This is a genomic window from Pseudoalteromonas sp. T1lg75, assembly GCF_002964705.1.
Classification (GTDB): domain Bacteria; phylum Pseudomonadota; class Gammaproteobacteria; order Enterobacterales; family Alteromonadaceae; genus Pseudoalteromonas.
Genome location: NZ_PQCD01000033.1, coordinates 581,127 through 637,862, shown reverse-complemented (window position 1 = coordinate 637,862; position 56,736 = coordinate 581,127). Strand labels below are relative to the sequence as shown.

Here is a 56,736-nt window from a genome sequence, read left to right as displayed (position 1 = left end):
CTTTTTCGGCCAGGGTAATGGCCGTGTTGATGGCGCCAAGGGCGTCATCATACTTGTTCATTTGATAGAAGGCCTGAGACTTAAGCACATAATAGCTGTCCGGCTTGGGCTTGGTATTGACCTTATCCCATCTATTTAGATAGGCAACCGAGCCCTGGTAGTCTTCATTGGCCATCGACAACTGCGCCAACGAGAACAAGGTGCTCAACTGCAACGACTCGGGAATGGCGTCTTCGGCAACCACCTGCTCAAACGCCTTAATGGCTTCGGGCAAACGGTTTTCGTTGTAATAGATAAAGCCGTAGAAGTTATACATCATGGCTTTTTCATAGGCGTTCATGCTTGATGAGCGCTCTTTCACCGAATCCAATGCCGCCAGACCGCCGGCCACATCGCCGTCATCGGCCATTTTTTGCGCCCGCGCCAGTTGGCTGTACACCTTATCGCGCAGCGCCGGTACGCGCTTGGTCTTTTGCTCGCCTTGCTCGGCATGGGCAGAGGCCAGGGCCACACCCGGGATCATGCTGGCCATGCTCGGCAGCACTAAGGTTGCCGATGTTAAGCCGGCAAAAAGAAACAGTGAGTTCAACTTGTTCATAGTAAACCTCTAAAATCGCAACCTGTGCCCCGCAGGGCACAGTTTATTAACCATTAATCTCGAAGCTGATGCGGTTTTGTACGCCGCCTACTTCCACCGCTTCGCCATTGACGATGCGCGGCTTATATTTAAACTTCAGCGCGGCATCCATGGCGGCACGGTCAAAGATTGACTCGGGCTCGGCCTTGAGCACCTTGGGATCGCGCACCGTGCCTTGCTTGGTCACGGTAAATTCAACGATCACATAGCCTTCGATACCACGGGATAAGGCGCGACGCGGATACACGGGCGACACCTTAACGATCGGCAGGTATTCGCCGTCGCTGCTTTCCAGTGCCAAACCATTACCCAGGTCAACATCGGCGCTGATATCGGCGCTAAAGTCGAAGTTGGCATTGCTGGCATTGGCATCGCTACTTTGTGTTTGCGGTGACTCCAACGGCGGCGGTGGCTCTTTGGGTGTCGGTGGTTTTTGCGGCTTACGCTCTTTCTTCTCCACCGTTTCTTCTTGCTTTAAGCGCACGAAGTCAAGCACGTTGCCTTTGGCCGGTTCGGTCATCGCACCTTCACCGCCGTTGATCAGCGCCTGCATGCCCAAAAACAGCATAAAGGTCACGACCGCGGCGATAATTAAAGCGATTAAATAACGCATCTATCGCTCCTTAGGCTTCTTGCGCGGCGATGGATACATCAAACACACCGGCGGCGCGGGCGGCGTCCATTACCTTGATCAAGGTGTCCGTGGTGGCCTTCTTATCGGCCTGGATCACCACACTACCCTGTGGGTTTTCCGCTTTTAGGCGCTCGATATTGGCCTGTACCGCACGTACGTCTACCTGACGCTTGTTGATCCAAATCTCGCCTTCATCGGAAATGGCCACCAATATGCTGGCACGTTCCTTCTTCACCGCGGTGGCGGCTTCAGGGCGGTTTACATCAATACCCGCTTCTTTAACGAACGAGGCGGTAACGATAAAGAAGATAAGCATGATGAAGACCACGTCGAGCATGGGCGTCATGTTGATTTCTTCGGCTTCTTCTTCTTGAAAAATTTTACCTAATGGGGCTCTCATTTTACTCTCCTTGCCTGCGCCAAAGCGCAGGCAGATAATCATCGCAACTTAGTGGTCCAGGACCATCTTGTCTTCTAACAATTCGACTTCTCGTTTGGCGCGGCGCTGTAAAAAGGTCGAGGCAAATACCCCGGATAGCGCGCCAACCATGCCAGCCATGGTGGGGATGGTCGCTTTGGACACCCCCGAGGCCATAGAGCGAGCACTGCCGGTGCCAGTAACCGCCATGACATCGAATACCTCGATCATGCCGGTAACCGTACCTAACAAACCAAGCAGTGGACACAAGGCCACCATCACGTTGATCAAAGCCAGGTTGGTGTTTAGTTTCATCCCAGCTCTTGAGATCATCGCTTGGCGAATTTGCTCGGCATTCCAGCTATTGCGCTCCGGACGGTTGTACCAATCGGACCGCACCGATTTTTTGTACTTCACATAACCACCGAAGAAGTACATAAAGCGCTCAAGTATTAGCAACCACATGGCGAAGATGAGGATGCCGATGACCAGGAGAACCTGGCCACCTGTGTCGAGAAAATCACGAATTGCATTGATCCAATCAATCAATAGCACCATGATTTACGCTCCTTTTTCGCTGCGCTCAGCAATCAGGCCGGCACTTTGCTCTTGTAGAATCAACAGCAGGTTCTTAGAGCGCGTATTCAGTAGCGTGTATAGGAATACCGTTGGGATGGCCACAACCAGACCCAATACCGTAGTTACCAGAGCTTGCGAGATACCGCCGGCCATGAGTTTAGGGTCACCGGTACCAAACAAGGTGATGGCCTGGAAGGTGTTGATCATACCGGTTACCGTACCCAGTAGACCCAGCAGTGGGGCTACCACAGAGATGATCTTGATCAGCGTCAGGTTACGGGTGATCTTCGGCATTTCACGCAGGATGGCTTCCGATAGCTTCAGCTCTAATGTGTCGTGGGCTACATCGGGATACTGATCTTTAACCTTCATCACACGGCCAAGCGGGTTGTCATCACGAGCTACGCTGTCTTTAAGCTGACGACGGATTTTGCCGCCGATAAGCATAAGTGAGATAAAGCGCTCAAGGGCGATGATCAGTGCCAAGGCACCTACCGCAAGGATCACATAACCTACCGTGCCACCTTGGTGTACACGCTCTTCGGTATCAGGGGCTTGTACCAATAGGCCTAGGATAGAACCACCTGTTGGGTCCAGGGCGAACTGCACAAAACCGTCTTTTGACTGTTGTAGCTCGGCGGCACTTGAGGTGTAACGGGCAACCGGCTGACGCGTCAGCTCAGACAAGGTATTGGTTACATTGTTGTATTCAAGGTATTTGCCATCGGCAACCAGGTTAAAGGCACCGACACGCAATACTTCTTTGTTCTCTTTGGCGCCACCGGCGACGATCACTTCAGTGTTAAAGCGTGATACCTTGCCCTGCTCTGTCATTTCGCGCTGTAGTTCGAACCACACCTGCTCGATGTCTTCGATAGAAGCAAGTTTAGAGGTTGAGCCCATTTGCTGCGCCAGCTCGTCCATAAACACATCACGACCTTGCAGCTCGGCAGACACCACTGAAGTGGCAAACTTGTTTGAGCTGTCGCCGGCTACCTGTTGCAGCACACCGAATAGCTCTTTTAACGTACCCATGCGGTTTTGCAGGGTGTCGCTTAGCTGTGCCAGCTTTACTTCATTGTCTTCAAACGCGGTTTCTAAACGCTCAGACTCTTGCAGCTTGGCGTTACGTGTTTGCTCGGCGCTGCGCAACATTTGCAGTTGCTCGCTTTGACGGGCCAGGAAGGCCTTTTCACGCTCCTGGTTTTCTTGAGACTGAGCAATCTTGCCCTGCTGTAGGGTCTTTAATAGCGCGTCCAGGTCCATGGCGTCATTGGCCATCGCCGCGTGCGACATTGCCATAGTGGCCACTAATGCGGCGCTTTGGGTAAATTTTTTCACTAATTTCATCGTCAATACCTTCTTATTCCGCAGCTTGAACAGGCAGGGTTAACATGTCTGGGGCTAACTGCTTACGAGCAATGCGTAAGCCTTTGCTGATTTGGCTAATGCTTGAGTCCGGCAGGTTAACAAAGGCTTTTTGCTCTTTGTCCCAGGCACCGGCTTGCTTGCCATCGCGGGTAAGGTAAATAAGCTCAAGACGTCCGATGCGTAGGAAGTCCACCTCGCGCTCGGTGCCATTGACATCCAGTAAACTGGTGTAGGCTTCGATCGTGCGGCCATAGTCCACTTCCACCTGGTAGGCTTCCAGGACACGACGGAATTTTTCGCTCGATGTGACATCGGCGCGGTCCATCATTTCACTCAGCTTGGCAATGCGCTCGTTACGCTCTTGTGTAAGGAAAGGCACGTCCAGGGCAACAAACTGCTCAAGGCCTTCGATCATACGCAGCATCAGCGGCGTGATTTGACGCTCAATCACCGATACCTGATCCATAGAGGCATTGATATTGGCCATTTCTTCGACCTGGTTGGCCACTTGCTTGGTTAGCTGAGCGTTGTACACGCTAAGGCCATCGATCTCTTTATTGAGTGCCTTAAACTTTTGCAAACGGGTTTGCATGTTGTCGGCAATCGTGTCTATTTTTGTTTGAGATTGCGTGGCTAATTGGTTGATCTCACCACTTTTTTGTTTAACTGTCTGAAGTTCATTGGCCATTAACTGTGAGCTGCTAGCAGCCACCAGTGAAGCCAATATCAGGGGTTTAACGCCTTTCATCGCATACACCTTATTTTGAGCTTAATGCTGTACCGGATTTCCGGCACGAATGTAAGATGAGCGAAAGTCTAGAGAACGAAAGTGACAGCCGTGTTGCGCAAATAATACACTTTAGTTACAAATGTCATACAAATGTCTTATATGGATTTACTCAGACAAAAGGACAGGTTATTTCCGTATGGGGACGACTTTGGCAGAGTTACTGCCGCAGTCAGGCACTGAGCGGCAGAAGTGGATTAAGGTGCTTTAATAAGACGGCGGCTGTGCTTAGCCACCGAGTCCAAAGTACAAGGCGGGAGCCGAAAGGCCAACAAAGATAAGGCCCAGCACATAGCCATTGCCCTTGGCCAGGCGGCCATTGGCTTCGTCACCACGCTGGTATAACACCTCGGCCGTACGCCCTACGGGGACCACTTTGCTGTTAAAGGACGTTTTTGAGATAACCACAAAACGCTGGCCATTGACCGAATACTCAAAATGCGGCCGATATTGCATGCGTTGGTGTCCATCCGAGTTCTTGCTGAGATACTCATCATAGGCAATTATTTTGCCCTGTGTTTTAAGAGCACTTTTATTAAAACGGTAATAGTCGAAAAGGATATACGCACCAACAGCTGCAAAGACAACCCCACCAAATAACGGCACTAAATTAATATTCATCGTCTCTCTTCATTTATAATCACAATCAAATTTATATCATTATTTTGCAAGGATATGAATTATAAAGAATAACTGGTTAAGTTCTAATTTAATATCATCACCGTAATTTGCACCCTGCTGCCCTTGCCACTATATTCTCTGAGGCTTAACTCAGCCCTAGTGCTGAATCATCTTAAGACGTATACACATAATCGACGTATTTCTTTATGAGCAGCATTTTAGCTGTTGCGCCTTTGTTCGTTGTTAAAGAAACAATTTCTAAAGGACATGCAATGAATAAATTAACTATGGTGAGTGCCGCGCTCTGTCTCGCAATGGGAACTTCAGTCTACGCCGCTCCTGGAGGCGGTGAGCAAGGTAGCACCAATGGACAACCCTTTAAAACCATCAACGAGCGCATCGATATTCTTGAAATGGAGTTAGGCGATGCCATCGCCCTTATTAACAACCGCCTCGACCTCATAGAGCAGGAGCAGTTGGAACAGAACGCACGAATCGATTTTCTAATGACCGCACTGACCGCATTGGAAATGCGCGTAACCACCAATGAAAATCATATTGCCACCTTAACGGCGATTCAAGATTTGCAGGGTCAGTTGATCGATGCCCTGAGAACAGATCTGACGGCATTAGAAATACGCGTAGCGCAAAATGAAAACGATATCGCCGCCTTGGTCCTTGCGGATGCGGCCATGCAGGCGCTGATCACGGCCATCCAAGGAGAGATAGTCACCATCAATGCCCGTATCGATGCTAATGATACGGATATCTCCGCGCTACAGCAGCGCGCCAGTGAATTAGAGCAACAATTGCTTATAGTTAGTGCCGAGCTGCAAACAAAACAGGCTCGGGTCACAGGCATTTGCGAGCCAGGCTCCTCAATACGTGAGATCTTCGAAAACGGCGATGTAACCTGTGAACCCACCAATGCAGCTGGCGTTACGGCCTTGAACACCTACCGCAGTAGCGGTGTCATCGAGACCAGTAACAATCTCCGCAGTGTAACCGACGATAGATATTGCCTTAGCGGTGACCGTGTTGTCGGCGGCGGACATTTATTGGCAGGAGGACAAGGCAGCGTGCTCGCTAGCTACCCAATCAGCGACGGCGGATGGCGTATCACCGGGGACTTTAATTCCGCTGGCAAGCGCACACTGACGACCTATGCCCTGTGTGTTGGTGCTAGCCAATAATACGATTTACCTAGAGCGCAACTTTAAAGTGCTGCTATGACATGCTCATGCCGATACCAAAGTGTCGGCATTTTAATTCGGACTTACCGCGTATCGTCAACCCCAAAAATCGGAACGTTCCAAGTCAATGTTGCCCCATCGGCTTATGAATACGTATTCACAAGCGGGCACAAAAAAGCCGACAAGCGTTAAAACTTGTCGGCCCTAGATAACACCGCGGCGTGCATTCAAGTACGCCGGGCGTAACGAAAGTAATTAGTTATCTAGTTTTTTACGCCACTGACCGAGTAGCTTCGGCAGGCTCATGGCGTACCAGGCGATAAATACGTAACATACCAGGGGTACGTAGAAGCTGGTTTGCAGACCAATGCTATCGGCCATATAACCTTGCAGTAAGGGCACCAGTGCCCCACCGACTATGGCCAGACACAACCAACCCGAGCCACGGCTGGTTAACGAGCTCAGTGAGTCGATAGCCAGGGTGAAGATGGTCGGGAACATGATGGAATTAAACAAACCAATCGCCAGCACAGACCACATGGCCAACTTACCGCTGCTGTTAATACTGATCACCAATAATAATATGGTGGCACAGGCGTTAAATAGCAGCGCCTTGTTCGCCGCCACTTTTTGCAATACCGCCGAGCCGATAAAGCGCCCGACCATGGCACCGCCCCAGTAATAGGCAATCAGGTGCGCTGCTTCATGCTCTTGCAGTCCGGCAATGTGCGCCTCACCGAAATAGTTCACCAAAAAGCTGCCTATGGCAACCTCGCCACCGACATAACAAAAGATAGCCAATACCCCAAACACCAGGTGTGGCGCTTCGGTCAAAGAGTGGTTTTTTGCTTTGCAATCATACTCTTCACTGTGGGATTCAATGACCGGCAATTTCAAAATGGCGAACACCACGGCGATGGTGAGCAGTGCCGCTGCCAACATTAGATAGGGCACCTTCACACTGTCGGCGGTGGCGGCTTCGGCTGCCAGTGCGGCACTGCCACCAAAGAGTAAAAACTTACCAACGATAGGGCCGACCGTGGTACCAAGCGAGTTCAATGCTTGTGCCAGGTTTAAACGACTGGGTGCGGTTTTCGCGGGACCAAGTGCGGCAACATAAGGGTTTGCCGACACCTGCAAGATGGTCACACCGGACGCCAGAACAAATAAGGCGGTTAAGAACAACCAGTATTCATGTACCGCTACCGCAGGGTAAAACAATAAACAGCCGGTTGAAGCGATCAACAAACCGCTGACCACGCCATTTTTATAGCCGAACCGTTTAACCAGGTAACCGGCCGGCAAGGACATAATAAAATAAGCACCAAAGAAGCAAAACTGGATCAGCATGGCTTCCGTATAGCTGAGATCGAATACCGCTTTAAGGCGCGGGATAAGAAGGTCATTTAGAACTGTAATAAAACCCCATAGAAAAAACAGGGTGGTCATGGCTGCAAGCGGCAAAGTGTAGTTACTGTTTTTTTCTGTCGCTGCAACGTAGGCCTGATTGTTGTTTATCTCACTCACGAATCATTCTCCGTCTACTTGTTGATTTTGATTCTACACAGCAATTTAACAAGGTCACAAAAAAATAACTGGAACGTTCCAGCTATATAATTCAATACTTGCACCTTGGTTAACCCCGAGTATCGCCAATGCGGAAGGTACGATCGAATAAAAAACAAGCAGCCATAGCCAAACACCCTATACTAAAGGCGTTTGTTTGCACCGGTGCAACAAACAATACAGGAGACATGATATGAACAGGTATGCCTTGTTACTCAGTGCAGTGCTGACCTTTGCCGCTAGCAATGTACATGCTGAACTCGAAGTCTATAAAGATTACGATCTGGGCACATCGATTCTTGAGGTCACCACAGTCAAAGTTGATCCCAATATGGGCGATCTTTACTTAGAAGGACTGCGTGACACCTGGGTCAAAGCAGTAAAAATGCAGAAAGAGCTTGGATACATTAAAGATTGGAAAATCTATGCCAGTGATTTACCCATCAGTGGCGATTTCAATTTAGTGTTAGTGGTGTGGTTTGAAAATGCCGCCGACCTTGAACCAAACAAGGAAAAGTACCAGGCCTTTATGAAAAAGTGGGGCGAGGAAAACCAAGAGAACTCCCGCAAAATTTCCAAAGAATACCCCAAGATCAGAACGCTGACCGGTCAATACCGCATGCGTGAAGTCATTATGAAGTAACCCTTTAAACGCTACCGGGATACCTTAATCGCAATCATAGGTTGGCCATTCGGCAATATGGTCTTCAAACTCTTCAAGAGGAACATCCGAGTCTTTTACCGTTTTATTGCGTACGCTGATCCCCGCCGCATGCATTTTTGACTTTTTGCCTTTATTTAACAGCGGATGCCAACTAGCCAGTCCCCGCCCCTCTTGTAACCGTCGGTAACTACAGCTTTTAGGCATAAAAAAGATATCGGCAATATTGTCCTTGGTCAGCTTAACGCACGAGGGCACTAGGGTTTGACGCTTCTCATACTGCGTACAGCTGCAGCTTTTATTATCCAAATATTGGCATACGATATTGGTAAATATCAGCTCTTCGCCGGGACGCAGCTGATCCGTGGGACTAAAGTCATCTTCATCCTCACTGTCGATAAAGGTGTTCAGACAACACTTGCCACAACCATCACAAATGGCTTCCCATTCCTTGTCGCTCATTTGCGCCAAGGTTTTAGTCTGCCAAAATTTATCATCTACCATAAAAAACGCCCCAATTAATCGGGGCGTAGTATAACAAAACCTAGAGCCTTAGTTAATGGCCGGATAGGCGATGCGATCCGATAAATAACCGACACTGGTTGCAAAGTAGTATGAACGGTTCCAGTTCATCAGCGCCTTGTAATTATCATAGGCCAGGTACATGCGACCCTTGATGTCATCGGGCATCACTAAGGCGGCGGTGATTTCGCGCTGCGGTAAATCCGTGCCATCCATGCGTCTAAGGCCCAGTTCCTGCCACTGACTTAGGGAGCGCTCCGAATCAGACCAGTGCTCCAGCCATTGCTTGTGGGTGCGGGTGCCACGTTGCAAGATCGCCTGTGTGTCGAAATCTGCAGGGAGTTTTACCTGGCGGCCCCAGGTTAGCTCGTCATTCCAGCCCACACTCTTTAAGTAATTAGCGATAGAGGCAAACGCATCTTCTTCTGTTGTCCAGATATCCTTGCGACCGTCGCCGTTATAGTCCACCGCATAGGCGTTAAAGGAGGTTGGCATAAACTGCGTCTGCCCCATGGCACCGGCCCATGAACCTTTAAAGTGCTCCAGATCGATATGCCCTTCTTTAAGGATATCGAGTGCGGCCCAGAGCTGGCGCTTATACAAGGCCTCGCGGCGGCCGTCATAGGCTAAAGTCACCAAACTGGAAATAACAGGATGACCGCCCTGAATACGCCCGAAGTTACTTTCTAAGCCCCACAAGGCAACGATAAAGCGTGCCTGAACGCCGTACTCTGTAGCTATTTTTTCCAAGGTCCCCTGGTGCTTTTTATACAGCTCACGGGCCTTGTCAATCTTCCACTGAGGTACACGCTTAGGTAAATAGGTCTCGAGGGTTTCTTTTACCTCGGGCTGGTTTTTATCGGCGCTGATCACCTTAGGCTTAAACTTGATGGTGGCAAACGCGGTATCAAGCAGCTCCTGGCTATAGCCCTTTTCCAAGGCTTCATCTTTTAGCTTGGTAACATAAGCGTCAAAGGCGACTTGTTGCTCTTCAACACTTTTTATCTGCGAGTTTGCCAGAGTGGGATAGGATAGCGTCGCCGCCACTGCCAGGCTTAGGCTAGACAGGGTTGCGGGTTTAAAGGCGCTGGCTAAATACTTGCTGATTTTTTTAATCACGCTCTACTCCATTTTGCTTTCTAAATTCGTCCAACATGTTTTCGGTTGGCGGGGGTAACTGTAAATAAAACCCCTGCTCACTTAATTGTTCCTTAACCTTAGCAAGATCCGCCAAGGCTAGCTGTGTTTTTGTTGCCAGATTAATCAACATAACAAATTGCGGTGTGCCAAACATGTCCATAAGCGGTTGTGGAACATCGGAAAAATCATCTCTTTTTGGCAAGTAAAGGTAGGTATCTGCTTTTTTCTTACTCTTATATACTGCGCACAGCATGGTTAGGGCCTTTAAGTTGTTGCGAAACACACCTTGACACTATACCATGAGAGCTAAATCATGTGGTAAGTTTAGTGGCCAAAGCTCAACACCAAGGCCTAACCAAAGTCAGCCCCATTGCAAGTTTGTACCGACTTTTCTTGGTGATAATTAATAACAGGCCACACAAGTACGAGCGCTTATGTCGGAACAATTATTCGAATTAAAAGGGAACCTCTTCACGCTGTCGGTGTTACGCCTGCTAACATCTGATTTGAGCGCATTGAGCGAACAGCTTGATGCCAAAATTTCCCAAGCACCTAAATTCTTCGCCGGTGCCCCTATTGTTGTCAATCTTGAAGCGCTCGATGGCGCCGAACTCGACTTTTCTCAACTGCACGCACTGCTAAAACGTTTAGCCTTTAATCCCGTGGGCGTCTGCAGTGGTTCGGATGAACAACATCAGCAGGCTAAAACGGCCGGTTTTTCTGTGCTCAACTACGCCAAAGATAATCAGCAGGCCAAAGCACCAGTCAAGACGCCTTCTAAACCCGCAGTTGCACCCGCAGTTGCACCCGCAGTTACAGCCGAGCCAGAACCAACCATGGTTGTGGAAGGCACGGTGCGCTCTGGGCAACAGGTGTATGCCAAAGGTCGGGATCTGATAGTGCTTGGCGCGGTAAGTCACGGCGCCGAGGTGATCGCCGATGGCCATATTCATATTTACGGCACCTTGCGTGGTCGTGCCATTGCCGGCGCGCAGGGTGATAAAAACGCCACAATCTTCTGTCAAAAACTCGAGGCCGAATTGGTTTCAGTGAACGGCAGTTATTGGATCAGTGACTCACTGCAAGGTGAACTATGGGGGCAAGCCGCCTGCATTCGCCAACGCCAAGACTCACTTCATATATCAGCTTTGGTTAAAGGATAAAACTCATGGCAAAAATTATTGTCGTTACTTCTGGTAAAGGCGGCGTAGGCAAAACAACCTCTAGCGCTGCAATTGGTACTGGCCTTGCTCTTAAGGGCTTTAAAACGGCGATTATCGATTTCGATATTGGCCTGCGTAACCTGGATTTGATCATGGGCTGTGAGCGCCGGGTGGTTTATGACTTCGTCAACGTTATCAATGGCGAAGCCAATCTTAACCAGGCACTGATCAAGGATAAGCGCGTCGATAAGCTCTATATCCTACCGGCATCGCAAACGCGTGACAAAGACGCGCTAACCAAAGAAGGCGTTGAAAAGGTCCTTAACGAGTTAAAGAACGATTTTGACTTTATCGTTTGTGACTCACCGGCCGGTATTGAAGCCGGTGCCATGATGGCCCTGTACTTCGCCGATGAAGCCATTGTTACCACTAACCCGGAAGTGTCATCGGTTCGCGACTCGGATCGCATCCTCGGCATTTTGCAGAGCAAATCACGCCGAGCCGAAGAAGGCCTGGAGCCGGTAAAAGAGCACCTGCTCCTGACCCGTTATAACCCAGAGCGTGTACAGCGCGGAGAAATGCTGTCGGTAGAAGACGTTAACGATATTCTTGCCATCGACCTACTAGGCGTTATTCCAGAGTCGCAAGCGGTACTCAACGCATCGAACCAGGGCCAGCCCGTGGTATTGGACAACGAGTCGGATGCCGGCCAAGCTTATCTAGATGCCATTAACCGCCTGCTTGGTGAACAAATTGAGTTCCGCTTTTTGGATGTAGAGAAACGCGGCCTATTCAAACGGATTTTTGGAGGATAATGTGTCTTTACTCGATTATTTTCGTTCAGAAAAGAAAACCAGCGCCTCAATGGCCAAGGAGCGACTGCAGATCATAGTCGCTCACGAACGGTCACAGCGCGGTACACCCGATTACTTGCCGCAACTTAAGCAAGATATTCTTGATGTGATCCGCAAGTACGTCGCCATCGATGCCGATGCCGTGCAGGTGCAGCTGGAACAAAATGAAGACGATTTAGCGGTATTAGAGCTAAACGTAACGCTACCCGACGAAGAAAGATAATCGTTTTTTTGGGTGCAAAAAAAGGAAGCCAAGGTGCTTCCTTTTTTATTGTGCCAAGTTTCACATGCTTGCCATAAGTCGACTTATTCCGAGCGTTCAGTGGCTAATTTCGACTTATAGGCTGCAAGATGCTGTTGCAGATTGTTCTGATGCCACGGCACCATGTTCTTGGATTTCTCAACCGCCGTTGTTTGCAGCGCAATGGCCTTGTCGATTTGCCCAAGCCCGTCGTAGGCTGCGGCCAGATCCGCATAGGCATAAGCGGAATCTGGGTACAGGGCAATCACCTTTTCGTAGATGGCCAGCGCTTCATCAGGATTGCTATCAAGCTTAGATTTAGCCAATGCCTTCAAAGAGCTTTGCGCCGAGACCTCAAAGCCGTATTTACGTGTAGACAAGACTTGATAATGCGCAATAATGGCGTCAACGCCCTGTTGTGAAATGGCCGAGTCTGGCGCCAGCGGGGTATGATAATCTGCAAATAGCAATTCTATTGCCTCAACGACCGCCAAGACGGGGCGACTCATATAATGGCGCTTATCATTAAGATGTGTATGCCATTCGAGCTCTGCGGGTGCATATTCCGCAAGCGCATCGGCAAAGGCCATTGTGTCTTCTCGGTTACCCTGTTCATACCTATGCTCACCCATGGCCAAATACACAAAGCGCATTTTATCGTTAAGTTTAGGCAACTGAGTTTTGGCGTTTGAACTTATCGCCAAAAAGTCATCGGCCAATGAAGGCGAGGCAATAATATAGGCGTCGAATAACTGTGGACGATTAAGTAAGGCATAGAGACCAAACGCCCCATTACCCATAAAGCCGCTAAAAATTCTAAAGTCGTGGGTGCGGTACTTTTTGTCTATTTGCGCCAACACCTGAGTCTCAAGAAATGTCAGCAACTCGGCATCACTTGGATTCTCCGCCGTCTTATTAAACAAAGCAGCATATTCGCTGTGATAGGAAGCAGGCGTTACTACCAGGGTTTCCAGCCAGGGCCATTCGCCATTGTGACTGAGCCAATCCTGTAAACCACTGAGGTGAGGTTGGCTACGCGGGTGTGGATCAAACAACACCAGATAACGCTTATCGGGCTCATTAGCATAGCTGGCCGGTAAGGTAACGTTAAAGTCCATCGGCTCTTTAAAGCCTGCATACGCGACACTGACTTTCTCGATAGGGGTCAAGGTAGCAACATCCAAAGCCCAACTTTTCACCACTACACATAGTGACATGCTCAACACCAACAACCTAATCATCTGATATCCCTGTTATTTATAATTTTTGATGTTTTAACATACAGATTCGGGATTACCTAGTCGAGTATTAAATCGACAACGCATTAGCAAACAAGAAAATGGTCTTTGCTATCGCGCTGGACAAGTTCGCCGATTGCGACAACACTAAATTAAGGGACGGATCTGGCTAAGGCGGTGTTAGCCAGTATGGAACGCACGGACAAAAAGACAATTAGTTAGAACCTAATAAATTTTACGGATGCCGCTTTGATGAAACGAACTATTCCTTGTGTTGCAGTACTCGCTTTATTTACCTTACCCGTGAACGCCGCCGATGAAAGCTTGTCGGTGAGTGTTGGTATTGCCGGTTGGGCCATATTTGATGAATTCGATGAATTTGCCCTTCATGCCGACTATGAACTTAAGCCGGTGCAGGACTTGTGGGGACTGCAACCACGAATGCTGGTGATAATTGCCGAGCACGATCAAAAATATTACGGCCTAGGTGCGGCTAAAGCCTTTACCATCAATGATGATTGGAGCTGGGGCATAGCCAGTCATGTGGGTTATGCCCATAACCTGGACTCATTGGGCTACGACCTTGAATTCTATAGTTATCTATTCACTAAATACAAACTCACCAAGGAGCACCGAGTTCGCGCGGAAATAGGCCATATTTCCAATGCCGGGTTTGGCGAAACCAATCCGGGCTCGGAGAGTATAGTCATGAGTTACTCATATCATTTTTAATTGCCAATGACGGCAAAAGCGCTAGTACAAGCTAGCGCTAATCTTGTCGAGTAAGACTTGACCGTCACTGCCACACAACCAGGCCACGGCCGCCAGGTTGACCAATACGCAGAGCCAAAAGACGAACAAAAAAGAGCCCTTCTTAGATTTATGTCTAAATTTATTTTGTGCCATAAAGGCACCGGGCCAACCACCGAGTAAAGCCAACACCTGCAGCGTGCTTTCCGGTGTGCGCCACTGGTTGTTCTGGGCCTTCGCTTTATCACGCCCGTAAGCAATAAAGGTGATAAGGCTTAACAATAAATAAAGCGGCACAAACCACAGTGGCAACTTGCCAACTAAAATCGCAGCGACAATAAAAAGGCAACCTGCTGCTACGGTGAGATTACCTAGCGTCCTTGTCTGTCCCGGTCTTTTTTTTGCCCGGCGTTTATGATCGGCCGCAAAACTGATATCCACCGCTTGTGCACGCCCTTGCTTGTCTCGGGCACCTTGATAAACGATTAAATCACCGTTTTGAGGGCGGCGCGTCCTTTTCTTAAAGGCCTTGATATGCACAAATAAGCGCTCGCCCCCACCATTGGGTTGCACAAAGCCAAACCCTTTTTCATCATTCCATTGCTCGATTTTTCCTTGGTACTTCATTTACTCTGCACCCTACTCCTGCGCGCCCGGCACCCACTTGTTCAATACCTCGACAAGGTAGCCACTGCGCCATGGCTGTAAAATATCCGGCGCCATAAGTATTTGACGCTCTTCATCGGTTAACTTCCAGTTCCAACTGATCAACTGATTTATTTGCTTTTTACTCGCAAACACATCAGCCGGGATACCGCTGTCTTTGCTCACCGCGGTGATCTTTTGCTTGATGTCCTTGGCGGCCTGCTTGTAACCGCGATAATCCATCAAACGCATGACCCGAGCCGGTAACTGTTCCTCGCTTAACTCCCTGGCGCGCTCAATACAGGCGAGCATTTCGCGACCCGAGCGATTAACCTCCATGGCATCAACACCGGGAATGTTGCGCATGCTGTTCAAAGAGCTTGGGCGACGTTTGGCGATTTCCACCATGTTTGCTTCTTTGCGATAAAATTCAGTGCCAGATTTTTACGTTGTGCCTTTTCTCGTCGCCACATGGCCAACTCACGCAGTGCCGCCAAGTCCCTCGGGTTAAGTTGCCAGGCCCCTTTCACATCTCGGTATAAAAGCTCATCCGGGGTAGTAAATGCACGCTTTTGAGAAATTAATTGTGACTCGGCAATAACGATATCGAACCAACCCTTGGCATTGATTTCTTCCACAATTTGCTCGAAACAAGGCAGTAAATGGGCAACATCAGCAGCGGCATAGGTAAGCTGGCTATCACGCAGTGGTCTTTGCAGCCAGTTGGTACGTGACTCGCTTTTGTCGATCTCAATACCCAAGCGCACATTCACCATGGCGGCGAAACCGACGCAGTTACCCGAGCCTAACAGCTGCAGGGCGAACTGGGTATCGAACAGTGGCGCCGGGACAAAGCCAGCAAAGTTTTGAAATACTTCGATGTCTTCCGAGGGCGAGTGTAATACCTTTAACACTTCGGGCTTTTGCAATAATGCCCAAAGGGCGCCTAAATCTAACTCTGCCAGCGGATCGATCAGTGCCAGGTGCTGGCCGTCAAAAACCTGTAATAAGGCAATTTCTGGATAAAGTGTTCGGCGGCGCATAAACTCGGTGTCGATGGCGAGCACCTTTGCATTGCTGATCGCGTCGACAAATGTATCCAACGCCCCTTGCTCAGTGATTAACTGATATTCCACTTGTACTCCTTAAAAACAAACCGGCTATTGCCGGTCTGTTCATCGCTATTTTTGTTCGTCTTTTAATGCACGTCGCAGTATTTTCCCGACGTTGGTTTTTGGCAATTCATCACGAAATTCCACCAACTTAGGAACCTTATAATTCGTCAGGTTATCACGACAATGCTTTATTATATCCTTTTCCGTTAAAGACGGGTCCTTTTTAACAACAAATACTTTTACTTGCTCGCCGCTGATCTCGTGGGGCACGCCAATGGCGGCAACTTCTAACACCCCTTCATGGTCGGCAATCACTTCTTCAATTTCATTAGGGAAGACATTAAAACCGGAAACCAGGATCATGTCTTTCTTACGGTCAACAATATAGAAGAAGCCTTCGTCATCGTAGGTGGCGATATCACCGGTGGCAAACCAGCCATCTTTTAAGCATTCGGCAGTGGCATCGGGGCGGTTATAATAGCCTTTCATTACCTGCGGGCCTTTCACCCACAGCTCACCCGGCTCTCCCTTAGGCGCTTCTTCCCCATTATCCAGCATCAGCTTGATGTCGGTGCTCGGTGCTGGCAGGCCGATTGAGCCATTGTAACCGTCAAGATCGTAAGGGCTGACGGTTACCAGCGGAGAACACTCGGTTAAACCGTAGCCTTCTACCAGGCGCGTACCAGTGACCTTTTGCCAGCGCTCCGCCACCGGGCGTTGCACCGCCATGCCGCCACCGAGTGACATTTTCAAATTAGAAAAGTCGATATCGGCGAAGCCGTCGGTATTCAATAAACCGTTAAACAGGGTGTTCACCCCAGTGACCACGGTGAACTTGTTGCTTTTAAGCTCTTTGACAAAGCCCTTCATATCACGGGGGTTGGTGATCAGCAGGTTCATACCGCCGTACTTCATGAAGGTCAGACAGTTCGCGGTCAATGCAAAGATATGATAAAGCGGCAAGGCCGTCACCACGATTTCTTTGCCACGCTCAAGAATATTATCCAAACAGCCGGACACCTGCTCCAGGTTGCCCACCATGTTGCCGTGAGTCAGCATGGCCCCTTTCGACACTCCGGTAGTACCGCCTGTATATTGCAAAAAGGCCAGATCATCTAAGGTTACCTGGGGACGTTGATAGGTGGCCACATTGCCCTTTTTCATCACCTCGGTGAAGGGAATGGTGTTTTTTAGCTGATAGGCCGGCACCATTTTCTTGATATATTTCACCACAAAGTTGACCAGGTGCTTCTTCAGGCCGCCAACCATATCGCCCACTTCGGTGACGATCACATGCTTAACCTGAGTATGGGCAATGGCTTTTTCCAGAGTATGGGCAAAATTAGCGAGAATAAAGATGGCATCCGCCTCGGAGTCATTCAATTGATGCTCGAGCTCACGCGCCGTGTATAAGGGGTTTACGTTAACCACCACACAGCCGGCACGTAATACGCCTAAAATACTTACCGGCGTTTGCAGAAGATTAGGCATCATCACCGCGACTTTAGAGCCGGGCTTAAGACCAAGGTCATTGTTAATGTAAGACGCGACCTTTTTGGTGGCTTCGTCAAGCTGCTGATAACTCAGCGTCACACCCATATTTTTAAATGCAGGCAGGTGTGCAAAATCACTAAAACTTTTTTCAAACAGTGTCAGTAAAGAGTCGTAATGAGCGGGATCGATGGTTTCTGGGCAACCCTTCGGATAACGCTTAAGCCAGATTTTCTCCACACTAGGCTCCTATTAATTTGTTCTTATAATGGTTTATCTTAGAAGTCATGAGTCACGGCGTAATCAGGGCACGACGCCAAACTAATGTGCGTATGGCTCGCTGCTGGGCGGCCGGTTTATCGCACTACTAACCTTAATCTAAGTTGATATTTTTAACAATTGAGCAAAAGCTCTAATTTCAGCGATATTCCCATATTTACGGCAAAGTTACAATTATCTTGCGCCACTTTGATGCAAATGTGCACCAATAAGTTGCGCACATTCTAAGGCGCTTTGCATATGACAATGGTGGCCGCCTGCTACTACTTTAGCACTTAACTGACTGTAATGATGAGCAAATTTATGTTCATTTTGGTGCACCATGGAATAACCTTCGGTGCCTTTGATAAGCAGGGTCGGCACATCTATGGTATCGAGTAAGGCATGAGCCTGAGCCTCACTGTAGCGAAAAGCGGAATAATGCTTGATACGCGGGTCGGTACGCAGTCGCACTCCTCCCTCGGGTCCGGGCTCAATATTGCGGGCCATCAGTTCCTTACCCACCGGCTCATCAAAGTCGCTGATCGCCAATCGCCGAGCAACCAGGTCATCGGTACTAGGGTACTCGCGGATCTTTTCGCCCCGGGCCCGTTGCGCCAATGCGCGCATCAACAAGGCTTTGGCTTCTTCCGGCTCGGCACAAACCAAACCTATGCCTTCGATCAGGGTGAGACTGGCAATGTGCTCGGGAAAGCAGGCTACATATAAGGACGCCACCATGGCCCCTAATGAATGGCCGACAAGATGCACACGCTGTGCCTGACACTGAGTGATCACCTGATGCAAATCATCTACATAATCGATAAAGTAATAGTGCGCCTGAGGATGGCGCCATTGGGATAAGCCATGCCCCGGCCAGTCAAAGGCATATAATGGCAACTGGGGTGATAATTCCCGCATCAGGGGGGCAAAACTAGCGCTATTATCCTGCCAGCCATGACAGGCGATCACCACATCGTCTTGATGCAAACTTATGGCCTGCTCACTATTGCTTAGGCCACACAAAGTTAAGGCACGGTTATTTATCGAAAATGTATGCAAAGCAACTCCATTTCACCGCAAGGCGGTTTATTTTCATAATCTAAGGTATAGAATGGCGGCAACTGACAACAGGACTTTGACATGAAACGTACATTCACTTTGGCTACTCTCTCCTTCGCCAGCTTTTTTGCCAGTGCGAATGCGCCAACACCCAAAAATATAATATACATGATTGGCGATGGCATGGGACCTGCCTATACCTCTGCATATCGCTATTACCAAGACGATCCAAACACCGCCGTAGTTGAAAGCACCGTCTTTGATTCTATGCTCACCGGCATGGCTCATACCTACCCGGATGATGACACCATAGTTACCGACTCCGCCGCTGGTGCCACCGCCTTAGCGACAGCGACCAAAAGCTATAACGGCGCCATTGCCGTCGATGGCGAAAAACAAAAATTAAAAACCATGCTTGAGATCGCTAAAGAAAAGGGCATGACCACAGCCCTGGTGGCCACCTCGCAAATCAACCATGCGACTCCGGCAAGCTTTGCTGCCCATAACGAAGCGCGCGGCAACTACGACGACATAGCCAACGACTATATCGATAATAAAATCAATGGCAAACTACCCGTTGATCTTATGCTCGGTGGCGGCACCCAATACTTTATCCGCGAAGATAGAAACTTAGTCAACGAGTTTATCGCCGCCGGTTATCAGTACAGTGACAGCTTGGCCCAACTTGAACAAATTGAACAGGTTCCGGCCATTGGCTTATACGCTGCCAAGGGCCTGCCCTTCGCCCTGGATAGCGATCCCGAACGCCTGACCAAGATGACCCGCAAGGCACTTTCTTTGTTAGAGCAGAATGAAAAACCATTTTTCGTGATGATCGAAGGCAGCCAGATCGACTGGTGTGGCCACGCCAATGATATCGCCTGCGCTATGGCTGAGATGCATGACTTTGCCGAGGCCATCAAGGTCGCTAAGGACTTTATCGCCAAGCATCCCGACACGTTACTCGTGGTCACCGCGGATCACTCTACGGGTGGTTTAACCATAGGCGCCCAAGGCCAGTATAAATGGCAGGCGGATGTGGTTAAGGGTGTGCAGGCAACCGCCGAAGTGATTGCCGAGCGTCTTATGGCCAGTGACAACATGCAAGAGCAATGGCAAAGCAATAGCGGCCTAGCCTATACCAAGGAGCGTGAAGTGTTACTTACACAGGCAAAACAAGTGGATGAAGAGGCCCTGGTTTTAGCGGTTAAAAAGCTCATCAATGAAGCCAGCTTCACCGGCTGGACAACCTCCGGCCACACCGCCATAGACGTGCAGGTGTTTGCCCATGGTATGGGTTATGAGCAGTTTATCGGCTCACAAAATAACGTCGATATCGCCACAAAGTTAATATCTTTTATTAACAAACAATAACAAAGTTGATATCTCAGCAATATTGGGTTACTGTTGAACCTGCTTGTTAACATAGTTTAACAACCCTACTGAAAACTGAAGACTCAAAAGCCGCTCATTGAGCGGCTTTTTTACTGTTGGCAACAGGTAAATCCCGATTTATCTGTACTATGGTATCCAGGCCCTGATCGGCAAACTTACGGATTGCCTGCTCAAGAGTCAAAGGATGATCAAAGTAATAGCCCTGTAACTGGGAAATCGGTAAGGGCGTAATAAAGTCGGCATGAAAGTCCGACTCAATGCCTTCTGCCACCACCTCAAAACCCAACTGATGGCACATTTGCGTCAGGCTTTGATACAAGATGGTTGCCGGATCATGTTCATCACTGGGTAACAGGCTGCGATCGAATTTGATGGTATCGACGTTAAGCTTACTAAGAAGGCTCAAGCAGGAATAGCCGGTACCGAAATCATCCACCGCACAGCGGATCCCTTCACTTCGTAACTTAGCAACTATCTCCTGGGTGCGGCTAAAATCGTCGGCATATGAGGACTCCAGAATCTCTACTTCAACCTGATCCGGAAACTTACTGAAAGCGCGGATCACACGCTTATAGCGGCGGTTAATGAGATTACGCGGAGAAATGTTAAAACTGATTTTCGGCACCAGTTGATGACGATGAAATTGCTGCAGGTCGAGCTCCAACTGGTCAATAACAAAGCTATCGACCACATCCATCATTTGAAACCGCTCCAATACATCAATAAACCAGGGGCTGACAATGGTACCATCACTGCGCTTATGACGTAGCAGCGCCTCAAAACCGAGAATACGCTTGGTTTTTTTACAAACCTTGGGTTGATAGTACAGGCATAAGGCGCCCTCTTTTAGGGTTTCAATCACCTCGTTCAGGCGCTTTTGCTCGGCTATTTTTTGACTGTCTCGCTTGGCAAATTGCGCTTCTGCCTGTCGTTCTAACTGGCGTCCGGCACTCACCCGTTTGACCAGCATATCCAGTTGGCGACCACTGATATTATGTTCTCTGTTGGCCTTTACAAAGGGCAGATACATCAGGGTACTTAGGCCGATAAGCAGCGCCTGCCAGAGTACACCGATAAGACTATCGGTGGCCACATAACCACTAATAAACACCGGAGTAAACCAGGGAATATCCGCCCCTGCGACCACACTTATCCAGCCCTGACTTATAACAAGGTTACTAAGCAAGGCATTAATTAAAGGGGTGATAATAAAGGGCAATAGCAAATAGGGATTAAACACTATGGGTAGGGCATAAACCATGATCTCGCTGAGATTAAACAGCGCCAGCGGCGAACTAAGCCGGGCAATACTGGCTTCATGGGTGCCCTTCCCTTGCAGTAGACAGGCGATCACTAAGCCCCAGATACATCCGGAGCCACCAAGCAGCACAAAGCTATTGATATAACTTTCGCTGTCCATACCAAAGCCCAATAGAAAGTTGCTCATCTGTGGTGTCGCTATAATTTGATAGGCATTATCGCCATGAATGCCGAACAACCATAATAGATGCGAGCCCAGGAGCTGTATGGTGAGCTTCTCGCCGCTGCTCAAAAGCGCATGCTGCTCATTAAATACCGCCAATGCTTGACCCAGTAACCAATCAACGAGGGGAAATAGCGTAAAGGTGGCTGACACCACCAACATATACGGCAATATCAAATTCAGGTGTTTGACCAAAAATAAACTGATGTTGCCAACGGGCATAATCCGTAACCAGCGGGCACGTAAAATGGCGCGCATCATATAGCAACAGAAAATGGGGATTAAAATGGTGTAGAGCACGCCGGCGCGGCTGTTAACACCTATGCTGCCATCGTCAAGCACATAAATATAACCTGAGGCGACACTAAAGCAGGTAAGCACCAAAATAGGTACTGCTATGGTATTCAGTTTAAGATTTTTGGCCAGGTAATAGCTAAAGGACAGCAAGGTGGTCAGCGGAAACAAGGTCCAGACCAGCACATTGAACGAGCTCAAAAATGCATAGGAAGCGACCAACTTTTCATAATTCAACCAGTGTGTAACCAAGGTTACCAAGGCAGCCATTACAAAAAACGGGATCAGGGCTATATACCCCTCTCGCAACGATAAAATTACCGTATTGGCGGCTAGTTTGGCAGCTCCGCGGGTAAACACTGCAAAAACGCGATGATGCACGATATTAATAACTTATTATTATTTTTATTAATTCATAAAGTATCGCTTAATGGCAAAATTGTCCACATTTTAACAACGTATTCTGTCATTGGGGTACATTCATAAAAGGCGGGCTGCGGGTGGTTTATCCTGGTCAACAGAAGATAAATAGTTTGCCCAGGGCCCACCTTTTTTATTGGCAGCTTTAAAGGTGGGCGGAGAGTCTCGGGTCTAGGTATTAAGCGTACAGGCTTATATGTAACATGGCCTGCACTTCTTCGCGGCGTTGCAAGAAGGCATATTCTCGATAGGTGGCAATGGCTGCACTGGTGCGACTGTCTCTTGGCTGGTCATAGATGGTTTGCCGATACAGCGCCTCGGCGAGCTCGCGTCCGTGCTCCGAGTGATTAACCTTGCCGCCGCGAGGCTCGGCGCTGGTTTCCCGCACCACCTTGTCGCTGCGCGCCTGGGCATGAACCTGAGGCGCACCGGCTGGAGCTTGGCTAATTCGACGAATAGACATAGGTTAGCTAATGACAAAAGACACTGTTTTAGTGTGATACAAAGCACCGCTAAGCGCAATGTTTATTCCCGACCCGGTAGTTTTTTCCAGGTTACCGTATCGCGCACATACACTGGCTGCGCCGAGGCCGCATCGGCCACATTGCCCCGGGCAAATTCGCGTGCCAACAGCGGCAGCATGTAGCGACTGTCCGGCAAGGTAATCTCCTTATCCACCTGAACCTGGCTCAGCCCGTCGGCCATCTCAGGGTAGGTTTGCCACCCCGTGCCCACGGCCACCGCGGCGCCAAACGGGCTGGTAACGGCGCTAGGTTCAAGCACCTGCTGCTCGCCAACTAACTGAGCTAAACCTTCCTTTGCCTCATAGGCACCCAGATACACCTCACCCATACGTGCATCGATGGCGGCCAAGACAGTGCTGGCACCGCGCTCGCTAATAGCCTGCTGTGCCATCATGGCCAAAGAGGAAACGCCAATCACCGGAGTGTTAGTGGCAAAAGCCAGGCCCTGAGCAACGGAAACGCTAATACGAACCCCGGTAAAACTGCCGGGTCCCTGACAATAACCAATCACATCCACATCTTGAATATCGCAATTTGCCTGCGTTAATAACGCATCGATTTCATCGAGAATACGCTGACTGTGCTGCTGCGGGCAGACATCAAAAAAGTGATAGAGTTTATCCTGATGCATTAAGGCAAGCGATAAGGCTTCGGTTGAGGCGTCAAGGGCTAGGATGGTTTGGCTCATAGTTACTCTATTGTCTGTAAAAAGGCGGTCACTTGGTTCATGTCGCGACAACGACGCATATTGGGCAGGCTTTGCAAAAACACCTGACCATAGTCTCGGGTCACGACGCGGTTGTCACATAATACTAAAACACCGCGATCTTGGCTATCACGGATCAAGCGGCCAACCCCTTGTTTTAAGGCGATCACCGCCCGCGGCAATTGGATCTGTGCAAAGGGATCGCCGCCGCCATGTTCGCACTCTTGCATTCGCGCTTGTAACAGTGGATCATCCGGCGCGACAAAGGGCAGCTTGTCTATCACCACACAGCTCAACGCACTGCCGCGCACGTCCACCCCCTCCCAAAAAGAGGCGGTCCCCATTAATACCGCATTGCCATGACGGGTAAAACGCTCCAGCAACAAACGCTTCGACATCTGCCCCTGAACAAACACCGGATACTCCATTTGCTGGCATAGCACCTCGGCCACCATGTACATCACTCGATACGAGGTAAAAAGCAAGAAGCAACGGCCCTGGGCCGCTTTAATAACCTGCTGACAAATCCCCACCAAGGCCCGTGGCATTTCCGGGGAATTCGCAGGCGGTAGATAGCGCGGTAAACAAAATAGCGCCTGTTGCTGATAGTCGAAAGGGCTGGCCAGCATCAACTGATGCGCCGGGGACAATCCCAAAGCATCGCTAAAGTGCGACAGGCTGTTGTTAACCGACAGCGTTGCTGAAGTAAACACAAAACCGGCCTCACGTTCGGCCAGCATTGCTTTAAACTTGGCGGCAATATTCAAAGGCGTAATATGAATACTGACATGGCGGCGGCTGGCCTCATACCAATAGCTATAGCCGCTCGGGGCAACATCGAACACCCGCTCGAATTGTGCTATTAGGCTCATCAGCCTCTCTAACAGCGGCTCCACCAGCTCGCTGCGTTCCAAGCCGAGCTTAAGTACCTGGTTTAAAAACTGCAGATCTTTACTAACTCTATGTACGGCGTCGCATAGGGGCTTGCTGCTCAGCGCCTGACGCCAGTCACCGCGACCGCCTTCATGTGGCAGTTGCAGGCGCAAATCCATGGTCGCCGCTTCAAGCTTATCAAGGGTTTTACCCAGTTGCAGCATATCGCGCAGTTCGGTGCGATAAAGCATGCGGGCGTCGGTGATAAAAGCAAACACCTTTTTACTTGAGACGCTCTCGCCAAAATAATCGCTGGCGATGTCCGCCAACTGATGCGCCTCGTCAAAAATATAGCCATCGGCGCCGGGCAACAACTCGGCAAAGCCACTTTCTTTCACCGCCATATCGGCGAAAAACAGGTGGTGGTTAATTACCACAATATCGGCCTCGGCGGCACGTAAACGGGCTTTACGAATAAAGCAGGCATCAAAATCCGGGCATTCTTTACCCAGGCAATTATCCGCCGTGGACGTCACGTAGGGCAACACCTTGGCATCGTCTTCTATTCCCGGGCAGTCGGCAATATCGCCACTGCGGGTTTCGCCGGCGAATTTAGCCACCATGGCCAGTTGATGCATGATATCCGTGTCATCACTGGGTACGTGGGCCACATGCTGGTTAAGACGATAGTGACACACATAGTTGCTGCGTCCCTTGAGCAGGGCTTTTTTCTTGGCACTGCCGAGAGCCTTATACACAGTGGGTAAATCGCGGTGATACAACTGCTCTTGCAGCGCCTTCGAGCCCGTGGAAATAATGTATTTGCCCTTATTAGTGAGCGCTGGCAACAAATAAGCAAAGGTTTTTCCGGTGCCGGTTTCGGCTTCCACCACGACCTGCTCGGCATTTTTGAGGGCCAAGTCGCACACCTTGGCCATATCAATTTGCGCTTGGCGGGGGCGATAGCCTTTAAAGGCCAATGCCAACGGGCCGGTGGGTGAAAAAAGCTGCTCTATGCTCATAGTAGGATTAGGATCACGGCGCCAAAGAAGACAGGAAATAGGCGCCGATCATAGCCGAAAATTAAAGCGACTCCAACTTGCACATCAAGCCTTGGCTTTGTACCTATTTTTGTGTAGTCTATCGCGCGTTCTCTTTAAGAACTAAAAGCATGAACTAAAAGGATTTATCTATGAACAAAGTTACCTTAACCTGCACCCTTGCGGCCGTGATGACTTTAGCCGGTTGTGGCAGTACGCCCCCGCGTGTAGCGCAAGAAAAAGTCGTCACCATCAACGGCACCGACATGACCTTTGGCGGCATCTACAACGTCGATAAAAATCATTTGGAACTGAGCATTAATGGTGAGCCGGTAATGAAAGGTCGCTTCGCTCCCTATACTCCGACGCTAAACCTAAGTACGGATTATCAAGGTGAAGATATCAGCAGCTATTGCTACTTTGGCTCTGTATTACAAGAGCGTGGCGGCAAGTTTGGTATGATAGCCGGCATGATCCAAGCCTCACAGCAAAAATCTGGCGACAAATGTGAAATTAAAGTGGCCGGTGAAATCAAGGAGCACCTGTACTTCTAGGCGCCAGCTAAGCCCATACATCAAGGCGAGGAGGACTGTCCTTGCCTTGCTCCGCTCCCGTAACGCCATCATCTACAAAGGTTTCTTGGCCCCTCTTAGTACCGAGTCGTTTGCGCTCATTGCGCACCTTGGCAATCTGATCATCCTTGACCCCGGCAACGTGAAAGGCGCCCTTGTGTTGCACCTCTAGACGGGTAATGCGACCCATAAAGGGGATCATAATATCCACATTCACACTCCTCATTATCCGCTGCGACACCTTAATTCATAACTATATTATCGGCGGTTATAGGCTAGACTTTAACGCAATAAAAAAAATGGTTGCAATGAATGCAAACTCTGTGTTTATCTATAAACGAACTTAATCATCTTATTTCAGTTTAGCAACAACACGAGCGCAAACATGACTTATACACTGACAACTATTCATCATCATCATCACATCCACGAATAGCCTGTCAGGTATTTCGCTGGGGGGTTATTCCTAAAAGGAACCTCCGGCGCGACTAAAAAACCAGATTCATTTTCGCCCCGAGGATCCCTCGGGGTTTTTAGTTTTTTAACTTAGGAAATGAATTATGAGCAACACCAACCGTTTACGTATCGCAATCCAAAAATCAGGGCGCTTGTCCAAAGACTGCCAAAACCTGCTTAAGCAACTAGGCGTTAAATTAAACCTACGCGAACAACGTCTTATCGCCCACGCCACCAATATGCCTATCGATGTACTGCGCGTGCGCGATGACGATATTCCCGGACTGGTTCTGGATGGTGTCTGTGACTTGGGCATCGTCGGCGAAAACGTCCTTGAAGAAGTCCAGGCTGAACGCGCCCGTAGTGGCAACGAAGGCACGGTGAAAAAACTGGCTAAGCTCGATTTTGGTTACTGCCGTCTGGCCCTGGCCTGGCCCCAGGAGCTGGGTCAACAAGATAAATCCTGGTTCGCCGGTAAACGCATTGCCACCACTTACCCTGAGATCCTCAGTAAGTACCTGGAGCGTGAAAACATTGATGCCAGCGTGGTGATGTTGACCGGCTCGGTCGAAGTCGCCCCGCGCGCCGGTCTCGCCGATGCCATTTGCGATCTGGTTTCTACTGGCGCCACCCTGGAGGCCAATGGTCTGATGCAGGGCGACACCATTTTAGAGTCCAACGCTTGCCTAATCCAAAATGAAGCACTCCAGGATAGCGAAAAACTGGCGCTCATCGATAAGCTGATGCCCCGCCTGCGCGGTGTAAAACAAGCAAAAGAAAGCAAGTACATCATGATGCACGCCCCCAAGGCCAAGCTTGATGAGGTCTGTGCCCTGTTACCCGGCACCGGTCAACCTACCCTGCTGGCCTTAGCCGGCAGCGAAGAGTATGTGGCCTTACACATGGTCAGCAGCGAAACTCTGTTTTGGGAAACCATGGAGTCGCTAAAAGCACTCGGCGCCAATTCCATTCTGGTGATGCCCATTGAGAAAATGATGGAGTAACGGACCGTGATTGATTGGAATACTCTTAGCCCCACAGAGCAGCAAATGCTGTTGCAACGTCCGGCGGTGAGCGCCGCCGACAATGTTCGCCCAGTGTGTGAGGAGATACTCGGTCGCGTGCAAAGCGAAGGCGATGAGGCACTTCGCGACTACGCCAACCGTTTGGACGGCCGAGCAATCAAGGCGCCACTGCTTTGCAGCGATAACGACTTTGCCGACGCCGAACAGCTGCTCGATACCGAGCTAAAGGACGCGATAAAACAGGCGTACAATAATATTCGCCGTTTTCACCTTGCTCAGGTGCCTAAAAACATCAGCTTAAGCACGCAGCCCGGGGTAGCCTGTGAGCTGCGCTACCAGGCCATCGACGCAGTAGGCATATACGTGCCAGGCGGCAGCGCCCCTCTGCCTTCTTCGGTATTGATGCAAGGCGTGCTGGCGCAAATTAGCGGTGCGCAGACTGTGGTGTTGGCCACCCCGGTCAAGGGCGATGACGCCATTGCTCCTGCTATCCTATACGCCGCACGTCTGTGTGGTATTAAACAGGTGCTGCAAGTCGGTGGTGCCCCAGCCATTGCCGCCATGGCCTATGGCACGGACACCGTGCCCAAGGTCAATAAAATTTTTGGTCCGGGCAATGCCTATGTGACCATGGCCAAGCAATTATGCGCCCAGCAGGTCCCCGGTTTAGCCATTGATATGCCCGCCGGGCCTTCGGAGGTTTTGGTGATTGCCGATGGCAGAGCGAACGGTGAATTTATTGCCGCTGATCTGCTTTCTCAGGCCGAGCACGGCCCGGACTCGCAAGTCATTCTGCTAAGCGACAGCGATGAGGTGATAGCGGCAACGCAAAAAGCGTTGGCTGAACAATTAAAAGCCTTGCCGCGCGCCGACATCGCCAAGGCAGCCCTTGAAAATTCGGCGCTGATCAAGGTGCAAAGCATCACCCAGGCCGTTGAGGTCTCAAATCTGTACGGACCAGAGCACTTGATTCTGCAACTTGGTGAAAGTGCCGAATACTTGCCTAAGATAAAGAATGTAGGCTCTATTTTTGTGGGCGATTACACCCCTGAATCGGCCGGTGATTATGCCTCGGGCACCAATCACGTGTTGCCCACATACGGGTATTCAAAGGTGTATTCAAGCCTCAGCCTGCTCGATTTTTATCGCACCTATACGGTGCAGACCGTTACCAAAAGTGGTTTGGCCGATTTGGCAAAAGCAATTATTCCCATGGCTGCAGCAGAAGGGCTCGATGCTCACGCCAATGCCGTTCGCATCCGTTTAGGAGAAACACAGTGAGCACCGACGTAAAAACACAACAACAGCTGGGTTCACCACAAGACGGGTTAGCGCAAAAATTGTTACCGAAAAATATTGCCAACCTCAGCGCCTACAGTTCGGCAAAGAGTGAAAAACTCAGCGGCTCAACCTGGCTGAACGCCAACGAAAGCCCTTATAACCGCGAATATCAACTCAGTGGTCAGGCTCTCAACCGCTATCCGGACCCACAGCCGCAGCAGGTGATACAGGCCTACAGCAATTATGTTGGGGTAAAGCCTGAGCAGGTGGTGATGACCCGAGGCGCCGATGAAGGCATAGAGCTGCTGGTACGCACCTTCTGCCAGAGCGCAAAGGACAGCATCGCCATTTTTGCACCCACCTATGGCATGTATAAGGTCACCGCCGACACCCATAATGTCGCGCTCAATACCCTGAGCCAGGAATTATTGCTCCAAGGCGAGGTGGATGAGATTTGCACCCAGGTTGGCGATGCCAAGCTGGTGTTTATCTGCAACCCCAATAACCCCACCGGCGCCCTGATAGGCCAAGATAAAATCGCCGCCATTGCAGCGCGCCTAACAGGCAGTGCCCTGGTGGTGGTTGATGAAGCCTACATCGAGTTTTGCCCTGAGCAAAGCGCGGTGTCATTACTGGCTGACTACGCCAATATAGTGGTGCTACGCACCCTGTCCAAAGCCTTTGCCCTGGCGGGTCTGCGCACCGGTTTTACCCTGGCAAACGAAAGCATCTTAGCACCGCTTCGCAAGGTGTTGGCGCCCTATCCGGTATCCACCGTGGTGGCCGACATCGCCGCACAAGCGCTGAGCACCGCAAACATAGCCTCAATGCGCCGCCAGGTGGATACTTTAAATGCCCTTAAATCACGCCTGCAACAATGGTTGGAACAAAGCGATGCAGTCACTCGGGTACTCGCCGGGGAAGGCAACTTTGTCACCTTGCAACTAAAAGACAAAAACGCCATTGCCATCGCCTATCAGCGGGGCCTGGTCATGCGCCCCTTTACCCTTTATGGCGAGGACGATTGGCTGCGTATTTCCATCGGCAATGAGCAGGAGCTCGGTGAGGTCAAAGCCTGGCTGGACTCATTAACCGACTCCACTGCAAACTAATAACAAGGCACTTTTTAGGAACTAATATGAGCAACCCCTATTTATTTATTGACCGCGACGGTACCCTGATTGAAGAGCCTATCAGCGATAAGCAAGTCGACAGCCTAGAGAAATTAGCCTTGTTACCCGGTGTTATCCCAGCGATGCTCGCCCTGCAAGCGGCCGGCTATCGCCTGGTGATGGTGTCTAACCAAGATGGTTTGGGCACGGACAGTTTCCCGCAGGCGGACTTCGATGCGCCGCACAACAAAATGATGGAGCTATTTACCTCCCAAGGCATTCACTTTGAAGACGTGCTGATCTGCCCGCACTTCGATGGCGACAACTGCCAATGCCGTAAACCAAAAACCGGTTTGCTGGTCGACTTAATGCGCTCAGGCAAGGTGGATATCGCCAATTCTTATGTCATTGGTGACCGACAGACCGATATTCAATTGGCCGAAAACCTCTGTATGCAGGGCATCTTGTATCAGGATAACTGGGCGCAAATAGTCACTCGCTTGACTACCGCCGACCGCCAAGGCGCCGTCAGCCGCGACACCAAGGAAACGCAAATTGCCGTAGCGCTAAACCTGGATGCCAATAAAAGTGGCGAAATCAGCACTGGGCTGGGCTTTTTCGACCATATGCTGGATCAGATCCGCACCCACGCCAATATTTACCTGGATATTAAGGCCAGTGGCGATCTACACATAGACGAGCACCACCTGGTCGAAGATGTCGGCATCGCCTTGGGTCAGGCGCTACGCCAGGCTCTTGGCACCAAGTCGCAAATTGCCCGCTACGGCTTTGCCCTGCCGATGGACGAATGCAAGGCCGAAGCGCAAATCGACTTATCCGGACGCGCTTCGTTTGTGTTAAATGCCGATTTTAGCCGTGAAAAAGTCGGCGATATGGATGTACAAATGGTCGAACACTTTTTCAAAAGCCTTAGCGATAACGCCGCCCTGTCGCTGATTTTAAGTGTCACGCCCGGGAATTGTCACCACCAGGTTGAGGGCCTGTTTAAGGCCTTCGCCAGGGCGCTGCGCATGGCCATCAGCAAAGACAGCTCGCAACAAACGGCCAGCTCCAAGGGGGTTTTATGATAGCCATAATCAACACCGGCTGCGCCAATATCAATTCGGTGCGCTTTGCCTTTGAGCGTTTACATACTCAGGTTGATGTGATCACCGACGCTGAGCAACTCAGTCAGTATGAGCGTGCCGTATTACCGGGAGTGGGCCATGCCAAGGTTGCCATGGCGCGCCTGATTGACGGCGGCTGGCAAGAAGCCATTAAGGAATACCAAAGGCCATTACTGGGCATTTGTTTGGGCATGCAGTTGCAGTGCGAGCACACGGCCGAGGGCGACACCTCCTGTTTAGGCATCATTCCCGGCGCCGTCGACGAGCTTGAGGTAGGGAATTTGAGCGCCCCGCACATGGGCTGGAATACCCTAAAGATCACCAAAACGCACCCGCTGACCCAGGGTGTTCAGGATGACGATCAGGTGTACTTTGTACACAGCTTCGCCCATGGCTGCAACCAGGCGACCCTGGCCACCAGCGAATACGGCCAAACTTTTTCGGCCATGGTCGCTCAGGACAACTACGCCGGCATGCAATTTCACCCGGAACGAAGCGCCAAAGTAGGCGCGCGCTTACTGCAAAACTTTATCGACTGGCGGCTTTGAGGACGCATTATGATTATTCCAGCATTAGATGTATTACAACAACAAATCGTGCGTTTATTTCAGGGCAAATACGACACCGCCCAGTTCTATCCCTTTGACCTGGCCGAACGGCTAATGGAATACCAGCAACAGGGCGCACAAAAGCTGCACCTGGTTGATTTAGAAGGAGCACGAGATCCTCGCAAGAAGCAATGGCGACAAATTCAGGCAGCCACCAAGGCGCTCAACGTCGGCTATCAGGTCGGCGGCGGCATTCGCAGTGGCGATGACGTTGAACAGTGGCTTACAGCTGGCGCCGCACGGGTGGTGATTGGCTCAAAAGCGGTCAATAACCAAGAGCAAGTGGCAAGCTGGATAAACCAATACGGTGCCCCGAAGTTTGTCATTGCCCTGGATGTGAATAACACCGAAAAGGGCTGGATGCCCGCCACCCACGGCTGGTTGGAAAGCGGCGATGTCTCCTTGTTTGAACTTATCGATTTTTACGCTGAGATGGGGGTGAAAGACTTTTTATGCACCGACATCAGCAAAGACGGCACCATGAGCGGCCCTTCCTTTGCTTTGTACGAGCAACTGCAGGCGCATAACCCCAGTCTGCGCATTCAGGCCTCCGGTGGCGTCAGCTCATTAGCGGATATTCGTCGCTTAAAAGAAATTGGCACCCAAGGGGTGATCCTGGGCAAATCCCTGCTTGATGGCGCCTTTACGGTTGAGGAGGCACTAGCATGTTATCAAAACGCATAATCCCCTGTTTGGATGTAAAAGACGGTCAGGTCGTCAAGGGCGTACAGTTTAAGGGCCATGAAATCGTCGGCGATATTCTTGAGCTGGCCAAGGCCTACAGCGATGCCGGCGCCGATGAGCTGGTGTTTTATGAAATCAGCGCCAGCGTGGAAAAACGCCTGCTTGATGTGAATTGGGTCGAGCATATAGCCCGCAATATCGATATTCCGTTTTGCGTTGCCGGTGGCATCAAGTCCGTCGCCGATGCGGCGCGGGTGCTTGAAAGTGGCGCCGATAAAATCAGTATCAATAGCCCTGCCATTGCCCGTCCCGAGCTTATTCGCGAGTTACACGACGAATTTGGCAAACAATGCGTGGTGGTGGGCATCGACAGCTTTTTCGATGCCCAAAGTGGCGAGTATCTGGTCTATCAGCTTACCGGCGATCCCAACAGTTCATCGCGCACCCGCTACAATACCCTGGAATGGGTTGAGCAAGTGCAAGCCCTCGGCGCCGGTGAAATCGTACTAAACTGTATGAACCAAGATGGTGTGCGCAAAGGCTACGACATTGAACAATTAGCCAAAGTACGGGATATCTGCCATGTGCCCTTGATTGCCTCCGGCGGCGCCGGAAAAATCAGCGACTTCAGTGAAGTATTTAAAAAGGCCCAGGTCGATGGTGCCCTGGCCGCCAGTGTATTTCATAAGAACTTGATAAATATTAACGAATTAAAACAACACCTAGCCGATAACAAGATAGCGACTCGATTATGCGAATAGATATTAGCAATGTAAGCGATGTGAATTTTGCCAAGTGCCCTTTGATCCCTGCCCTGGTGCAGGACTTTATTACCGGGCAAATTCTCATGCAGGGATTTATGGATCAGGCGGCGCTTACCCACACCCTGGAGCAAAAGAAAGTCACCTTTTACTCGCGCTCCAAGCAGCGCCTGTGGACCAAGGGCGAAAGTTCAGGCCACTTTTTACAGGTTGAAGCCATCTACACCGACTGCGATCAGGACTCTATTCTGATCATGGCCTACCCGCAAGGCCCCACCTGCCACTTGGGCACCCAAAGTTGCTTTGGCGATGCCAAGCCCAGTTTGGGCTTTTTAGCCGAGCTGGAGCAAATCATCATCGACCGTAAGGATGCGGATCCAAAAACGAGCTACACAGCATCACTGTTTGCCAAGGAGCTTAGCCGCAGTTGCCAGAAGGTAGGCGAAGAAGGGGTGGAGGTCGCCTTGGCAGCGATGAAAAACGACAATAACGAGCTCACCGATGAAGCCGCCGATCTGATGTATCACTTAATTGTGTTGCTGCAGCGCCAGGGCTTATCCTTAGGAGATGTGGTAGCGCGGTTGCAGTCTCGGCATTAGTCGAATCAGCGCCCCAAAAAGGCCGCACTTGTAAGTAAATAGCTGTTTAGGTGGGCAATTATTCACTCTCTGGGTGTTTTACATTGCCACACCGCCCAGAGATTTTGTATGCTTAGGCTACTACAAATAAGGACCTGTTTGCCATGAAAGCAATTTACCCAGCAATAGCGGCCGTTATTCTCCTCGCCGGCTGCGCCAGCCCAGCGCAAAAACAGCAACAAACCTATGTCGATAACCTTTCATCCTGCGACAAAATCCAAGCCTTGATGTCGGCCTATGACAATCAGTTTGATGGTTTGAAAATGGCACGCACCCAATCCAAGTTTATCGACAGCTGGCAGGCCCGTTATCACCTGGTGGGCGACAGCTGCCAGATCAGCGCCCTTCACGAGCGCACCTATGCCTATAGCTGTCAGCAAACCTATGCGGATAAAGACGGTGCCCTGACAATCCACCAAAAAGCATCGGATTTTACCCGCCAATGCTTGGGCGAAGGCTGGTATGAGCAACAAAAAGAGTCTGAAAACTCGCTGCGCACCACCTTTGTAAAGGACGATGAGACTCCCTCTGTGTCCATCCATACCGGCAAATCGCTGTCGCGCAAAACCCCTTGGATGACGTCGTACGATATCGGCAAGGTAAAGAAATAACCATTACAATCAAAGCATAAAAAGCCGAAGTCAGTCTTCGGCTTTTTTGTTGAAGTTCACCAGCAACTAAGGTGCTCCAGGTTTTATTCCGCGATTTTACGAGCCTTGACCCCATACACCAAAGGCACTTGCTGGCCGTTATGTAATTTCTGATAACCAAGACCGGGCACCGGCTCTAACCCCTCAAAACAATTGTAGGGACTGTAGGGATATTCGTTAAAGGCTTCGATGCATAGGCCCGCATCTACTAATGCGCTCAGCACCTCGCTGAGCGAATGCGACCAGCATACGGTCGTTGAGGTAGTGCCATCACAATTTTCCGTGTAGGTGCCTTCTTCCTCCACATCGGGCTCCTCACTGGGAAAATAGGCGTAGCCGCTAAGCACATCGTTAACGGGGTGAAACTCTATCAGGTGAAACTCCCCGCCTACTTTCAAGGCACCGGCTATGATCTGGGCCCACCGAGTTAAATCCGGTAACCAGCAGATAGTGCCGTAGGAGGTAAACACCAGATCGTACTGCTGCGTATTTTCCTGACCAAAGCGATAGATATCCGCTTCGATAAACTGAGCGTCCAGCCCTAAGGCATGTTTCAAGGCGTTTGCCTGGGCAATGGCTTGCGAGGATAAATCGACCCCGGTCACCTTTGCCCCTAGGCGTGCCCAGGACAAGGTATCCTGACCAAAGTGACATTGCAGGTGAAGCAGGGACTTACCGGTCACATCGCCTACCTGTTCACGTTCAATGGGATTAAGGGAACAGCGGCCATTTTTAAAGGCGTCAACGCCGTAAAATTCAGACGCTACATGCACCTGAGTTCTTTTATCCCAGGTGGCCTTATTGATTTGCAAATAATCCATGGTGTTTCCTGTTGTTATAATTTCACCCGCTTGCTTGCCTCAGATTAGCTCGCTATCGACTTAACCGTTTTTTACTGACCGGACCAATTCTCGCAAAAGCCTATAAACTGCTTAAGCAACGGGCTTTGATATTTTTCTTTATGGTATAACAGCCAATAATCCCGTGTAAATGTGATTGGCAAGTCCAATATGCTCACCCGCTCTAATTGTTCGGCCTGGCTCAAGGCGCGGCGTGACAAACAAGTAATGCCGAGCCCGGCGGCGGTGCTGTTAATAATGGCCGAGGTACTATTGAGCTCAAAGGCCAGTTGCCACTGGCTTAACCGGGCGCCAAGGTGATTTAGAAAGTATTCCTGGGTACCTGAGCCCGGCTCGCGTAACAGCCAGTGCTGCTGCTCCAGATCCGCTAGCGTGGGCGCCGACAACTGCGCCAGCGGATGCTGCGGATGGCAGGCCACCACCATCTCATCTCCAAGCCAGGGAATGCTGTGGAGCTCATCATGTTGAACCCTGCCCTCAACCATGCCGATATCGAGCTCAAATTCACACAATTTCTGGCATATCTTTGCGGTATTAGAGATGTACAAGGCCTGCTCTCGATGGCCGGATGTGTCGCGAAAATCTCGCAATAAAAACGGCGCAACCTGATTGCCTAGGGTGTCGCTGGCGCCAATATTTAACTTGCCGGTGATGGCGCCCTGCTGATTAAACAAGTGCTCAATGTCCCGAGTCCTTGCCAGTAGTTCATCGGCGAGCGGTAACAAGCGACGCCCCTGCTCATTGATCAGTAACCTGTTATTGTGGCGATCAAAAAGCTGCTGCCCCAGTTGTTTTTCCAGCTCGCTCAACGCCATGCTGATGGCCGGCTTAGATAAGCATAATTTATTGGCGGCGGTTGTGATGCTGAGCTCCTGAGCCACGGCCACAAATACCCGCAGTTGTCGCAAGGCAATATTCATTACGCCTCCGTTCAATTTTACTTAAATATACAATCAATATTTTAAAATATATTAAACGTTTTTTTGGCTCTACACTACACCGAAAACCGAGCCGCGAATCGGCGCGAACTAAACCACAAGGGTGTAGCCATGACCATGAGTAAACAAGAATCACGATTAACCAAGGTGCCGACTCCCTTAGCAGGATTAGCCCTCGGGATTGCCTCACTAGGCTGGTGCTGGGAAAACATCGCTGGTATGAACGGCGTGGCGCAAGCAACGGGGGCCTTAATAGCAACTGCGTTATTGCTGTTAGTACTGGCCAAATTTATTACTCACCCGCGCACCTTAGTGGAGGATTTACGCCATCCGATTACGGGCAGTGTGGTGCCCACCTTTGCCATGGCCACCATGGTTGTATCAAGCGCTTTGAATGTCATAACGCCACTGCTCGCCAAAGGCCTATGGCTACTGGCCATACTCTTGCACAGCGGGTTTTTCGCGCTATTTGTTTACCACCGCCTTGCCGACTTCAAACTACAACACATGGCACCAAGCTGGTTCATACCGCCCATAGGTATTATTGTGGCTGACGTCACCTTTCCCGGGGAAGCGCTGCGTCCGCTGGCCGAATCACTACTCATTTTTGGCATCGCCATGTATGCGTTAATGTTGCCTCTGATGCTCTATCGCTTACTTTTTGTTGACCAGCTACCGGACAACGCCAGGCCTACCTTGGCCGTACTGGCGGCGCCCGCGAGTTTGTCACTGGCCGGTTATCTGACCTTGGTTCAAAACCCTTCGCCACTGGTGATAGGCATTCTGCTCACCCTGGCCGTGTTAATGACATCTGTGGTGTATCTGGCTTTTTTTCGACTTTTACGCCTGCCCTTTAGCCCCGGCTATGCCGCCTTTACCTTTCCCTTGGTGATAGGTGCCACCGCACTGTTTAAACTTGCGGATTGGATGACGATTAATGGTTGGCAAGTAAGGGAAATAAACTGGGTGACATCGGTTGCACAGCTAGAGTTGATAGTCGCCACCTTGATTGTTACCTATGTCTGCGGCCGCTATTTACACCATTATCGTCCACAGGCAAGCGCCGTGAAATCAGGCGCAAATACCCATTTAATGCCCGTCATCAGGAAACTCCTTGGCATTTATAAGATGGGGTTGTAAACAGCACTAAAAAAAGTGCCCCCTGAAAAGGGAGCGCTTTGCCTGAGGTCAGTGGTTAACACCACTAAGGAATGAGTACGGTATCAATAATATGCACCATGCCGTCCGCCACGCGGTTATCTATATTCAATAAGGCCGCTTCAGAGCCATTGGCAATGATCAAGCCACTGTCAAACATGATGGTGTTGCCGTCAAGCATGGTTAACTGTTTCGCTCGCACCACAGAGCGAGAATTACGCACCCCATCGGTTACATGATAAGCCAGCACTCCACCAACCCCCTCAACGCCTAATAGCCCGACCACCGCGTTATACGCATCGGCGTCGTTGTCCGTGTTGGTCAGGTTATAAAACGCTTGGTCGTTCGGAGCAAATACCGTGAAGTCACTGCCATCAAATAAACTGATGGCGCTGGTATCTATAAGCGCCGCGACCAAAATATCGAAGTCATTGCCATTATCGTCAAAGTCAAATGGCTCGCCCGAAGCACCCAGGGCAAATTCAACGATGCTCGCTTGAGATTTGTTGGCCCATTTGGGGCTCTCAGCCTTAGCCGGCGCCGACAAGGCAGCGCAAAGCGCAGTAGCAACGAGTGCTGTATTAAAGGTACGGCTTAAAATAGTCATGGTCTGTGTCCTTAAACTTAGGTGGTAAAGGGAGATTCACATTCACTACAGGGGTCAATACGTGGCTACTTTTTATCCAGATCACAAATTTTCTATTTATATCCTTAGCAGGCTCATAATATCTCCCCACGCAGCTAAGCAAACCTAATCTGCTCGGTAATCCGGCCGGTAATCCACCTGTCATCCCAATTACATCCCAGTGTCTTATTCCCATCTCATACTGGCATCAAATCAATCAGCGGAGAGCGTAATGATCCCCATCTATGTGATTAACCTCAAAGGCAGCGACAACAGGTTACAACGAGCGGCGCAACAACTAACAGGCCAAGGATTAGCTTTTGAACGCATTGACGCGGTGAACGGACGGCAATTATCTGCAGCACAAAAAAACGCAATACTTGATACTAAAGCCAATCGGACTAAGTTTTACCGCCCTTTGAGTGATGGCGAAATCGGCTGTTATCTGAGTCACAAGAAGTGTTGGCAAACTCTGCTTGATAGCCAAAATGAGTATGCCTTGGTGCTTGAGGATGATTTCTCGCTGGTGGGGAACCTCAAGTCCAGTCTGGCGTCGGTATTAAATCAGCCATTACCCGTAGACATTATCAAGCTTTGCAACTATCAGGGCCGCGAACGTGCCAATAAGTTCAGCCGTGAGCTGGATGCGAATCATCATTTGGTGATCCATGATAAGCCGTTAAGCGGCTGTTGTGCCTATGTGATCAGTCGCTTCGGCGCAAAGCAGATGTTGGCCCATGCAAATAAGATTTATCGTCCGGTGGATACGGACATTCAGCATACCTGGGAAACCGGGGTCCATGTGGGTGCCCTGCATCCCTACCCCATAGCCCAGGACAACTATTTTGACAGCGATATAGCCAGTAAGGGACGAAATAAGCCCAAGGCCTATCCGCTGCAAAAACAGTGGCTGGCCTTGCACAATTGGACGCCAGCTTACAGGGCGCGGCGCCATCTGGTTACCCTGCTGAGAAAGCAGGGCCGTAGAACTTACCCAATCCCCGCAACCAACGCCTGAGCCTGGTTGCAGGACAAAGGTTTTAATCGCTTAGTTCTACACCCATCCAGGCTTTGAATAATGCCTGTTGCTCCTGAGTTGGCGCCTTCACCGGCTGCACTGTTGCATCCTTGTCGTAGCGCAGGCCAAGAACAAGGTCCACCTGTTGCAAACGGTCGCGACGGAAAAAGCTCACCGACACCTTATCGCCCGGCTTATAGCCAGCCAATGTCGTGGCTAAGTCGGTACTGATGCGACGACCATTAATGGCAACGATCAAATCGCCAGCGGTCAGCCCTGCTTGCCAACTTGCGCCGCCACGGCGCACATGATCCAGCTTAAGCAGGCCCTTGTCGGTGCTGGTATTGACATCCAAAGACGCAATCTGCTTGGCATCTTTGGGGTACACGCGCTCAAGGCCGACCTTATTTAATAGGGCATCAAAGTCCAAATTCATGGGCGCTTCAACATTGTCGGCCCACCAGGCGGTGTAATCCTGACCGCTCAGCTCGTTGAGAATGGCAATCACATCCTGCTCGCTAAAGCCGTTGGGTAATTTATGCTTGTTATAGAGCTGGCGGTGCACATCGCGGTAACTCACTTGGCCAGCAGAATCACTCAGGAGTTTCAGATCCAAGGCCATGGAAAGCAAAGAGCCCTCCGAGTAAATATTGGTACTATAGTTGCGACCATGATCGCCGCCTTGATTGATCCATTTGTCAAAGCTGGTATGGGCGGCGCTTTGCACCTCGCGACCCGGCGTCTTAAGGTGGGTGTTAATACGTTTACCCAGGTCTTTAAAGAATTCCTTCTTGGTCATTAAACCCGAGCGCAGCAACAGATGATCTTCCAAATAACTGGTGGAGCCTTCTGCTAGCCACAGTAAACGCGTGTAGTTGGGCGCGACATAGTCATAGGGCACCATGCCTTCGGGGCGATAGGCTTTAACGTTCCAGGTGTGAATAAACTCATGCGCGGCGGTGGCAATAAAGCCCAAATAGTCTTCGCGCTTAGCAAACTTATCACGGTGGCGCTGAATAATGGTGGAGTTAAGATGCTCGGTGGCACCACGCGCCCCCGAGGTGGCATGCACCATAAACACATAACGCTCATAGGGGTAGTCATCCCAGACCACATGACCGGTTTGGACCAGGGTTTTAAGGTCGGCCACCATCTTGTCGCTGTCATAATTGCCTTCTCCCCAGATAACCAGCTCATAATCGCGGTTATCGACCGAGAAGGAGTGCAGCTCGTTGATACCCGTTTCTATGGGTGAGTCCACTAAGACGTCGTAATTTGGAGCAACAAACTGATGTTGGTTCTTGCCCTTGTTCATTCCCGACACCGAGCGCCAGCCCTTAGGTACTGTCAACTGTACAGTCACGGGATCATTGCGTGTCGCTTCGCTGTACATAAAAAAGCCGGAAGCATCGATAAAGGCATGGGTGTCATCGATATGGCGGGCACGTAAAGCCAATTCATTGGCATAGACCTGGTAGTTCAAGGTCACAGCACTGGGCTGGTCCAAGAAAATACGCCAGGTACTTTTGTCTATTTTCTGCCATTTCAGTGCATTACCCTGAGCATCGATGGCCTTGAAATAACGCACTCCGTTGGCCAGGTTGAGGATGTCATAACGCCCGGTGCGCCAGGCCGGGAACTTGGCATCGATGTAGCTTTGCCCGGTTTTGGCAAAGCTGACACTGACATCACCTAAGTGATGAGCCCCCTGGTCGATGGAAAGTTGATAATTTGTGGTGGCGTTTGCCACTGAAGTGAGCAGCAGCAAGGCTGCCGCAACTAGGATTTTTTTCACTGCACACCCGTTGTCTTGTTACTTTGCGCCGCAGCTTAGCAAAGCAGCGGCTATCACCTCAAACCTTTGCGTTTAACTACCAAGAAGGTTTACTCCCTTGGCAAAGGCCTCTTGCCTGGTTTGCCTGTAAACAGCTACGACAAGGGGATGAAGCGAGGCGATAAGTCCACAAATTTTCGACAAAAAACTGATTCTTAATCAGTATTTGCAATAATAATGTTGTACACTGGACAATATAACAACGAAAAAGGATAGCAGGGCGTGTCGGAACAGCTTGAGGCTTTGAGAAAAAAGTTGCATTCAGCCATTTCGCAACGACAGACCATTGAAGTAACGCGACAGGAGCAGGTCAGCATCCTGGCGCAGTTTATCGCCAAATTATCGTTAGCCTGCAAAGGAATTGATCTTGAGCTGGATAACCGTTTAGCCACGTTTCGCAAACAATTACAGCAAGGCGCCCACTTTCAGGAGCTTGGCCCCATCATCGCCGAGCTGAGTACTTTGCTTACACGCCACGAGGCCAACCTTGAGGCTCAACTACGCCAGTTGCAAAGCTGTGTCGAGCAAGCCGGAAGCAAACTGCAACAGCGCAAGGGCTTACCCGACGACTCACGCCGCACCTTAAGAGAATTGCTCAATACCCATTTACAAGATGTGCACACGCCGCTGGATTTTATTCCTCTTTTCTCACGCCTGGTCAATATTTACGATCAGGTACTCAATGCCAGCAACACCACCGAAGGCCGTGATCATGCCGGGGAAATAGCCCACTTTGCCAATGAGCTGACACAATTGAGCACCGAGGTCAGCGTGCAAGGCGAGTTTATCGAGCAAATGCGCACGCTCAAGCACAACATCAATGCCGCCACCGAATTCGAGCAGCTGCTCAGCGCCAGCATTGAGCTCACCCGTATTATCGTGACCAGCCTCAGTCGCGAGCGCAGATCCGCACAGCACTTCCTGGCGACCCTGAATGAAAGCCTGAGCGAACTGCAACAATTGCTCACCAACACGGTGGATAAATCCCGTCAGCTCGATAGCAAGATATCCGCCGTGTATCAGCAGATTGATGAGAACATCAATCAATTAAGCCAACATACCGAATTCGCTACCGATATTGCCGAGCTCAAAAGCACGGTGGAGTTGCGCCTGGCCAGTTTGACCGCGCAATTGGTCAATAAAGAGCAACTTGAAGCCGAGCATCGTGACGCACTGCATCAGGGCTTGCAATCCATGCAATCGCGGGTACAGGACCTGGAACAACAGGTGCAGCACTATGAAGCCTCGTTAGAGCGTCAGCGCCTGATGAATATGCAGGATGGGCTCACCAAGCTCCCTAACCGCATTGCCTTTGATGAGCGTTTCGATTTGGAACTCAAACACTGCCACCGCAATGGTACGCCCCTGTGTTTAGTTGTCATAGATGTCGACCACTTTAAGTCCATTAACGATACCTATGGCCATAGTGCCGGCGATAAAACCCTGCTGGTACTGGCTTCGGCGATGAAGAAAGCCATTCGCAGCAGCGACTTTATTGCCCGTTACGGCGGCGAAGAATTTGTGTTGGTGATGCCCAACGTCGACTTGGATAATGTGGTGCGGCCATTAGAAAAATTGCGCGCCAGTGTGAAAAGCATTCCCTTTAAGTTCAAAGATAAGCAGGTGCAGATCACCGTCTCTATCGGTGCCACTCAGGTTAAAGCCAATGACACCGCTCTTAGTGCCTTCGACCGCGCCGATCAGGCGTTGTACGAGGCCAAACATGCCGGCCGCGATCGTTTAGTGGTCCAGCAATAGCCAAGTTTCAGTAAAGGAGTAGGCTATGAAAATACAGCTCAACCCTACCGGGGTACTCAACTTACTTTCGCAATTGGAAGTGGATTTACTAGAACAATCAACCACCGATCGCTATCGGTTATTTCGCAACTGTGCGCTGGCGGTACTCAACGTGGGCAGCCACACCGACTCCAGCGCCGAGATTTATGACAGCTTTAAAGACTTTGACATCAGTCTCGTAGTCCGCGAGCGTGGCATTAAAATAGAGTTAACCAATCCACCGCAAACGGCCTTTGTCGACGGTGATATTATTCGCGGTATTCACGAACACATTTTTTCTGTTATTCGCGATATTTTGTTTATTTGTCAAAGACATCACACCATGCACGAGGCGGACCCCAGAGCCCTCACGCACATGGTCTTTGATATGCTGCGCAATGCCGGCGCCCTCGAGGTCAACACAGACCCTAACATGGTGGTGTGCTGGGGCGGTCATTCCATTAATGAAGTGGAATATCATTACACCAAGGAAGTAGGTTATCAGCTTGGTCTGCGCGGCCTAAATATTTGCACCGGTTGTGGCCCGGGCGCCATGAAGGGGCCGATGAAAGGTGCCACCATAGGCCATGCCAAACAACGTATCGCCAAACAGCGCTACTTAGGCCTGACCGAGCCAAGCATTATCGCCGCCGAGCCGCCGAATCCCATAGTCAATGAACTGGTGATCTTGCCTGATATTGAAAAACGCCTGGAAGCCTTTGTGCGCGTTGCCCATGCCATCATCATTTTCCCCGGTGGCGCCGGCACCGCCGAAGAGCTGTTGTATTTACTCGGTATTTTGCTGCACCCGGACAACGATAAACAACAACTGCCGGTGATCCTCACCGGACCAGAAGAAAGCCGCGCCTATTTCGATGAAATCGTCACCTTTGTCGGCGATACCTTAGGCCCGGAAGCATTGGATAAATTTGAGGTGATCATCGGCGATCCGGCACTGGTAGCCCGCACGGTGAAACAAAGCATGCAGGATGTGCGCGACTACCGCCGCCAGCACGGTGATGCCTACTATTTTAACTGGACGCTGCGTATCGACCCAGAGTTTCAGGCGCCCTTTGTGCCCAATCATGACAATATGGCGGGGCTGAACCTCTTCCTCGAACAGCCCAAGCAGCAGCTCGCCGCCAATCTGCGCCGCGCTTTCTCCGGCATAGTCGCTGGTAACGTCAAGGACGATGGCATTCGCGCCATCAAGCAACACGGGGTGTTTGAGCTGTGCGGTGACTCCGAGCTGATGGGTAAAATGGATACCTTGCTCAGTGCCTTCGTCGCCCAAGGCCGTATGAAGCTGCCCGGCAGCGCCTATATACCCTGTTACACTATCCAGACTTAGGTCCTAGCCTGACAATGCAATTATTACTTATCGATGCGCTGAACCTTATTCGGCGCATATATGCCGTGTGCGAAAGCCAATACGGCGCACACAGCGAACAAGCCATAGAGGAGACGCTGACTCGCGTTGAGCGCGCGTTAGTGAAACTCAAAGCCCAACATCAACCCCAATACGCACTGGCCGCCTTCGATGGCGACAGCAGTTGGCGCTACGAGTATTTCAGTGGTTACAAGGCCTCACGCAAACCCATGCCCGAGGCACTGAATAAACAACTGCCCCGCTTTATGAATGCCATCAACGCCCAGCACATCGCCGTGGTGCGCGCCGCCAACGAAGAGGCAGACGATGTTCTCGCCACCCTGGCCGCCAAGGCCAATAAACAGGGTATCAAGGTGGTGATAGTGTCCACCGACAAGGGTTACCTGCCGCTCATAGAGCAAGGGGTCATGGTCTTTGACTATTTTACCAAGGCCGAGCGCAGCGCCGATGAGGTGCAAAAAAAATACGGTATCGACGCCGCCCAACTGTGGCAGTATTTCGCCTTGGTGGGCGATAAAACCAATGATATTCCCGGCGTCAGTGGCATAGGCGCCAAGTCGGCACAGGCGCTGCTAAGCCAGTACCCCAGCGTTGCCGATGCCCTCAGTGCCGATCCCGAGGGCAAAGTTCAGCAGCTATTAACTCGGCATTTGCCAGACTACGTGCGCGCCTTGGCCCTGGTGTCACTGCGCACCGACATCGATTTGGGAATATCCCTAAAGCAATTACGCTTAAGCCCGGATGCGCCACAAATTACGCTGCACACATCGCAAATTTAGCATTGCGAAAATGAACTAGGTATACTGGGCGCAGGTGTTCGGCTCCAAGGGTAACAAACTGATGTGGACCAAGGTTTTAAAATACATAATTCTCGGTATCGGCGTGTATGCGGTGATCGCCACCTTGGTGATGAGCCTGTATAAGGACGACCCCGGTGCCATGGTGTGGCAAGACCGTGAGGCCTATAACAAGCGTTTTATTGCTAAGCTTGATTCCACCTCGCCAATGCATATTGAAGAAGTGCTGGCCACCTTGGGCACCCCGGATCTCACCTTTGTGAAGCGCCGTGGAGAGGATATCTACCAGATCGTGTTTTATCGCACCCAGCACGTCAAAGCCGATGGCATTACCACCAAGGACGAGTGCACCGGGTTGTTATTTAAGAATAAAAAGCTACTAGTATGGGGGCAACAGGCCGAACTCGCCTATGACAAAGTCGACTTACAATCTTAAGCAGGTGCAGGAGCTGGGCAAGCTGATCACCTATATTGCCCGTTTGCATCGCGCCTGTCGTGATAAGAGTCAATGGCCTAGTCTCTACCCCGCCTTACTCGCCCTGAGCGAGCGCTTAAGTCGACTCAATAGCCAGCAGGGCTCCCTATTCCACTGGCTGCTATCGGCGGAATTAGACCCGCTTCCCTATGCCACCCGCTTGCATGTAAAACGAATAGCGGCACTGGCGTGCTTAGTCCAGGCGCGGCAGTATCATGCTAAAGACTGCGAACTGTTAATGATGGCGGCACTGAGCTGCGATCTCGCCACCATCGGCTTGCTCAACAAACGCGGAGCAGGCCAAACATTCAGTGAGCGCGAGCAAAAGCAGTGGCAACAAGGCGGATTACTCAGCCTGAAAATGCTCAATATCAATACCGAGCAGCAACCGGCCTTAGTCCAGATAGTGGCGAAAAACAGACGCTATCAGCAGGTGCTGAGCAGCAATAAACATGTGCAGTTATATTGTGGTTTTACCCGCACCCTGGCCCTGGCACAGCATCTTGCCACCCTTAATACCAGCACCAGCACGCGCCCCGGCCAGCATTTCTTTAACGCCTGTGCCTCAGTGTTTACGCAAAGCACTAACGAGGCGGTGCAGCAAGACTGTCGTCTCCTGGTAGACTACCTCTCTCCCCAGCTCCTTGGCAGCCTTTGGCAGCGTGGCGAGCAAACCTTAGTCTATCTGGGTCAGCGTCAGCACCATGAGTATATCTTCATCGAGCTGGGAGCCGATGAACACCGCTATCGGCTGATCCCAAAACCGCAGTGGCAGTATGAGGACACTCAGCCGCACTACGCGACGCTGGATGCGTTTCTGCAGCACCTAAGCGCGCCCCTACAACGACAGAGCTCTGTAGCTGCGCCACAGCGCTTACCCACCGAGCTACTGCAACAGGTGCAAAGAGCTAAAGGCTATGCCGACATGGAGCGATTGCTTAGCAACGAGCCGCAATTGCAAACCCATGTGCTCGAAGCAGCCGGCGCCTATAACCGCACCACGCAAGCGGCGGCCAATGTTCGCCATGCCTTATCCATGGTCGGTCTGTATAATATTGGCGACTTTATTACCCGAGTGATCTTAAGCCAACAGGTTGCGCAACTGCGCCATCCCCTCAGTGGCTTTTTACTCGGGCGCATCAATACCGCCTGTGCCGTGATACAGCACCTGAGTGCGCGAATGAAAAACCTCTATCCTGAGCGCTTAATGGCACTTTATCTGTGCTACTTCTGCTATTTTGTCGAACAAACGCCGCAGCTTTTGTCCCGCAGTATCGCCCTGGACCCACTCAAGCTGCCCTTTACAGAACAAAACCCAAGACCCATGGCCGCCCTTGTTGGTGTCAGTCAGTATGACCATGCAGATCTTGCTGCTTATCTCAAACAGCATTTGGGCGATGGCGAGTGGCTCAATGCCCTGTTACAAAGTGAACAACAGCCCTTTAATGAGCTCAGCACCAATGCCTTGGTTTGTTACAGCTTTAAGCTGGTGCTGTTCCACCTCTATGGCTATAACCACCCGTACGCTCCCTGGCAACAGCAGCTGGTAAAAAAAGCCATGTTAGAAAGTCAGGGACCCAGCACGCAACTCGATAAACTGGTGAGCGAGACCCTCAATATAGGCCCCTACAACGGCATCTAATAAATAGGCAAAATTCACCTTATTTATATTGGAAATAATATATATTTAAATGCCATATACTGGAAAATTCGGGGCTTAACTGCTATAAATCGCCCTGAATTCTCACGTAAATTTCCGCCACCCTCATCAGCTTTCTAATTACCCACAACAGCGTTGTGCGGCTATGCTTTTGGTGTCGGACTTCTCTATCAGTTTTAAGGAAATTGTTAAATGGCTAAGCAAACCATTACTGTCATCAAAGGCGATGGCATCGGTCCTAGTATTATCGACTCAGCTCTGGAAATTTTAAACGCCGCCGGTTGTGACTTTGAATACGAATTTGTTGATGCCGGTCTAGCCGCACTGGAAAAAACCGGTGAGCTGTTACCGCCAGAGACACTGGAAGCCATTGAACGCAACAAGATCACGCTAAAAGGCCCTTTAACTACGCCGGTAGGCGAAGGCTTTACCTCAATCAACGTTACCCTGCGTAAGCAATTTAATCTGTATGCCAATGTGCGTCCGGTTAAATCTTTCGCCGGCACTAAAGCCCGCTACGACGACATCGACATCATCACGGTGCGTGAAAACACTCAGGGCATGTACTCGGGTCTTGGCCAAGTGGTCTCAGACGATGGCACCGAAGCGGAAGCCATGTCAAAAATCACGCGCGAAGGTGCCGAGAAGATCGTGACCTTTGCCTATGAACTAGCTATTCGTGAAGGCCGTAAAAAAGTGACCGCGGTACACAAGGCGAACATCCTTAAGTCAACCTCGGGCCTGTTTTTAAAGGTCGCCCGCGAAGTAGCCGAGCGTTACCCAGACATCGAGTCGACCGAGATGATCGTTGATGCCGCCTGTATGAAACTGGTTATGAACCCGGAAGAGTTCGATGTCATCGTGACCACAAACCTGTTCGGCGACATCCTTTCTGATCTGTGCGCCGGTTTAGTGGGTGGTCTGGGCATGGCTCCGGGTGCCAATATCGGTGAAAATGCCGCTATTTTCGAAGCGGTACACGGCAGTGCCCCTGATATCGCCGGTAAAAACCTGGCAAACCCTACATCGGTGATCCTAGCGTCTATTCAAATGCTTGAATACCTGGATATGGGTAAACCGCAGAGCGCATCCGTGCGGCCGTGGCCGACGTGATCAAAACCGGTGACCGCACCACACGCGATCTAGGTGGCGAGCACGGCACCACAGACTTCACTGCAGCGGTGATCGAGCGCCTGTAACCCGGCATTCGACATAAAATATCCAAGCCAGCGACAGCTGGCTTTTTTTCGTTTCAAAAAAGACCTAAAAAGAAAAATATAACCCTAAAAGGCAGATTAATATTCACTATAAGAATATTTTATCCAAAAACCCCTCCCTTAGGGTTGACATAAGTTGCCCAAAAAACTAACAATGATTAGGTGAGTTTTAAAGTTTCTACTTAGGTAAAAATATGTCAATTATGTTGGTTCTCGTGGTTCTACTCGTGGTGGTCTTTAACCAGACTGCGGGGTAGGCGTGAGCCAACGATTAGGCTAAACAACCCCCGCCCTTATGCGGGGGTTTTTTTTTGAGGAATGAGGATGAGTAAGCAACAATACAACGGCGGTGAGCTGGTTGTCGGGGCACTGAAAGAGCTGGGCGTTAACTATATTTTTGGTTATCCCGGTGGTTCGGTGCTGGATCTCTACGATGCGCTGTTCGAACAAAATGATATAGAGCATATTTTAGTGCGTCATGAGCAGGCAGCCACCCATATGGCCGATGGCTATGCCCGCGCCACGGGTAAGGTGGGTGTAGTGCTGGCCACCTCCGGACCCGGTGCCACCAACTGTGTTACCGGTATCGCCACCGCCTATATGGACTCCATCCCCATGGTGGTGATCTCAGGCCAGGTCCCCACTCATCTTATTGGCGACGATGCCTTTCAGGAAACCGATATTGTTGGTTGCTCACGGCCCATAGTGAAACACAGCTTTAACTGCCGCAGCGCCGAGGAGATCCCCACTTTGCTTGCCAAGGCCTTTTATATCGCCGGCAGCGGCCGTCCCGGCCCGGTCGTGGTTGAACTTCCTAAGGATGTACTCAACCCAGCGGCCAAGTTTGACTTTAAAATGCCCCAGGATGTGGCTATTCGCACCTATAATCCCAGTAAGAAGGGCCACCCTAAACAAATCAAGAAAGCGGTGAATGCCCTGATGGCGGCGCAAAAGCTGGTGATCTACGCCGGCGGCGGGGTGATCCTTTCCAACACCAGCGAACAGCTCACCGAACTGGTAGAAACCCTCAACGCTCCTTGCACCAACACCCTGATGGGGCTTGGCGCACTAAGCGGCGAACACCCGAACTTTATTGGCATGCTCGGCATGCATGGTACCTTAGAAGCCAATAAGGCCATGGCCCATGCCGATGTTATATTGGCCTTGGGCGCCCGTTTTGATGATCGTGTTACCAATAATGTGCAAAAGTTTTGCCCCAACGCCACCATAGTGCATGTGGATGTGGACCCCACCTCCATTTCCAAAACCATCAGCGCCCATATTCCTGTGGTCGGCAGCCTGGACTTGGTGTTGCCGCAGCTATTGAGCGCCATTGCCAAGTCGGGGCAAAGCATTGACCGCCATGCCCAGGAAGACTGGTGGCGACAAATCAATCGCTGGCGCGAGCAAAAGTGTCTGAGCTACAGCCCGGGTGAAGAAAAAATCAAACCGCAAACCGTGATCGAAAAGCTCTACCAGGCCACCAATGGCGACGCCTATATCAGCTCGGATGTGGGTCAGCACCAGATGTTTGCCGCCCAGTATTACCCCTTTAAAAAGCCGCGCCAATGGATCAACTCCGGCGGTTTGGGCACCATGGGTTTCGGCTTACCGGCAGCCATGGGCGTGAAGCTGGCGTTTCGCGACCAGGAATCAATCTGCATTACCGGCGATGGTTCGATTCAGATGAACATCCAGGAGCTGTCCACCTGTTTGCAATATAACCTGGCGGTTAAAATCGTTTCCTTGAACAACCGCTCTTTAGGCATGGTCAGACAGTGGCAAGATATGCTCTACAGCGGCCGCCATTCCTCTTCTTATATGGAATCCTTACCGGATTTCGTCAAGCTCGCAGAAAGCTATGGCCATGTGGGTATTCGCGTCGATCACCCTGATGAACTCGATGCCGCCATCGCAAAAATGATGACCATTACTGATCGCCTAGTGTTTCTCGATGTGCGCGTCGATGAGCTTGAACATGTTTACCCAATGCAGATTAAACTCGGTGCCGTTGATGATATGTGGTTGAAAAAAGGAGTAAAAGCATAATGCGTCGTATACTTTCCATCTTACTTGAAAACGAACCCGGCTCATTGTCACGTATCGTCGGCCTGTTTTCCCAGCGCGCCTATAATATCGACAGCCTGGCGGTGGGCACCACAGACGATGCCTCACTCTCACGCATCACCATCACCACGCAAGGGGGCGATCGGGTGCTGGAGCAGATCCTCAAACAGGTGAATAAGCTGGTCGATGTGCTTAAGGTGATAGACTTAACCGAGCATAGCCATATCGAGCGCGAGCTGCTCTTGGTTAAGGTGATAGCCCAGGACGAGAAAACTCGTGCCGCGGTGACCCGGGTGGTCGATGTTTTTGGTGGCGCCATCCTGGACATGGGTCGTATTAGTTACTCATTGCAACTGGCAGCGAGCACGGAAAAGCTGGAGTCCTTCCTCGATACCCTGCGCCATGAAACCGATATTATCGAAATGGTGCGCTCCGGCGCCATCGGCTTAGGCCGCGGCGATAAGGCACTAAAAGGGTAAGTAATAAGTTAAAGCGGTACTCTTGGTGCCGCTTTCTATGGCCAATGTCGAAGAGGAATGCAGTTTCATACCTAAACTGTGCTAGGGGCTGTTTTTAAGATCAGCTCTGTGTCATTTTTGGACGGTAGTAACACCCCCGTCCATAATTGCCTTGTTAGGTATTTTTTTTACCAAACGAAATTAGTAGCGTATAGAAAACAACTATTAAGATAGTATTAGCTAGAAATATATTCTGCACGGTAAAAATATTTAAGAATATCAAAAAACAAGCTGATACCGCTGCGAGCAAGGCTAGGTAAAGCTTTGTGAACCTAATATTTCTTTCGCTTACTTTTTCCTTTCTGGCATCAAAGGCTATACCGAAATAGAAACTCCAATTAAACACAAATAGAATCCCCGCTAATACGTACTTACTTCCTTTACCATACTTTAAATATTGAAAAACCGGATCTATAGTCTCTGGGCTATAAATCATTAGTAAATAAGGAATAGCAGGAATCAATAAATAAACTAAATATCCTTTTAATCTACCCATAATCAGAAATACCTACCGCCCGCATAAGGGGCTGATAATGCTTGGCTATACCGAGCCAAGCGTTAGCAGTCCCTTCACTTTATGCGCTTGTTATATGCAAACCTCTCGGAATTTACCAAGATTTTTGTCGATATTATTATGCAACCAGTGTTGTTTTAGTGCACTTACTTCAGAAAGTTGCTGATCACTTAATGTTGGGCTTGATAGCTCTAAAATATTAATCCGAGTTTTTATCGAGTTGCACAGAGTGGCTTTTGCTTTCTCAATATCATTTTTTTCAAGACTAAATAAGGCGGCTCTCATTGTTTGACCGCCAGCATATAGCTCCGCGCTCATTGACGCAGATGCACCAACCATTCCTGCATAAAACCCAGAGACTAAACCAGCTAAAAAAACAACTAGAACAAATAAGGATAAGATTATCTTCGATTTCATTGGCAACTTTCCTTTTGCATATAACAATTTAATATCGAGCGATTGGGTCGTTTTTCTACCGCAACCTGTCTTGTTTTTGTCCTCTTACCATTTATAGCAGATTCAGGAAGTGTTTGCCAGCACTTAAGTTTCTCGAAGTTTTAGAGGCGTGAACAAGACAAAAACGACCCATTGGGTCGTTTTCTTGACTATGGGAGAAACTCAACGATTATGGATGTATACACTGTGATTTCGGTGGAAGGATGAACGTCCGATTCGCTCTCAGCGGCCTCCGAGTATGAGCTTTTGTACCAGCTCACAGAAAGAGTTGTTTTGCCAAAAAACAGGCATAAAAAAAGGGCGTTAGCGCCCTTTTTCAACAGTATTCTTTATTATTAAGAATTAACTGAATCTTTAAGACCTTTACCTGGCTTGAAGCTAGGAATATTCGCAGCCGCGATTTGGATTTCCGCGCCTGTTTGCGGGTTGCGGCCTGTACGAGCAGCACGCTCTTTTACAGTGAAAGTACCGAAACCAACTAGCGCAACAGAGTTACCGTCTTTCAAAGAGTCAGTTACTGCACCAGTGAATGCATCCAGCGCACGGCTCGCCGCTGCTTTTGAGATTTCAGCATCGTTGGCGATTTTTTCGACTAATTGAGCTTTGTTCATTGTTTGATTCCTATTCGTTATTTTTTTTGCCTTAGCAAGACCTATATTTAAGTATTTTTATTGACTTGGCAACTGCAAACCACACATTTTTGAGAAAAAACTTCATAAAAATGGGCTATTTGTTAACGTTTTTCGATAACTAGCGTGATTTCGCCAACTTCGACTCCAAACTTATCAATTGCGGTACGGTTGATCAACCTTGTTTCGGTGACAAGAAACATCCAGTCATCAAGGGCTACGGTGATGGTGTCATCACCATAGGGGATGCGTAAACTGTACTGCCAGTGCAAAGCATTACCGACCACTTTCCCTTCGGCCTGCCCCACCACATCATCGGCGCGGCCAAAGACCTTTCCATCTTCACCCAGTTCCAGATACCAGATCCGGGTGCTTTGTTCCCCGTCCTGATAGTAAAACTGTTCGTCTAAGGTGCCCTTATTGCCTTCCCATGAGCCCTGCATATCGACTTTAAAACGCCGGGTGACCATACCGCTGTAGTCCTGCACTATGCCATAGGCCACCAACTCGCCGTTAAAAAAGCGCTTAAAGTCGAATTGCGGCTCTGTGCCTTTATAATCCTCTATGCTAACGCTGCAGGACACTAGCAGTATTAACAGTGGCAGTAATACTAGGTGTTTCATGGACGTCCTCCCAATAGTTGCGCCCTAAGCCCTGGCTCTGTGGTTTTTGGTGATAACCAAATAGCGGTGAATGCCTCACTAAACGCTGGGTCTTCAACCCGCTGCAGTAAGTCACCATTGAAGTAAAAGGCCCCCTGACCGTTGGCATCGGTCACAAAGCTTAGCGTATCTCCAGCACTGACATCCGGCCACAGGTCTGTGAGCAGCGCTTTGTAGGTCCGCACATACTCGGGTCTATCGAGCTTGCGCCATTGGTCGAGGGTGGCTTTGGTGATCTCGTCACCTTGGATATCTCGCAGATAGGTCAGTGACAAACGCATGGGATGCTGCCCCTGGCGATAATCACCGGTATCTGTCGCCAGCTCGGCGTGGTAGATATCCCAAAACAGGTAGCGCATTACGCCTTCACCCACGCCCTGCCACTTATCTGTGGTCGCCATGGTCGGGCACGACAACATCAAAGCCGTACCGACAAGTGCACATTTAAAGAAATTCATCAGCGTACTCCTCATTAACCCGTATGTGTCACTACGTGTTTAAGGTGCCGATTGATCACTATCATCAGGGTAAAAGTAACGGCCCAGAGGCCACCATAAAGAAGATAGAACTGCCACCAGGACACCCCTAAAGCAAAAATCTCAAAGTGCGCGGCGGTAATATAACTGGACGGGGCACAGAGCCAGCACAACAGCAGGCATTGCCACCAAGGCAGGCGCTTAATAAAGGCCAAGGAATGATTGATGGTGAGGATCAATGCCAGCCACAGTAACAAAAGCCAGGCAGGAACTGTGGCGTCGGAAAATTGCAACAACCCAAACCTCTGGGCCAGTGCCTCACAGGCAAAGGCCAACACCAGGGTGATGCATAAATAGAGGTCGCGGCGGCGCTCTGACGACAGCCACAACATGATGAGCAGACACAGCGCCATTACCGGCAGTGCCCGCTGCTGGGCATAAAAAGCTGCCCACCAGCAGGTTTGAAACAATAAAAAGTTAGTAATGCAAAGCCAGCGCTGCGTCATTGGTTTTAAACCCTTGCTTGCGCGCAACTAGATGCACCGTGCTGATGGCCCGTTGCCGAAATGCGCCTTCACAATAGCCCAGGTAGTAGTGCCAGAGACGGTAAAATTGGGCATTAAATTTTGCCCCCTGCAATTGTGGCCAGGCTTTATCGAAGCGCGCACGCCAATCGGCCAGGGTGCGGGCATAATGCAAACCGATATCGTGCAGTTCGTGCATCATCAACTCGGTGCCTTGACGCAAATGACGACTCATCTCATCAATGCTGACCAGGCAACCACCGGGGAAAATATACTGCTGGATAAAGTCGGTCTGCTTGACGTAAGTATGATAACGCTGATCGTTGATGGTGATCGCTTGAAGCAGCATGGCACCATCGGGCTTAAGCAGGCTGTTACATTTGGCGAAGAAACCACCGAGGTATTGATGACCCACGGCTTCAATCATCTCGATGGACACCAGCTTGTCGTACTGCCCCTCGAGTAAACGGTAGTCCTGTTTCAGCAAGGTGATCTTGTCTTCAAGGCCCAGGGCTTTAATCTTATTCGCCACATAATCGTGCTGTTCTTCGGAGATGGTAGTGGTGGTAACATGCACGTCATAATGACTCGCGGCATAAATGGCAAAGGCGCCCCACCCGGTACCAATCTCTATGACTGTGTCGCCATCTTTAAGCTGCGCACGCTCGCAAATGAGCTTGAGTTTATGTTGCTGCGCCTGCTCGAGACTGGCTTCCTTGTGCGGATAAACCGCACAGGAGTACAGCATTTCATTACTTAAAAAGGACTCGTACAACTCGTTGCCTAAATCGTAATGGGCGACAATGTTACGTTTCGAACCGGTGCTGGAGTTACGGTTGCGCAGATGCTTAAGGCGGTACGCAAGTCCGCTCAGCAGCGCAAAGCGACGCTCAAAGGCATCCAGCTGTGCCTGGTTTAACACAAATATTTCAATGAGCTTGGTGAGATTGTCACATTCCCAGTGACCCTCAATATAAGACTCTGCGGCGCCTATGCTGCCGGAAAATGCGAACGCCTGATACATCTTGGCGTCAACAACCTTAACCACAGCCTTAGGCTTCGCTGACTTATCACCAAAAGCATGCACTGGCTCGCCACGCTCATGAATCTCAACACAGCCGTGTTCCAGCGTATTGAACGCGGCAAACACCAAACGCTTGGCCAACTTGGTTTTCCAGCTTACATTTGAATTTATTTTTACCTCGGTAACTCTATCCATCATTCTTTCCCAGGGTGAGCGTAAAAAGGCACTCGTTTCAAAAATAGTTTAACTGCTTGCCAGTAAATCCCTTTGACTATGCTCAGGCTCATCGCGGGAAAGCGCTTGAGCAGATCACTCACCGCCTGTTTTTCCAACGTTCGGCGTTGCAGGCGCATGGTGGCATCGAACAACAGGGTTTCCTGGCGCTTGTTCTCAATATGGATAAGCAAGGACTTGGGAAGCACTTTAACCACCCAGTGATAATGCATATCCAGATTCATAAAAGGAGATACGTGAAAGCGTTTCTTAAAGTTCACTTTAGTCCGTAGATCGACTAAATAATAATGGCGCTCGTTCCAGGGCGTATTGCTGACCTCTGCCATCATATGGGTCAATCCACTGGCGCCGCGCCGTTGAAAAAAATAGAAATTGGCTGGCGAAAAATACACCCCAAAACAACGCAACTGTCCAAGCAAAAACACGGTTTCAACCTCGATACTGCTATCTAGCGTGTGCAGCTGCTTGATTGCCCGAGTTGCAATATCCCCTTCTTGCAATGGCACATAATCACTTTGCTTAAAGCGCAGTAACTTGCCTCTCCCTGTGCCCAGCAGAGGATGAACGCCGTCCAGTTGCTCAGGGTGAGCGAGGTCGACCCACATCATATAAAGCGGATAATGAAAGTGATGAGACTTGGGCTCAAAGCGCCGATGGCGTATATCGCCCAGCATAATGGCGCTTTGCCACAAAGCCTGCTGCGTTATTTCGGTCGTATCAAACGCCAGTGCGCTAGTCAAAATCGACTCCTAGTGCTTTGGCCACCTCCACGGCGCTGCGCACGCCATCTTCATGAAAGCCGTTATACCAATAGGCACCGCAAAAATACGTGTGCTGTTTACCATTGATCTCGTCGCGACGTTGCTGAGCACGCAAGCTCTGTTGATTAAACACCGGATGGTGGTAGGTAAAGCGTCGGAGTATATGTTCCTCGGCGATAACCTCATCACCATTGAGGGTGACACACAGGGGTTGCTCAGAACTAAGCCCTTGAAGAATATTCATATTATAGGTCACCACCGCGGCTCTATCGACATTATTGTCTAGGCGGTAATTCCAACTGGCCCAGGCCGCAGGGCGTTTGGGCAACAAGGAGCTGTCGGTGTGCAGGACCACGGAGTTGGCGGTATAGGGGATAGCGCCCAGCACCTGCTGCTCGGCCTCGCTGGCATCAGCAAGCAGAGCGAGGGCCTGATCCGAATGGCAGGCAAAGACCACGGCATCAAAGTGCTCGCTGCGGCCATCATTAAGGTGAATGACTACTCCCTGGTCATTGCGCTCTACTCTGT

At 50.3% G+C, this 56,736-nt stretch carries 59 protein-coding genes and 2 pseudogenes (2 of these 61 running past the window's edge); 27 read left to right on the top strand and 34 right to left on the bottom strand.

Annotation, left to right across the window (positions count from 1 at the left end; genetic code table 11):
* The 7 genes from C2M36_RS09490 to C2M36_RS09460 form a co-directional block, all read right to left on the bottom strand.
* A protein-coding gene (locus C2M36_RS09490; RefSeq protein WP_105188931.1) for a tetratricopeptide repeat protein crosses the window boundary here: on the bottom strand, positions 1-598 show its 5' portion. 716 nt of this gene lie to the left of the window's left edge; only the first 598 of its 1,314 coding nucleotides appear in the window; its start codon is at positions 596-598; the stop codon falls past the left edge of the window.
* 46 nt (positions 599-644) lie between these two features.
* Complete coding sequence (locus C2M36_RS09485; RefSeq protein WP_105188932.1) at positions 645-1,250, bottom strand: energy transducer TonB; 606 nt, start codon at positions 1,248-1,250, stop codon at positions 645-647.
* Between the two features lie 10 nt (positions 1,251-1,260).
* A complete protein-coding gene (locus tag C2M36_RS09480) occupies positions 1,261-1,671 on the bottom strand; it encodes an ExbD/TolR family protein (protein WP_105214017.1) in 411 nt (136 codons plus the stop codon).
* Positions 1,672-1,719: 48 nt separating this feature from the next.
* A complete protein-coding gene (locus C2M36_RS09475; protein ID WP_105188934.1) occupies positions 1,720-2,247 on the bottom strand; it encodes a MotA/TolQ/ExbB proton channel family protein in 528 nt (175 codons plus the stop codon).
* A 3-nt stretch (positions 2,248-2,250) separates the two neighbouring features.
* On the bottom strand, positions 2,251-3,570 hold the full coding sequence (locus tag C2M36_RS09470) for a MotA/TolQ/ExbB proton channel family protein (protein ID WP_442792647.1): 1,320 nt from the start codon (positions 3,568-3,570) through the stop codon (positions 2,251-2,253).
* A gap of 61 nt (positions 3,571-3,631) precedes the next feature.
* Positions 3,632-4,387 carry a DUF3450 domain-containing protein gene (locus C2M36_RS09465; protein ID WP_105254683.1) on the bottom strand — a complete coding sequence of 252 codons (756 nt, stop codon included), beginning with the start codon at positions 4,385-4,387 and terminating at the stop codon, positions 3,632-3,634.
* A gap of 267 nt (positions 4,388-4,654) precedes the next feature.
* Positions 4,655-5,047, bottom strand: coding sequence for a DUF3592 domain-containing protein (locus C2M36_RS09460; protein WP_233998368.1), 393 nt, complete (start codon positions 5,045-5,047; stop codon positions 4,655-4,657).
* 272 nt (positions 5,048-5,319) lie between these two features.
* Here C2M36_RS09460 and C2M36_RS09455 point away from each other — a divergent pair, with 272 nt between their 5' ends.
* Positions 5,320-6,240, top strand: a complete 921-nt coding sequence (locus tag C2M36_RS09455) for a hypothetical protein (protein WP_105254682.1) — start codon at positions 5,320-5,322, stop codon at positions 6,238-6,240.
* Between the two features lie 255 nt (positions 6,241-6,495).
* Here C2M36_RS09455 and C2M36_RS09450 read toward each other — a convergent pair whose 3' ends face one another.
* Positions 6,496-7,767: a sugar MFS transporter gene (locus tag C2M36_RS09450; protein WP_105254681.1), complete on the bottom strand. Its 1,272-nt coding sequence runs from the start codon at positions 7,765-7,767 to the stop codon at positions 6,496-6,498.
* A 232-nt stretch (positions 7,768-7,999) separates the two neighbouring features.
* On the opposite strand from C2M36_RS09450, the gene C2M36_RS09445 reads away from it, so the two are divergent.
* Positions 8,000-8,449 carry a hypothetical protein gene (locus tag C2M36_RS09445; RefSeq protein ID WP_105254680.1) on the top strand — a complete coding sequence of 150 codons (450 nt, stop codon included), beginning with the start codon at positions 8,000-8,002 and terminating at the stop codon, positions 8,447-8,449.
* 24 nt (positions 8,450-8,473) lie between these two features.
* Here the strand turns inward: C2M36_RS09445 and C2M36_RS09440 are convergent, their stop codons facing one another.
* The 3 genes from C2M36_RS09440 to C2M36_RS09430 form a co-directional block, all read right to left on the bottom strand.
* Complete coding sequence (locus tag C2M36_RS09440; RefSeq protein WP_105254679.1) at positions 8,474-8,971, bottom strand: YcgN family cysteine cluster protein; 498 nt, start codon at positions 8,969-8,971, stop codon at positions 8,474-8,476.
* 48 nt (positions 8,972-9,019) lie between these two features.
* Positions 9,020-10,009 carry a lytic murein transglycosylase gene (locus tag C2M36_RS09435; protein ID WP_233998386.1) on the bottom strand — a complete coding sequence of 330 codons (990 nt, stop codon included), beginning with the start codon at positions 10,007-10,009 and terminating at the stop codon, positions 9,020-9,022.
* A 91-nt stretch (positions 10,010-10,100) separates the two neighbouring features.
* Positions 10,101-10,382, bottom strand: a complete 282-nt coding sequence (locus tag C2M36_RS09430) for a YcgL domain-containing protein (protein ID WP_105189319.1) — start codon at positions 10,380-10,382, stop codon at positions 10,101-10,103.
* Between the two features lie 181 nt (positions 10,383-10,563).
* Here C2M36_RS09430 and minC point away from each other — a divergent pair, with 181 nt between their 5' ends.
* Genes minC through minE form a run of 3 tightly spaced genes read left to right on the top strand, consistent with a single transcriptional unit; the run spans position 10,564 to position 12,369 of the window.
* On the top strand, positions 10,564-11,292 hold the full coding sequence (minC, locus tag C2M36_RS09425) for a septum site-determining protein MinC (protein ID WP_105254678.1): 729 nt from the start codon (positions 10,564-10,566) through the stop codon (positions 11,290-11,292).
* Between the two features lie 5 nt (positions 11,293-11,297).
* Positions 11,298-12,107 (top strand): septum site-determining protein MinD, encoded by an 810-nt coding sequence (gene minD / locus C2M36_RS09420; RefSeq protein ID WP_105188941.1) that lies wholly within the window; start codon positions 11,298-11,300, stop codon positions 12,105-12,107.
* 1 nt (position 12,108) lies between these two features.
* Positions 12,109-12,369 carry a cell division topological specificity factor MinE gene (minE, locus tag C2M36_RS09415; RefSeq protein ID WP_105188942.1) on the top strand — a complete coding sequence of 87 codons (261 nt, stop codon included), beginning with the start codon at positions 12,109-12,111 and terminating at the stop codon, positions 12,367-12,369.
* Positions 12,370-12,452: 83 nt separating this feature from the next.
* Here the strand turns inward: minE and C2M36_RS09410 are convergent, their stop codons facing one another.
* Positions 12,453-13,628: a tetratricopeptide repeat protein gene (locus C2M36_RS09410; RefSeq protein WP_234399136.1), complete on the bottom strand. Its 1,176-nt coding sequence runs from the start codon at positions 13,626-13,628 to the stop codon at positions 12,453-12,455.
* Positions 13,629-13,877: 249 nt separating this feature from the next.
* Between C2M36_RS09410 and C2M36_RS09405 the strand changes: the two genes are divergently transcribed.
* Complete coding sequence (locus tag C2M36_RS09405) at positions 13,878-14,357, top strand: acyloxyacyl hydrolase (protein WP_105254676.1); 480 nt, start codon at positions 13,878-13,880, stop codon at positions 14,355-14,357.
* Between the two features lie 21 nt (positions 14,358-14,378).
* Here C2M36_RS09405 and C2M36_RS09400 read toward each other — a convergent pair whose 3' ends face one another.
* The 4 genes and pseudogenes from C2M36_RS09400 to C2M36_RS09385 all read right to left on the bottom strand — a co-directional run bounded on the left by C2M36_RS09400 (position 14,379) and on the right by C2M36_RS09385 (position 18,946).
* Entirely contained in the window at positions 14,379-15,002 is a 624-nt protein-coding gene (locus C2M36_RS09400; RefSeq protein ID WP_105188944.1) for a DUF1294 domain-containing protein, read from the bottom strand.
* A 12-nt stretch (positions 15,003-15,014) separates the two neighbouring features.
* Positions 15,015-16,156 (bottom strand): annotated as a pseudogene (gene rnd / locus C2M36_RS09395) (ribonuclease D).
* A 45-nt stretch (positions 16,157-16,201) separates the two neighbouring features.
* Positions 16,202-17,866 carry a long-chain-fatty-acid--CoA ligase FadD gene (gene fadD, locus C2M36_RS09390; protein ID WP_105188946.1) on the bottom strand — a complete coding sequence of 555 codons (1,665 nt, stop codon included), beginning with the start codon at positions 17,864-17,866 and terminating at the stop codon, positions 16,202-16,204.
* A gap of 213 nt (positions 17,867-18,079) precedes the next feature.
* A complete protein-coding gene (locus C2M36_RS09385; protein WP_105254675.1) occupies positions 18,080-18,946 on the bottom strand; it encodes an alpha/beta fold hydrolase in 867 nt (288 codons plus the stop codon).
* An 81-nt stretch (positions 18,947-19,027) separates the two neighbouring features.
* On the opposite strand from C2M36_RS09385, the gene C2M36_RS09380 reads away from it, so the two are divergent.
* A complete protein-coding gene (locus tag C2M36_RS09380; RefSeq protein ID WP_105254674.1) occupies positions 19,028-20,320 on the top strand; it encodes an alkaline phosphatase in 1,293 nt (430 codons plus the stop codon).
* A 94-nt stretch (positions 20,321-20,414) separates the two neighbouring features.
* On the opposite strand, the gene C2M36_RS09375 is transcribed toward C2M36_RS09380, so the two are convergent.
* The 4 genes from C2M36_RS09375 to C2M36_RS09360 all read right to left on the bottom strand — a co-directional run bounded on the left by C2M36_RS09375 (position 20,415) and on the right by C2M36_RS09360 (position 25,663).
* On the bottom strand, positions 20,415-22,478 hold the full coding sequence (locus C2M36_RS09375) for an EAL domain-containing protein (protein ID WP_267894659.1): 2,064 nt from the start codon (positions 22,476-22,478) through the stop codon (positions 20,415-20,417).
* A gap of 238 nt (positions 22,479-22,716) precedes the next feature.
* Positions 22,717-23,001 carry a hypothetical protein gene (locus C2M36_RS09370; RefSeq protein WP_105254673.1) on the bottom strand — a complete coding sequence of 95 codons (285 nt, stop codon included), beginning with the start codon at positions 22,999-23,001 and terminating at the stop codon, positions 22,717-22,719.
* Positions 23,002-23,063: 62 nt separating this feature from the next.
* Positions 23,064-23,750, bottom strand: coding sequence for a tRNA (adenosine(37)-N6)-threonylcarbamoyltransferase complex dimerization subunit type 1 TsaB (gene tsaB / locus C2M36_RS09365; protein ID WP_105188950.1), 687 nt, complete (start codon positions 23,748-23,750; stop codon positions 23,064-23,066).
* 2 nt (positions 23,751-23,752) lie between these two features.
* Positions 23,753-25,663 carry an ATP-dependent DNA helicase gene (locus C2M36_RS09360; RefSeq protein WP_105254672.1) on the bottom strand — a complete coding sequence of 637 codons (1,911 nt, stop codon included), beginning with the start codon at positions 25,661-25,663 and terminating at the stop codon, positions 23,753-23,755.
* Between the two features lie 170 nt (positions 25,664-25,833).
* Here C2M36_RS09360 and C2M36_RS09355 point away from each other — a divergent pair, with 170 nt between their 5' ends.
* Entirely contained in the window at positions 25,834-26,235 is a 402-nt protein-coding gene (locus C2M36_RS09355; RefSeq protein ID WP_105254671.1) for a hypothetical protein, read from the top strand.
* Between the two features lie 7 nt (positions 26,236-26,242).
* Here C2M36_RS09355 and C2M36_RS09350 read toward each other — a convergent pair whose 3' ends face one another.
* Positions 26,243-26,455 (bottom strand): hypothetical protein, encoded by a 213-nt coding sequence (locus C2M36_RS09350; RefSeq protein ID WP_442792542.1) that lies wholly within the window; start codon positions 26,453-26,455, stop codon positions 26,243-26,245.
* A gap of 358 nt (positions 26,456-26,813) precedes the next feature.
* On the opposite strand from C2M36_RS09350, the gene hisG reads away from it, so the two are divergent.
* The 9 genes from hisG to C2M36_RS09305 all read left to right on the top strand — a co-directional run bounded on the left by hisG (position 26,814) and on the right by C2M36_RS09305 (position 34,556).
* Complete coding sequence (gene hisG / locus C2M36_RS09345; RefSeq protein ID WP_105188954.1) at positions 26,814-27,713, top strand: ATP phosphoribosyltransferase; 900 nt, start codon at positions 26,814-26,816, stop codon at positions 27,711-27,713.
* 6 nt (positions 27,714-27,719) lie between these two features.
* Positions 27,720-29,015: a histidinol dehydrogenase gene (hisD, locus tag C2M36_RS09340; RefSeq protein ID WP_442792644.1), complete on the top strand. Its 1,296-nt coding sequence runs from the start codon at positions 27,720-27,722 to the stop codon at positions 29,013-29,015.
* A 26-nt stretch (positions 29,016-29,041) separates the two neighbouring features.
* Positions 29,042-30,127 (top strand): histidinol-phosphate transaminase, encoded by a 1,086-nt coding sequence (gene hisC, locus C2M36_RS09335; RefSeq protein ID WP_442792646.1) that lies wholly within the window; start codon positions 29,042-29,044, stop codon positions 30,125-30,127.
* Positions 30,128-30,153: 26 nt separating this feature from the next.
* The gene (hisB, locus tag C2M36_RS09330; protein ID WP_105254669.1) at positions 30,154-31,215 is read left to right on the top strand and encodes a bifunctional histidinol-phosphatase/imidazoleglycerol-phosphate dehydratase HisB; all 1,062 of its coding nucleotides are present in this window, start codon (positions 30,154-30,156) and stop codon (positions 31,213-31,215) included.
* On the top strand, positions 31,212-31,802 hold the full coding sequence (hisH, locus tag C2M36_RS09325) for an imidazole glycerol phosphate synthase subunit HisH (RefSeq protein WP_105254668.1): 591 nt from the start codon (positions 31,212-31,214) through the stop codon (positions 31,800-31,802). Before hisB ends, hisH begins: the two co-directional genes overlap by 4 nt.
* 9 nt (positions 31,803-31,811) lie before the next feature.
* Complete coding sequence (hisA, locus tag C2M36_RS09320) at positions 31,812-32,546, top strand: 1-(5-phosphoribosyl)-5-[(5-phosphoribosylamino)methylideneamino]imidazole-4-carboxamide isomerase (protein WP_105254667.1); 735 nt, start codon at positions 31,812-31,814, stop codon at positions 32,544-32,546.
* Positions 32,528-33,307, top strand: coding sequence for an imidazole glycerol phosphate synthase subunit HisF (gene hisF / locus C2M36_RS09315; protein WP_105254666.1), 780 nt, complete (start codon positions 32,528-32,530; stop codon positions 33,305-33,307). Before hisA ends, hisF begins: the two co-directional genes overlap by 19 nt.
* Positions 33,298-33,906 (top strand): bifunctional phosphoribosyl-AMP cyclohydrolase/phosphoribosyl-ATP diphosphatase HisIE, encoded by a 609-nt coding sequence (hisIE, locus tag C2M36_RS09310; RefSeq protein ID WP_105254665.1) that lies wholly within the window; start codon positions 33,298-33,300, stop codon positions 33,904-33,906. Before hisF ends, hisIE begins: the two co-directional genes overlap by 10 nt.
* Positions 33,907-34,049: 143 nt before the next feature.
* Positions 34,050-34,556, top strand: coding sequence for a hypothetical protein (locus C2M36_RS09305; RefSeq protein WP_105254664.1), 507 nt, complete (start codon positions 34,050-34,052; stop codon positions 34,554-34,556).
* An 83-nt stretch (positions 34,557-34,639) separates the two neighbouring features.
* Here C2M36_RS09305 and C2M36_RS09300 read toward each other — a convergent pair whose 3' ends face one another.
* Both C2M36_RS09300 and C2M36_RS09295 read right to left on the bottom strand, forming a co-directional pair.
* Positions 34,640-35,416 (bottom strand): class I SAM-dependent methyltransferase, encoded by a 777-nt coding sequence (locus C2M36_RS09300; protein WP_105188962.1) that lies wholly within the window; start codon positions 35,414-35,416, stop codon positions 34,640-34,642.
* A gap of 71 nt (positions 35,417-35,487) precedes the next feature.
* Positions 35,488-36,375, bottom strand: a complete 888-nt coding sequence (locus C2M36_RS09295; protein ID WP_105254663.1) for a LysR substrate-binding domain-containing protein — start codon at positions 36,373-36,375, stop codon at positions 35,488-35,490.
* A gap of 129 nt (positions 36,376-36,504) precedes the next feature.
* Here C2M36_RS09295 and C2M36_RS09290 point away from each other — a divergent pair, with 129 nt between their 5' ends.
* Entirely contained in the window at positions 36,505-37,533 is a 1,029-nt protein-coding gene (locus tag C2M36_RS09290) for a TDT family transporter (protein WP_199883032.1), read from the top strand.
* 64 nt (positions 37,534-37,597) lie between these two features.
* Here C2M36_RS09290 and C2M36_RS09285 read toward each other — a convergent pair whose 3' ends face one another.
* Positions 37,598-38,158, bottom strand: coding sequence for a fasciclin domain-containing protein (locus C2M36_RS09285; protein WP_105188964.1), 561 nt, complete (start codon positions 38,156-38,158; stop codon positions 37,598-37,600).
* Between the two features lie 250 nt (positions 38,159-38,408).
* Between C2M36_RS09285 and C2M36_RS09280 the strand changes: the two genes are divergently transcribed.
* Positions 38,409-39,194, top strand: a complete 786-nt coding sequence (locus C2M36_RS09280) for a glycosyltransferase family 25 protein (RefSeq protein WP_105254662.1) — start codon at positions 38,409-38,411, stop codon at positions 39,192-39,194.
* Between the two features lie 22 nt (positions 39,195-39,216).
* On the opposite strand, the gene C2M36_RS09275 is transcribed toward C2M36_RS09280, so the two are convergent.
* Entirely contained in the window at positions 39,217-40,989 is a 1,773-nt protein-coding gene (locus tag C2M36_RS09275; RefSeq protein WP_105254661.1) for a M61 family metallopeptidase, read from the bottom strand.
* A gap of 261 nt (positions 40,990-41,250) precedes the next feature.
* On the opposite strand from C2M36_RS09275, the gene C2M36_RS09270 reads away from it, so the two are divergent.
* The 8 genes and pseudogenes from C2M36_RS09270 (at position 41,251) to ilvN (ending at position 50,889) form a co-directional block, all read left to right on the top strand.
* Positions 41,251-42,786 carry a GGDEF domain-containing protein gene (locus C2M36_RS09270; RefSeq protein ID WP_105254660.1) on the top strand — a complete coding sequence of 512 codons (1,536 nt, stop codon included), beginning with the start codon at positions 41,251-41,253 and terminating at the stop codon, positions 42,784-42,786.
* 25 nt (positions 42,787-42,811) lie between these two features.
* Positions 42,812-44,155, top strand: coding sequence for a nucleotide 5'-monophosphate nucleosidase PpnN (gene ppnN / locus C2M36_RS09265; protein ID WP_105254659.1), 1,344 nt, complete (start codon positions 42,812-42,814; stop codon positions 44,153-44,155).
* A 14-nt stretch (positions 44,156-44,169) separates the two neighbouring features.
* Positions 44,170-44,973, top strand: coding sequence for a 5'-3' exonuclease H3TH domain-containing protein (locus tag C2M36_RS09260; protein ID WP_234399134.1), 804 nt, complete (start codon positions 44,170-44,172; stop codon positions 44,971-44,973).
* 61 nt (positions 44,974-45,034) lie between these two features.
* Positions 45,035-45,427 carry a DUF3192 domain-containing protein gene (locus C2M36_RS09255; RefSeq protein WP_105254726.1) on the top strand — a complete coding sequence of 131 codons (393 nt, stop codon included), beginning with the start codon at positions 45,035-45,037 and terminating at the stop codon, positions 45,425-45,427.
* Positions 45,402-47,108, top strand: a complete 1,707-nt coding sequence (locus C2M36_RS09250) for a hypothetical protein (RefSeq protein ID WP_105254657.1) — start codon at positions 45,402-45,404, stop codon at positions 47,106-47,108. The genes C2M36_RS09255 and C2M36_RS09250 overlap by 26 nt, the downstream gene beginning before the upstream one ends.
* A 210-nt stretch (positions 47,109-47,318) precedes the next feature.
* A pseudogene (locus C2M36_RS09245) lies at positions 47,319-48,325 on the top strand (isocitrate dehydrogenase).
* A gap of 342 nt (positions 48,326-48,667) precedes the next feature.
* The gene (locus C2M36_RS09240; protein ID WP_105254656.1) at positions 48,668-50,392 is read left to right on the top strand and encodes an acetolactate synthase 3 large subunit; all 1,725 of its coding nucleotides are present in this window, start codon (positions 48,668-48,670) and stop codon (positions 50,390-50,392) included.
* On the top strand, positions 50,392-50,889 hold the full coding sequence (gene ilvN / locus C2M36_RS09235) for an acetolactate synthase small subunit (RefSeq protein ID WP_105254655.1): 498 nt from the start codon (positions 50,392-50,394) through the stop codon (positions 50,887-50,889). Before C2M36_RS09240 ends, ilvN begins: the two co-directional genes overlap by 1 nt.
* Positions 50,890-51,043: 154 nt before the next feature.
* Here the strand turns inward: ilvN and C2M36_RS09230 are convergent, their stop codons facing one another.
* The 9 genes from C2M36_RS09230 to C2M36_RS09190 form a co-directional block, all read right to left on the bottom strand.
* Positions 51,044-51,424, bottom strand: coding sequence for a hypothetical protein (locus C2M36_RS09230; RefSeq protein WP_105254654.1), 381 nt, complete (start codon positions 51,422-51,424; stop codon positions 51,044-51,046).
* Between the two features lie 90 nt (positions 51,425-51,514).
* Positions 51,515-51,859 carry a hypothetical protein gene (locus C2M36_RS09225; protein WP_105254653.1) on the bottom strand — a complete coding sequence of 115 codons (345 nt, stop codon included), beginning with the start codon at positions 51,857-51,859 and terminating at the stop codon, positions 51,515-51,517.
* 374 nt (positions 51,860-52,233) lie between these two features.
* The gene (locus C2M36_RS09220; RefSeq protein ID WP_105201414.1) at positions 52,234-52,509 is read right to left on the bottom strand and encodes an HU family DNA-binding protein; all 276 of its coding nucleotides are present in this window, start codon (positions 52,507-52,509) and stop codon (positions 52,234-52,236) included.
* Positions 52,510-52,631: 122 nt separating this feature from the next.
* A complete protein-coding gene (locus tag C2M36_RS09215) occupies positions 52,632-53,150 on the bottom strand; it encodes a DUF3833 domain-containing protein (protein ID WP_105254652.1) in 519 nt (172 codons plus the stop codon).
* Complete coding sequence (locus C2M36_RS09210) at positions 53,147-53,647, bottom strand: chalcone isomerase family protein (RefSeq protein WP_158678911.1); 501 nt, start codon at positions 53,645-53,647, stop codon at positions 53,147-53,149. The genes C2M36_RS09215 and C2M36_RS09210 overlap by 4 nt, the downstream gene beginning before the upstream one ends.
* 14 nt (positions 53,648-53,661) lie before the next feature.
* Positions 53,662-54,171: a DUF2878 domain-containing protein gene (locus C2M36_RS09205; protein WP_105254650.1), complete on the bottom strand. Its 510-nt coding sequence runs from the start codon at positions 54,169-54,171 to the stop codon at positions 53,662-53,664.
* Complete coding sequence (locus tag C2M36_RS09200; protein WP_105254649.1) at positions 54,143-55,408, bottom strand: SAM-dependent methyltransferase; 1,266 nt, start codon at positions 55,406-55,408, stop codon at positions 54,143-54,145. Before C2M36_RS09200 ends, C2M36_RS09205 begins: the two co-directional genes overlap by 29 nt.
* A complete protein-coding gene (locus C2M36_RS09195) occupies positions 55,408-56,121 on the bottom strand; it encodes a DUF1365 domain-containing protein (protein ID WP_105254725.1) in 714 nt (237 codons plus the stop codon). The genes C2M36_RS09200 and C2M36_RS09195 overlap by 1 nt, the downstream gene beginning before the upstream one ends.
* Positions 56,122-56,179: 58 nt before the next feature.
* Positions 56,180-56,736 carry the end of an NAD(P)/FAD-dependent oxidoreductase gene (locus C2M36_RS09190; protein WP_105254648.1) on the bottom strand. It continues 700 nt past the right edge of the window, so 557 of the gene's 1,257 nt are visible here — the last part of the coding sequence; its start codon lies off the right edge, out of view — the gene reads right to left on this strand; its stop codon occupies positions 56,180-56,182.

What these genes read in the sequence shown, in the direction of transcription:
- C2M36_RS09410 (WP_234399136.1), bottom strand. Translation starts at nt 13,628, where the DNA reads ATGATTAGGTTGTTGGTGTTGAGCATGTCACTATGTGTAGTGGTGAAA.
- C2M36_RS09360 (WP_105254672.1), bottom strand. Translation starts at nt 25,663, where the DNA reads ATGAGCATAGAGCAGCTTTTTTCACCCACCGGCCCGTTGGCATTGGCC.
- minD (WP_105188941.1), top strand. Translation starts at nt 11,298, where the DNA reads ATGGCAAAAATTATTGTCGTTACTTCTGGTAAAGGCGGCGTAGGCAAA.
- C2M36_RS09205 (WP_105254650.1), bottom strand. Translation starts at nt 54,171, where the DNA reads ATGACGCAGCGCTGGCTTTGCATTACTAACTTTTTATTGTTTCAAACC.
- C2M36_RS09285 (WP_105188964.1), bottom strand. Translation starts at nt 38,158, where the DNA reads ATGACTATTTTAAGCCGTACCTTTAATACAGCACTCGTTGCTACTGCG.
- C2M36_RS09305 (WP_105254664.1), top strand. Translation starts at nt 34,050, where the DNA reads ATGAAAGCAATTTACCCAGCAATAGCGGCCGTTATTCTCCTCGCCGGC.
- ilvN (WP_105254655.1), top strand. Translation starts at nt 50,392, where the DNA reads ATGCGTCGTATACTTTCCATCTTACTTGAAAACGAACCCGGCTCATTG.
- C2M36_RS09475 (WP_105188934.1), bottom strand. Translation starts at nt 2,247, where the DNA reads ATGGTGCTATTGATTGATTGGATCAATGCAATTCGTGATTTTCTCGAC.
- C2M36_RS09405 (WP_105254676.1), top strand. Translation starts at nt 13,878, where the DNA reads ATGAAACGAACTATTCCTTGTGTTGCAGTACTCGCTTTATTTACCTTA.
- C2M36_RS09300 (WP_105188962.1), bottom strand. Translation starts at nt 35,416, where the DNA reads ATGGATTATTTGCAAATCAATAAGGCCACCTGGGATAAAAGAACTCAG.
- C2M36_RS09465 (WP_105254683.1), bottom strand. Translation starts at nt 4,387, where the DNA reads ATGAAAGGCGTTAAACCCCTGATATTGGCTTCACTGGTGGCTGCTAGC.
- C2M36_RS09485 (WP_105188932.1), bottom strand. Translation starts at nt 1,250, where the DNA reads ATGCGTTATTTAATCGCTTTAATTATCGCCGCGGTCGTGACCTTTATG.
- C2M36_RS09400 (WP_105188944.1), bottom strand. Translation starts at nt 15,002, where the DNA reads ATGAAGTACCAAGGAAAAATCGAGCAATGGAATGATGAAAAAGGGTTT.
- C2M36_RS09225 (WP_105254653.1), bottom strand. Translation starts at nt 51,859, where the DNA reads ATGAAATCGAAGATAATCTTATCCTTATTTGTTCTAGTTGTTTTTTTA.
- hisA (WP_105254667.1), top strand. Translation starts at nt 31,812, where the DNA reads ATGATTATTCCAGCATTAGATGTATTACAACAACAAATCGTGCGTTTA.
- C2M36_RS09220 (WP_105201414.1), bottom strand. Translation starts at nt 52,509, where the DNA reads ATGAACAAAGCTCAATTAGTCGAAAAAATCGCCAACGATGCTGAAATC.
- ppnN (WP_105254659.1), top strand. Translation starts at nt 42,812, where the DNA reads ATGAAAATACAGCTCAACCCTACCGGGGTACTCAACTTACTTTCGCAA.
- C2M36_RS09355 (WP_105254671.1), top strand. Translation starts at nt 25,834, where the DNA reads ATGAACAAAGTTACCTTAACCTGCACCCTTGCGGCCGTGATGACTTTA.
- C2M36_RS09280 (WP_105254662.1), top strand. Translation starts at nt 38,409, where the DNA reads ATGATCCCCATCTATGTGATTAACCTCAAAGGCAGCGACAACAGGTTA.
- C2M36_RS09370 (WP_105254673.1), bottom strand. Translation starts at nt 23,001, where the DNA reads ATGTCTATTCGTCGAATTAGCCAAGCTCCAGCCGGTGCGCCTCAGGTT.
- C2M36_RS09380 (WP_105254674.1), top strand. Translation starts at nt 19,028, where the DNA reads ATGAAACGTACATTCACTTTGGCTACTCTCTCCTTCGCCAGCTTTTTT.
- C2M36_RS09455 (WP_105254682.1), top strand. Translation starts at nt 5,320, where the DNA reads ATGAATAAATTAACTATGGTGAGTGCCGCGCTCTGTCTCGCAATGGGA.
- C2M36_RS09195 (WP_105254725.1), bottom strand. Translation starts at nt 56,121, where the DNA reads ATGCTGGGCGATATACGCCATCGGCGCTTTGAGCCCAAGTCTCATCAC.
- C2M36_RS09295 (WP_105254663.1), bottom strand. Translation starts at nt 36,375, where the DNA reads ATGAATATTGCCTTGCGACAACTGCGGGTATTTGTGGCCGTGGCTCAG.
- C2M36_RS09350 (WP_442792542.1), bottom strand. Translation starts at nt 26,455, where the DNA reads ATGATCCCCTTTATGGGTCGCATTACCCGTCTAGAGGTGCAACACAAG.
- minC (WP_105254678.1), top strand. Translation starts at nt 10,564, where the DNA reads ATGTCGGAACAATTATTCGAATTAAAAGGGAACCTCTTCACGCTGTCG.
- hisG (WP_105188954.1), top strand. Translation starts at nt 26,814, where the DNA reads ATGAGCAACACCAACCGTTTACGTATCGCAATCCAAAAATCAGGGCGC.
- C2M36_RS09470 (WP_442792647.1), bottom strand. Translation starts at nt 3,570, where the DNA reads ATGGCAATGTCGCACGCGGCGATGGCCAATGACGCCATGGACCTGGAC.
- C2M36_RS09200 (WP_105254649.1), bottom strand. Translation starts at nt 55,408, where the DNA reads ATGGATAGAGTTACCGAGGTAAAAATAAATTCAAATGTAAGCTGGAAA.
- C2M36_RS09250 (WP_105254657.1), top strand. Translation starts at nt 45,402, where the DNA reads ATGACAAAGTCGACTTACAATCTTAAGCAGGTGCAGGAGCTGGGCAAG.
- tsaB (WP_105188950.1), bottom strand. Translation starts at nt 23,750, where the DNA reads ATGAGCCAAACCATCCTAGCCCTTGACGCCTCAACCGAAGCCTTATCG.
- C2M36_RS09290 (WP_199883032.1), top strand. Translation starts at nt 36,505, where the DNA reads ATGACCATGAGTAAACAAGAATCACGATTAACCAAGGTGCCGACTCCC.
- C2M36_RS09255 (WP_105254726.1), top strand. Translation starts at nt 45,035, where the DNA reads ATGTGGACCAAGGTTTTAAAATACATAATTCTCGGTATCGGCGTGTAT.
- hisB (WP_105254669.1), top strand. Translation starts at nt 30,154, where the DNA reads ATGAGCAACCCCTATTTATTTATTGACCGCGACGGTACCCTGATTGAA.
- C2M36_RS09480 (WP_105214017.1), bottom strand. Translation starts at nt 1,671, where the DNA reads ATGAGAGCCCCATTAGGTAAAATTTTTCAAGAAGAAGAAGCCGAAGAA.
- C2M36_RS09430 (WP_105189319.1), bottom strand. Translation starts at nt 10,382, where the DNA reads ATGCTGTGCGCAGTATATAAGAGTAAGAAAAAAGCAGATACCTACCTT.
- C2M36_RS09460 (WP_233998368.1), bottom strand. Translation starts at nt 5,047, where the DNA reads ATGAATATTAATTTAGTGCCGTTATTTGGTGGGGTTGTCTTTGCAGCT.
- hisF (WP_105254666.1), top strand. Translation starts at nt 32,528, where the DNA reads ATGTTATCAAAACGCATAATCCCCTGTTTGGATGTAAAAGACGGTCAG.
- hisIE (WP_105254665.1), top strand. Translation starts at nt 33,298, where the DNA reads ATGCGAATAGATATTAGCAATGTAAGCGATGTGAATTTTGCCAAGTGC.
- C2M36_RS09230 (WP_105254654.1), bottom strand. Translation starts at nt 51,424, where the DNA reads ATGGGTAGATTAAAAGGATATTTAGTTTATTTATTGATTCCTGCTATT.
- C2M36_RS09440 (WP_105254679.1), bottom strand. Translation starts at nt 8,971, where the DNA reads ATGGTAGATGATAAATTTTGGCAGACTAAAACCTTGGCGCAAATGAGC.
- hisH (WP_105254668.1), top strand. Translation starts at nt 31,212, where the DNA reads ATGATAGCCATAATCAACACCGGCTGCGCCAATATCAATTCGGTGCGC.
- C2M36_RS09210 (WP_158678911.1), bottom strand. Translation starts at nt 53,647, where the DNA reads ATGAATTTCTTTAAATGTGCACTTGTCGGTACGGCTTTGATGTTGTCG.
- C2M36_RS09215 (WP_105254652.1), bottom strand. Translation starts at nt 53,150, where the DNA reads ATGAAACACCTAGTATTACTGCCACTGTTAATACTGCTAGTGTCCTGC.
- C2M36_RS09240 (WP_105254656.1), top strand. Translation starts at nt 48,668, where the DNA reads ATGAGTAAGCAACAATACAACGGCGGTGAGCTGGTTGTCGGGGCACTG.
- C2M36_RS09445 (WP_105254680.1), top strand. Translation starts at nt 8,000, where the DNA reads ATGAACAGGTATGCCTTGTTACTCAGTGCAGTGCTGACCTTTGCCGCT.
- C2M36_RS09260 (WP_234399134.1), top strand. Translation starts at nt 44,170, where the DNA reads ATGCAATTATTACTTATCGATGCGCTGAACCTTATTCGGCGCATATAT.